We start from the raw sequence: 57,671 nt of genomic DNA, 5'->3' as shown, positions 1-57,671 counted from the left end.
GGACATCGAGCTGCGTCGACGTCGTATCCGTGCCGGTGTCCTCTTCGCTCCCGGTGGAGGCCAGCAGGGGCCACTCGGCGTCCAGGTGTCTGACCTTCCCGTGGGCGCCCCAGCGCACGTAGGCCTCCCGGGCCTTGCGGGCGTAGGACTCGGCGAGGGTGGGAAGCTCGCGCTCCCGCCAGAAGCGGGCGGCCAGCTCACACGCCAGGGCCGCGTTCTGGACGAAGCCGTGCTCGCGGGCGGACTGGTGGGCCTGCTCGTAGGCACGGAGGGCCTCCCCCTCCTGCCCCGAGAGCCGCGCCAGTTCCGCCGAGACCAGACGCTCGAGGCAGCGGAACGTCGAGGGGCAATGCTCCGCCCACTCCGCGAGCTGCCGCTGGTGAGCGCGGATGGCCTCGAGGGCCTGTGGCCGCCGTCCGGGAGCCATGGACCCGTAGCAGGCGGCGAGGCTCAGCGCGCGGAAGAAGTGCAGCTCCAGGCTCGGGAGCAGACCCAGGCAGGCCCAGCGCAGCTCGAAGGACCTGTCCACGGCCTCGAGCGCCTCCGGGAACGCCCCGCGCAGGAAGCGGGACTGCGCCTGGGTGAGCCAGTACCAGCACTGCGTGGTGCTCTGGTTGGAGGGCAGCCCGGCCTCGAAGGCCGCCTCGTCGAACCCCTCCCCGCTCAGCGAGTCGGACGAGGGCGTGAGCCCGCGCAGCTGCTGCACGTAGCGCTGCGTGAAGTGGATGGTATCCCTCACACCCACGAAGCCCGCCTTGCTCACGAAGTCCAGACGGGCGATCGACTCCTGGTAGACCTCCTCCAGGGGGAACCCCAACGTGAGGCGGTTGGTGACGAGGTGACAGGAGGAGAAGCAGGCGATCTGGATGTCACTGGCCTGGAGCGCGTGCTGGAAGGCCTTCTGGGCCAGCTCGAGCGAGAGGGCGAGGGGCTCGGTCCAGCAGTTGGCCAGCTTCAGGGTGTGGAGCGCCTTGCCGCGAAGGGCGGCCAGGTCGTACCGCTCCACGAGCGCATGGGCGAGCTGGCAGAAGGCCTGGCCCTCCCGGTACTTCTTGAAGGTGTGGCCCACCATCACCCCGAACCAGGAGTATCCATGGACGGAGGCGGGGGTGTGGCCGTGGCGCAGACTCAGCGAGACCATCCGGCAGAGATGGAGGAGGAGCAGCGAGGGGCTCAGGAAGAACGCCGGCGCGAACAGGGCGCCGAGGACGTTCATCATCGCCTCCATGTCCGGATCATCCACCAGGGGCCGCTCGATGAGACTCGCGATGGGCCGATCCCCCAGCAGGGCCCACACTTCCGCGTTGGCCATCTCCACCTCCTCCCAGGCGGGGAAGGGCTGCATCGGCATGCCCATCCGCTCCAGGCACTCCAGCAGGCAGGTGACGGCCGTCAGGTGCTCATTGGCGATGAGGTGCAACTCACTCTTCAGCCGGCAGACGCCCGCCAGCTCCGGGAAGGTGCGTGCCCGGGGGAGGAGCTCGTCCACCAGCCGGCGGGCCTCGGCGGCGTTGCCGCTCATGAACTCGCAACCCGCCTGTCCCAGCCGGACCTCGAAGGCCAGCGCGGGCTCCAGCGCCCAGGGGTCCTCGGACAGGTGCTGGAAGGCCGCGGCGAAGTAGGCCGCGGCCGAGCGGAACGCGGTGGAGCTCCGCGCCTTCCGGCCCGCCTCGGCATTCAGTCGCGCGGCGCGGCGGCGCTCCTCGGGCTCGTGGATCAGCTCCGCCCCGGCGTTGAGCTGGCCCACCACGTCGAAGAGCTTCTCGTGCACCTGCTCCGGGGACAGGCTCGCCAGCATCAGCCGGCCGATGCGCAGGTGGACGGACTTGCGCTCCTCTTCGGGGATGAGCGCATGGGCCGCCTGCTGGATGCGATCATGGAGGAACCGGTACTGCTCCGGGCCGCCGCGCACCAGCAGGCCCTCCTGGAAGGCGGCCTCCAGGCTCCGCTCCACCGAGCCCGGCACGGACTGGTCGGAGAGGATGGCGAGCATTCCGGCGGAGAAGGTGTTCCCCACGCACGCCGCCAGCCGCAGCAGGTGCTGGGTCACCAGGGGGAGCTGGCGCAGCTTGCCCACCATGAAGCCGACGACGTTGTCCGAGTAGCCCCTGGCCCGGACGCCCTCCGCGTCCCAGCGCCACGAGCCCTGGGGCGTGCGCGCCAGCAGGCCATCCTGGTGGAGCGTCCGCATGAACTGCAGGATGAAGAAGGGGTTGCCCCCGGTCTTCTCGTGCACGAGCGCCGAGAGCGGTTGGACGAGCCCGCCGTCCGCCCCGGGCAGCGTATCGGCGACGAGCTGCTGGAGCTCCTCCATGCGCAGCGGCTCGAGCTGGAGCTCCGCGAGCTGCGCGCCGGCCTTGCGAAGCTCCTCCAACAGGCACACCAGCGGGTGCGAGGGGCTGACCTCGTTGTCGCGGTAGGCCCCGATGAGCAGCAGCGGCGGCGTCTCCGGGTGCGTGAGCAGGTGTTTGATGAGCCGCAGGCTGGCCCCATCCGCCCACTGGAGATCATCCAGGAAGAGGACCAGCGGGTGCTCCAGGGTGGCGAACACGCCGAGGAACGCGCGGAACACCCGGTGGAAGCGGTGCTGCGCCTCGGAGGCGGGGACCTCCAGCACCGCCGGCTGTCTGCCCGCGATGAGCTCGAGCTGGGGCACCACGTCCACCAGGAGCTGGCCTTCCCTCCCCCAGGCCTCCTGGAGGCGCTCGCGCCACGCCTCCAGCTCCGCGTCGGTGCCCGACAGCAGTTGCTGCGTCAGACCGCGGATGGCCTGCGCCAGGGTGGCGTAGGGGATGTCCTGCTGGAATTGATCGAACTTCCCGCTCAGGAAGAAGCCGCGCCGTTGCACCACCGGCTTGTGCAGCTCGTGCACCACCGAGGACTTGCCGATACCGGAGTAGCCACGCACCAGCATGAGCTCGGACCGGCCGCCCCGGGCCACCCGCTCGAAGCCCTGGAGCAGGGCCGCGGCGTGCGAGGCCCGCCCGTAGAGCCGCTGCGGAAGCTGGAAGCGGCTGGGGAAGTCGTGCACCCCGAGCGGGAAGTCCCCGTGCTCGCCCCGGAGCAGGCCCTCCTGGCACCGCTCGAGGTCGGCCTTCAGTCCGTCGGCGCTCTGGTAGCGCTCCTCGGCGACCTTGGCCAGCAGCTTCATCACGATGGCGGACAGCGCCGGAGGCAGGCCCGGGATACGCTCCAGCGGAGACGGGGGCACCAGGGCGAGATGAGCGTGGAACCACTCGAGCGCATCCCGCCCGTGGAAGGGACGGCTGCCCGTGAGCAGCTCGTAGAGCGTGACGCCCAGGGAATAGAAGTCGGTGCGGTAGTCCACCGAGCGGTTCATGCGCCCCGTCTGCTCCGGGGACATGTAGGCCAGCGTGCCCTCGAGCAGGGGGGCGGGAGAGGCCTCCACGTGCTCGACGAGGTGGAGGGTGGCGGTGCCGAAGTCGAGCAGGCACGCCGTCCCGGTGGGCGTGAGGATGATGTTGGAGGGCTTGATGTCCTTGTGGATGACGCCGCGGCGGTGCATCTCCGCCAGGGTCGAGGCCAGGGAGAGGGCCAGCTTCAGGACGCGGGCGGGCTCGAGCGGCGTGCCGGTGAGCTCGGACAGGGCGGTGCCTTCCAGGGGCTCCAGGAGGAGCACCGGACGCTCGTGGATGCGTTCACACGCGTGGGGACGGGTGACGCCTCCCACGTCCCGCAGACGCTGGAGGATGGAGAACTCCCGCTGGTAGCGCTCGCTCTCGCGGGCGCCCGGGCAGGAGACCCTGGGCGTCTTGAGGATGAGCGGCAGCCCATCCGCGTCGCGCACCGCATGGAACAGCAGATTCGACCCGGTGGCCTTGATGGCCCCACGGAGCGTGTAGCCGCGAATGTGCAACATGCGTGGAAGAGCCCCCCGGCCCGGCCCCGAGAGTCTGCTCCCGGGGCCTCCCGCGAGGATACCGAAGAGCGATGGGGCGAAGGAACACCCCGCCCCCCTCGCGCCCCGTCACGGGGGACCGCTGCCACCGTGCGCCGGGACGTCGAGCGCCTGGAGGATGAGCCGCGCGATGCCGGTGTAGTCCCCGTTGAGGTGGTGTCCGCCCGCGAGCATCACCGGGTGCGCGCCGGGCACTTGGGACAGGTCCGGACACAGGCTGTCCCCCTCCTCCGCTCCGTAGAGGCAGAGCACCGGCATGCCGCCCAGGGACTGGATGTCCGGCAGGACGGGATGGGTAGCGCCGCGCGCTCCGCCGAAGATGTCCGTCACGTGCACCTCGAACCCGGCCTCCTTCCCGGGAGCGATGAGGGCCAGCGCCCTCACCCGCTCGCGCAGGTCCGGGGGCAACCCCACGGCGATGGCCGGCACCACGTCCGCTCCGCGCGAATAGCCCACCAACACCACGCGCCGCAGGCCCCACTCGGCCAGGTAATGACGCAGCGCGCGAGCCACGTCCGCCGAGGTCTCCTCGGGGGTGCGGCGCTTCCAGAAGTAGCGCAGCGAGTTCAGCCCCACCAGGGGGATGCCTTGCGCCACCAGGGACGCGGACACCTGCTGGTCCATGCTCGCCCAGCCGCCATCGCCCGAGACGAAGAGCGCCAGCGTGTCGCCCTCCGGCTTCGCGGCGGGCATCTCCACCAGGGGCAGGTCCCCCACCTCCTCCGGAGAGACGAGCCGCTGCTCGGACGCGAGCGGGACGGCCGCCGAGTCGTAGGCGGACAGCAGCGGGCCCTTCCATGACGCCACGGCCGCGTGGCGAGGATCGGAACCGGGCACCCCCTCCACCCGCGCGGTCTTCAGCTTCCGGGTGAGCTCCCGCGCGGTTCGCCAGGTGTGGGCGGGAGCATCCCCGGCCACCAGCACCACCCAGGGCTCGGACAGGTTCTCCACCGGGTGCACCGAGCGCGTGCCCGGACAGAAGGCCGCGGAGGCCAACCGCTCCGGGCCGAGGCCCACGCTCACCGCGCCCCGGAACGTGCCCGGCGGCGACTGCTCGAGTGCCACGAACGCGAGGGCCGCTCCCGGTCCGTCCCCGACCAGGACGGGATGGAGGTACTCGGGCAGCTTCGCATGCCGCTGGTAGCCCTGGCTGAGCACCTCCAGGTCTCCCGCGGGGTACGCGCAACGTCTCCCCTTCTCCACCGAGCGCAGGTACGTGTTCGCGTCCACCCCCAGCACCAGGGCGCCGTGCTCCGCCAGCACCGAGGCCAGCTCCGCCCCCCGTCCCCGGTCCGCGGGCCCGTCCGCCAGCAGCAGCGCCACGGTGGTGGGCGCGCCGGACGGCGGATGAACCACCGTGAGGTGCCCGAACCGCCCGCCCACCCGCAGCACCTCGGTGCGCGCATGGAGCGGCGGAGACGACGGGGATGTGGGCGAAGTCCAGCTGGAGGGTGCCGGCCCCGAGGCCTCCCGGGGTTGCGTCAGGAGCACCGCACCCACCACCGCCACGAGCACCAGCCCCACCGCCCCTCCCGCGAGACGCTTGCTCATCGCACCACCACGCCACCGAGTCCTCGCGACACCAGCGAGGCGACTCCCGTGAGCACGCCCGGCAGCGCCAGCCCACCGGGAGACGCCAGGTAGCGCGGCGTCCAGACGGGATGGAACTTGTCCTTGTACTGGCGCAGCCCCTGGAAGTTGTAGAAGTGCTCGCCGTGCCGGAAGAGGAGCGCGCCCAACCGGTTCCACACGGGCGCGAGGCTGCGCTGCTCGAAGCCGCTGAAGGGCGCCATGCCCAGGTTGAAGCGGCGGAAGCCCTGCTCGCGCCCCCACCGCATGAGCGAGGCGAAGAGGAAGTCCATCACCCCATGCGGGCTGCCCGGCTGGTAGCGCATGAGGTCCACGCTCAGCTCCTCCTTCACCTCGGGAGCCCACATGTTGGCGAAGCCCACCAGCGTCCCGTCATGGCGGACGACCGCCAGCGGCCCTTCCGCCAGGTAGCGCGGCGCGAAGGAGCCCAGGCTGAAGCCCTTCTCGCGCGTGTGCTTCTCCTCCAGCCATGCATCCGAGATGGCCCTCAGCTGGGGCATCAACTCCGGCACCGCCTGGGGAGGCAGCACCTCGAAGGCGTAGCCCTCGCGCTCCAGCTTGCGCACGCTGTGGCGCAGGCCCCGGCGCTCCGGTCCCTCCAGGCTGAAGTCCGCGAGCGGCACCGTGGCCTCCTCGCCCAGCTTCAGCAGCGTCAGCCCCAGGTCCAGGTAGCGCGGCAGGGCGCCGGGACCCACCTGGTAGAAACACGCCCAGCCGTGGTGCCGATCCGCCAGCTCGAGGAAACGCCACGCCAGCTCCGTGGCCTCCTCGGGAGGGCCCACGGGATCTCCCATGCACACCCAGCTGCGGCCGGACACGCCGTACATGAGGAAGGCCGTGCCCGACTCGTTGAACAACAGCGGCTTGTCGCCCACCAGGGCCAGGTACGCCATGGACTCGGGCGAGTGCGTCACCAGGGGGCGCACCCGCGTCAGCTCCTCGGGGGTGGGCGGATGCGTGCGGGCTCCGGCCGGCTTCAGCAGCATGCCCATGCCGGACACCAGCACCAGCCCCAGCACGCCCACCGTGGCGCGCAGGAAGCGCGGCGCATCCCCGCCGAAGGTGAACTGCCACCACAGCTCCTGGCTGTAGGCGACGTGCCGGTACGAGAAGAAGCCCAACCAGATGGAGACGCCCACCACCGCCACCGTGGCCAGGAGCCATGCCGGGCTGAAGGCCTCGGCGAGGAGCGAGGTGTGCCGGTAGAACTGCCGGTGGAAGGGCGCCAGCGCCGTCGCCAGCACCAGCAACAGCGCCGCCTCCTCGTAGTCCACGCCCTTCACCACGGAGAACACCGCGCCGGCCACCAGCAGCACCTGCGTCAGCACATACGCCCCGTCCAGCCGCCGCTGGAGTCCACGCGCCAGCAGCAGCAGCGAGATGCCGGCCAGGCTGCCCAGGAAGTGCGACACCTCCAGCAGCGGCAGCGGCACCAGGTGGCGCAGCACGGTCAACCGCTCGGACACGGTGGGCGTGGCGCCGGAGAAGAGCAGCACCGCGCCCGCGACGAAGGCTCCCGCGGACGCCACCCACGGCACCACCGGGGAGAACGAGGTGTGCACCACCTTCGCCAACCGCGTCAGGTGCTGGCGGCGCTGGAGCAGCTCGTTGCCCGCGAGCATCAGCGCCGCCACGGAGAAGGGCACCAGGTAATAGACGACGCGGTAGACCAGCAGCACGCCCACGAGGTGCGCCGAGGACACGTGGGGAGACAGGGTGGCCAGCATCACCGTCTCGAAGACCCCGAGGCCCGCGGGCACCTGACTGGCGATGCCCGCCAACTGGGCGAGCGCGAAGAGCGCGGTGATGGACGGCAGGGACACGCCGGAGCCGGGCGGCAGCAACACCCACAGCACCGACGCCGCCAGCATCCAGTCCGCGCACGACACGGCGAGCTGCCCCAGTGCACGCTGGACCGTGGGAAACGACAGCTCCAGCCCTCGGATGCGCAGCGGCTTGCGGACGAGCGCGCACGCCACGAAATAGCCCACGAGCAGCGCCCACAACCCCGCCCCCAGCGCATGCGCCAGTCCCGGCGACAGCGGCAGCACGCCACCGCCTCCCTCCACCAGCAGCGAGGTCCCCGTCACCGCCGCCAGCCCCACCCAGAAGGTGAGCGCGTTGAACGCGGCCACCTGGGCCACGTCCAGCGCGGTGAGCCCCCAGGCGGAGTACAGCCGGAAGCGCACCGAGCCGCCGCTGAGGAAGGACATGCCGAGGTTGTGCCCGAACGCGTAGCCGACGAAGGAGGTGAAGCCCACGCGCGCATACGGGATCTTCCGCTTCACGTGGCCCATCGCCAGCACGTCATACAGCGTGAGGGCGAAGTAGTTGACCGCCGTGAGGGCCAGGGCCAGCAGGATGTGGCCGGTGGAAATGGACGCGAGCCCCACCGCCACGTCGCCGCGATGGAAGTGCGACAGCTCGCGGTGCAGGACGTAGCCCGCGGCCCCCAGCAGGACGAGCGGGAGCACTCCGAGGAGGAGCCGTTTCAGCCTCTGCATCCCAGCGCTCCGGAGGAACCGCTAGGTGGGATGGCCGGGCCGGCGAGCGCGCGACACGAGGCTGATGAGGCCCAGCACCACCGCCGCGATGAGCACCAGGTGGATGGCCGCTCCCGCGACCTTGAAGATCACTCCGGCCACAAACCAGACGACGAACAACGCGAACGCGATCCAGGCGAGGCTCTTCAATTCCATGGATGCCTCCTGTCTCGGAAGGTGGGGACCCGCTCCCCGAGTGGAAGCACGGAAGCCCCAACCCGCTCCCAGGGCATTCGGAGCGTCCTCCGCCCGGCCGCCCGCCGGGTCAGGCGTGCTCGTCCGCTCGCAGGTGCAGGACCTTGCGGAGGAACTCCCGGGTCCGGGGCTGGGAGGGTTGGGTGAAGATGACCGAGGGGGGCCCCTGCTCCAGGATGGCGCCCGCCTCCATGACGAGCACCCGGTGGGCCACGGCTCGCGCGAACTCCATCTCGTGGGTGACCACCACCATGGTCATGCCCTCGCGGGCCAGGTCCTGCATCACCTGGAGCACCTCGTCGGCCAGTTCCGGATCCAACGCGGAGGTGGGCTCGTCGAAGAGCATCACCTCCGGATCCATGGCGAGCGCCCGGGCGATGGCCACCCGCTGCTGCTGGCCTCCCGAGAGCCGGGCGGGATACTCGTCCTTCCGGTCGAGCAGCCCCACGCGCTCGAGCAGCCGCAGGCCCCGCTCCTCCGCCTGGGCGCGCGACAGGCCCTTCACCCGCATGGGGGCCTCGATGATGTTGCCCAGGGCCGTCATGTGGGGGAACAGGTTGAAGCGCTGGAAGACCATCCCGATATGGGCCCGCTGGCGATCCACCTCGGGCTCGGGCCGGGGCAACAGCCGTCCGTCCTTCTCCCGCATTCCCAGCAGCTCGCCGCGCAGCCAGATGCGGCCCTGTGTGGGCGTCTCCAGGTGGTTCAGACACCGCAGCAGCGTGGACTTGCCACAGCCGCTCGGCCCGATGACGACGACGGCCTCACCGGCGGCCACCTCCAGGTCGATGCCCCGGAGCACCTCGCGCTCGCCGAAGGACTTGCGCAAGCCTTCCACGCGGAGGATGGGCCCACTCATGTGCCTCGCGCCTCCAGCCGGTGTTCCAACCGCCGGGCCAGCTCCGACAACGCCACGACGATGATCAGATAGCCGAGCGCCGCCCAGCCATACACCTCCGGGCGCAGCCAGGTGCCCGCGAGCTGCTTCGTCTCGTAGAGCAGCTCCGGCAGGGCGATGACCATGACCAGGGATGTGTCCTTGGAGAGCGCCGCCAGCTCGTTGACGAGGGGCGGGATGAGGCGGCGGAACGTCTGCGGGAGGATGACCCGGCGCATGGCCAGCTCGTGGCTCATTCCCAGGGCCCGCGCCGCCTCCATCTGTCCCTTGTCGATGGACTCGATGGCGGCCCGGAAGATCTCCGCGATGTAGGCCGCGGCGTTGAGGGACAGCGCGGTGAGCCCGGCGGCCATGGGTCCCAGCCGGACGCCCAGCATCAACGGCAGCGCGAAGAAGATGAAGAGCAGTTGCAGCAGCAGCGGTGTGCCGCGGAACAGGGTGATGTAGACCGTGGCCACGCCGCGAATCTCCGTCCGGCGGGAGATGCGAGCCAGCGCCACGACCAGCCCCAGGGCGAGGCCGAGCACTCCCGAGCCGAACGTGAGCTGGAGCGTCACCCCGAGTCCCCGGAGCACCCGGGGCAGCACCACCTCGCGGGAGAACGTCCAGAAGCCCGCCGGCTTCACGGCCTGCCCCAGCTCGCCACCGAACCATTGCTCCGACAGCTGCTTCAGCTCCCCACTGCGCTGGAACTCCTCGAAGGCGCGGCGGAGGGCGGCGGTGAGCCGCGGCTCGTGCTTGTTGATGGCGATGCCGATGGGCTCCGGCTCGAGCGCCTGGCCGGTGATGACGAAGTGGTCATCCCGTTGGGAGAAGAACCGGCCCACGGGCTCGTCGATGACGATGACATCGGCCTGGCCCGACTTCACGGCGGCGAAGCACTCGGTGGCGCCGGGAAAGGCACGGATCTCCTGGACGGCGATGCCGCGTTGCACGAGCTGCTGCACCCACCGCTGCGAGGTGGTGTTGGTCTGCACGGCCACGCGCTGGCCCGCGAGCTGCTCCTCGGTGCGGATGAGCCGGCCCCGCGTGGTGACGAAGACCTGGGACATGCGCGCGTACTCGACGAAGTCGACCTGCTGCTGGCGCGCGGGGGTGATGTTCATCGACGAGACGATGATGTCGTAACGGCCCGAGGTGAGCCCGGCGAGGATGCCGTCCCAATCCATGACGATGAACTGCGCGGTGACGCCGAGCCGGCGCGCGAGCTCCCGGGCGAGGTCGACGTCGAAGCCCACGGGCTTTCCGTTCTCCAGGTACTCCATGGGGGGGTAGGTGGCGTCGATGGCCACCCGCAGCACCCCCGAGGCCTGGATTCGGGCCAGGGCATCCGCGGGCTCGGCCGGACTCGCCTGGGGCACCGCTCCCGAGGCGGGGCCCACCAGGAGGACCGCCAGCAGGAGACAGGCTGTCACGAGACCCGAGCGTTTCATGGCGAGCGAGGCTCCACCTTCGGGCAAACCCCGAGCGCCGGCCATCGCCCGGCGGTGGGGCGTGTCCTCGGCTGAACCTGGAAGCGGCGCGCCCTGTCCGGTGCGTGGCAGTGCGACGCACCGGAGCATCGGCCGCGGTTACCGCTTCTTCGCCTGGCGAGAAGGAGCGGGCTTCTTCGCGCCGCCCTTCGCCTTCGCCGCCCCCGTGGAGCGGGCCTTCGCGGCGGGGGCCCGAGCCGTCTTCTTCGCGGCGGGAGCCTTCTTCGCGGCGGCCGGGCGCGCCGTCTTCTTCGCGGCGGCCTTCTTCACGGCGGGAGCCTTCTTCGCTGCGGCCGGACGCGCCGTCTTCTTCGCGGCGGGAGCCTTCTTCGCGGCAGCGGCCTTCTTCACCGCGGGAGCCTTCTTCGCGGCCGCGGCCTTCTTCACCGCGGGACGCGCAGCGGTCTTCTTCGTGGCTCCAGCGGCGGCCCGCTTCGCACGCGCGGGCGTCTCCTCGGCGGCCGCGGCGGCCTTCTTGCGCCGCGTGGGAGGCACGGCCTGGACGGGCTCGGCGCGGACCGGCGCTCCCTGTGCGGCGAGGGCACGGATGCGATCCGCGACCGTCGGCACCGGGGCGGCGGCCTGCTCCTGTGCCTCGGGACGCCGCTCCTCGGGACGAGGCGCCACGGCTGGAGTCTCCACCGCTTCGGCGGCCCGCTGAGCCGCCTCGGCCTCACGCTTCCGCAGGGCCTCGGCATCGGCCATGGAGAGCTCGGCCCGCCCGGGGGGACGGCCCCTCCGCTCTTCCCGGGCCCGCTCGCGCCCGGCACGGTTGGCCTTCTTGCGATCCTGCCAGGCCTGCTGCTTCTGCGCCTCGCGCTCCTCCCTGCCGGTCTCCTGGACGGCCGAGATGGCGCGGCCGGCGACCTCGAGGGCGTCGAACTCGATGCGCCGCAGGGCCAGGTTCACGTTGACGAGCCGCACCCGGGCCTTCTGTCCCACGCGGACGCGGAAGCCGCCCGGCAGCGTGAAGGAGTGCAGGTTCTTGTCGAAGCGGGTGCCCAAGCCGAGCGAGTCGGCGCGGACGAGCCCCTCCACGTGCACCTCGTCGAGCTCCACGAAGAAGCCGAACTCGACGAGCCCGGCCACGGTGGCGTCGAACTCCTCGCCCAGGCGGTCCTTCATCATCAGGGCCGCGTAGTAGGAGACGACCTCGCGCTCCACCTGCATGGCGGCGCGCTCGCGCTCGGAGCTCTGCGAGGACATGTCCTCCAGCCGCTGCTCCTCGCGCTCGAGCTGTGCGGGCGAGCGCTCCTGTCCATTGCGGGCCCAGTGCGCCTTGAGCAGCCGGTGGACGAGCAGGTCCGGGTAGCGGCGGATGGGCGAGGTGAAGTGCAGGTAGTACTCGGCGGCCAGGCCGTAGTGGCCGACGTCGGAGGCCGTGTAGACGGCCTGCATCATCGAGCGCAGCAGGAGCTGGTTGAGAGCGCGCTCCTCGGGGTGGCCCTGCAGCTGGGCCATGAAGGCATTGAGCTGCTGGGGGGTGATCTCCTCGGCCTGGAGGCGGAAGCCGTAGGCCTGGGCGAGCTGGGCGAAGGTGGCCAGCTTCTCCTCGTCGGGCTCACCGTGGTAGCGGTAGACGCTGGGCAGGCCCAGGTCGGCGAAGAACTTCGCCACCGCCTCGTTGGCGGCGAGCATGCACTCCTCGATGAGCCGGTGGCTGTCCTTGCGCTCGCGCTTCTCCATGCGGGCGGGCATGCCGTCCTCGCCCATCATCACCTTGTGCTCGGGGAGGTTGAAGTCGATGGCGCCGCGCTCCTTGCGCATGCGCATCAACACCCGGGCCAGCTCCATGAGCCGCTCGAACTGGGGCTTGAAGGCGTTGCGGTGGGGGACGTCCTTGCCGTCCAGCACGTCCTGCACCTCGTTGTAGGTGCAGCGGGCGTGGCTGCGCATGACGCCCGGGTAGATCTCACTGGAGACGAGGTGCCCGCGCGCATCCAGCACCATGTCGGCCACCATGCACAGCCGGTCCTCGTCGGGACGCAGCGAGCAGATGCCGTTGCTGAGGCGCTCGGGGAGCATGGGCAGCACGCGGTCCGGCAGGTAGACGGAGGTGGCGCGGCGCAGGGCCTCGGCGTCGAGCGCGGTGCCCTCGCGCACGTAGTGCGTCACGTCGGCGATGGCCACCACGAGCCGGAAGCCCTGGGGATGGGGCTCGGTGTAGACGGCGTCGTCGAAGTCGCGGGCGTCCTCGCCGTCGATGGTGACGAGCGCCATCTGCCGCAGGTCGCGGCGGTTCTCCCCCCGGGCCTCCTCCTCGCTCACCGCCGGGTGGATGCGGTCCGCCTCGTCCATGACCTCGGGAGGGAACTCGTCGGAGAAGCCCTGCGAGTAGGCGATGGAGAGCACCTCGTTGCTCGGATCTCCCGGCTTGCCGATGGAACCGGCGACCTCGCCGAAGAGCCCCTCGCCCGGCTCCAGCAGCTCCGCGCCGATGCCGAGCCGGACCTTCACGACGTCCCCGTCCCGCGCCATCTGGGTGGGCGGGACGCGGATGTTGCCCTGCGTCTGGAGGTTCTTGTCGTAGGGGATGACGAAGGCCTGGCGCTTGCCCTGCTCCACGTAGGTGCCCACGGCGAGCTGCCGGGTGCGGCCCACCACCTGCAGCAGACGGCCCTCCATGCGTCCGGGACGGCCCCAGGCCTCGACGATCACCCGGTCATTGTCGAGTGCCCGCGCGGCCTCCTGCGGCGGCAGGAAGATGTTGTCGCCCTCGCCCGAGCTGGGGTGGACGAAGCCGTAGCCATCGCGGTGCACGTGGAGGATGCCCTCGAGGGTGGCGGTCTCCTGCCCCTCGCTCCGGTCACGCCCTCCCCTGCCCGGCCGGCGCTCCTGCTCGAAACGGCCGCCGCGCTTGCCGGGCCCGCCGCGCTCGTCCCGGGCGAACCGGCCCCGGGGCTCGAAACGGCCCGGCTTCTCGGAGCGTCCACCGCCGGGACCGGGCCGCTGCTGCTGGCCGTAGCCGCCGCGCTGGGGACCGGGGCCCCCCCGAGGCTCGACACGGCCGCGCGACGGAGGACCACCCCGCTCGTCCCGGGCGAAGCGGCCCCGGGGCTCGGGTCCCCGCTGCTCCGAGGGACCGCGCGACGGAGGCCCGCCGCGCTCGTCCCGGGCGAAGCGGTTGCGGGGCTCCATGCGGCCCTCGCGCACGAAGCGGCCCCGAGGCTCGGGCGAACCCTCCCGCGAGAAACGTCCCTTCGGGGCGAAGCGCGGATCGGGCTCGGAGCGGACGTCCTCCCGGGGGCCACTGGGGGCTGGCCGCTCGCCGCGCAGGCGGAAGCGCTTGCCCTCCTTGAGCAGCTCGCCGCTGCGCACCAGGTCCCGCAGGGTGCGCTTGAGCTGGGTCTGCTGCCCGGGGTGGAGATGGGTGAGCTTCAACAGCTCCTTGATGCCGAGCGGTTGCTTGGACTCGGCCAGGTGTCGCTTCACGTCACGAGGAAGATCGGTCACGAGAGGTCCCGAATCAGGAAGCCCAGCGGGCGGCCCTGAAAAAAGTAAGCCCGGCGGGTCCCACTGGGGACCCCCGGGCGAAAGGACGATGACGCGTGGAGGGGCAGTGCCAGACGGGCCCTCAGGGCTTGACGTTCACGGTGAGCTTGAACGAGCGCTCCACCTGACCGGGATTGAAGGCCTTGGCGAGGAAGAACTCGACGTCCGAGGTGCCCGGGTTGCGAGGGGTGAAGAAGAACTCGCGGGTGGCGGGCCCATCGGAACCGGGCTCGAAGTTGGCCTCACGCAGGCCCACGCGCTTGGCCGCCGTGGGCTCGATGGCCCAGGTGAAGCCCGGCTGCTCCTGGAGGCGCACGGTGAAGGCGTGGTTGAGCCTCACGTCGACGGAGGTCGACTGCTCGCCCTCCACGTGGACGGAGTCCAACCCCTCGCGGGAGATGGGCCGGATGTCCGAGGGACGCGGCTCCACGTTCTCCACGTCGATGCGGCCACCCCAGCCGGAGGACTTGTCCACCACGCCGGTGACGGACAGGGTATGGCCCAGGTACTTGCGCAGCCCCTTGGCGCCCTTGCCCTCGAGGATGTACGACACCTGCTGGCGGGTGCCGCCGTTGGACACCACCAGCACGAACTCGTCGCCGGTCATCTCCAGGTTGCCGCGCAGCGCGGCGAAACCCTTCATGCCCGCGCCCATGCCGGCGGAGATCACCTGGGAGACCTCGCCCGGGGACAGGTAGCGCAGCCGGACCTCGGTCTCCACGGGCTCCGGGGTGGGCTCCTCCACCTCGGGCTTCTTGGCGGAGAACTTCCGCACGTCCACCGTGCCGCCGTAGTTGGTGGTCTTCTTGATGAGTCCGCTGACGGACACCTTGTGGTCCAGGTAGGCCGGCAGCACCTCCTGATCCGGCCCCTGGAGGATGAAGGTCAGCTCGCGCTTGTCGCGGCCCACCACCACCAGGTTGGGCAGCCCGTCGATCACCGTCAGGCGGCCCTTGAGGCTGCCCTCGCCCACCACGCCACGGCCGGCGCCGGCGGTGAGCAGCTGCTCCAGGTCTCGCTTGTTGAGCGGCTCGGCCAGGGGCGGCAGCCTGGTGGCGCGCGGACGCGGCTTCTCGACGGCCGGCGGCGCCGCCACGGCTTCGCGGCCCTTGCCCTTGGGCTCCTTCTCCTTGCCCTTGGTGGGCGCGGCGGCTTCCTTCTCCTTCGCCTTGGGCGCGGGCTCCTTCTCCTTCGCCTTCGCCTTGGGCGCGACGACTTCCTTCACCTTGGCGGCCGCCTTCACGGCGGCTTCCTTCACCTTGGTGGCTGCCTTCGCGGCGGTCTTCTTCGCGGCGGCGGCGGGTGCGGCCTTCTTTTCCGCTGGAGCCTTCTTCTCCTGCTGCTTCGCGTTACCGGCGGCCTTCGTCACCAACTTCGCGGCGGCCTTGGCCACGCTCTTGGAGGCGGTCTTCAGCACACCCGGTTTCGTCGACTTGACCTTCTTCGCAGCGGGAGTCGCCTTCTTGGCCCCGGACCTGGGCTTGGCCATCGACGCTGTCTCCTTGAATTCCCGTGTCTTTTCAACGGGTTGGCACATCGGCCCCCGCCCGGACGCGGGCCATGCGATCACCAGCGCTTGTAACGATGATCAGGGGGCCTGTCAAACAAAGTCTTGAATTTCCTAGGGACTTTGATTCCAAAAACAGCCAATCGCTACACGTCTGTTTCGCCCACCCGGGGCAAAGTGGATCAGCCCTGGGAGATCACCCCGAGGAGGCCCGACCCATGAAGGAAGATGCCGCGCTGCTGCCCGTGGAGGAGGCCCGAGCCCGCACGCTCGCCCTGCTCTCCCCGCTGCCCCCCGAGTGGGTGCGAATGGAGGAGGCGCTGGGGCGCGCCCTGGCCGAGGACGTGCGCGCCCAACGGACCCTGCCGCCCTGGGACAACTCGGCCATGGATGGGTTCGCGGTGCGCAGCGCCGATCTCTCGGCCCCCCTGCCCGTCCGCCTCCAGGTGAAGGAGACGATCTACGCCGGCCAGACGCCGCGGCGGGAGGTGCAGCCGGGCACCTGCGCGCGGATCATGACGGGGGCCCCGCTGCCGCCAGGCGCGGACGCGGTGGTGATGCGCGAGCGGACGCAGCTGGCCCCCGGGGGTGAAGCCGTGGACATCCTCGAGGCGGTGGGGCCGGGCCACTTCGTGCGTCCGAGGGGCGAGGACGCGCGGGAGGGCGAGGTGCTGCTGCCCCGGGGCACGCCGCTGGGGATTCCGGAGCTGGGGCTGCTGGTGGGCCAGGGGATGTTGACGGCGCCGGTGCCACGCCGGCCGCGGGTGGCCATCCTCTCCACCGGGGACGAGCTGTGCCGGGCGGACGCACCCGCCGAGGGCCGCATCGTGGACGCCAACGCCCCGGCGCTCTCGCTGGCGGTGCTGCGCGCGGGCGGCGTGCCCTCGGTGCTGGGCATCGCCCGGGACACGCTGGAGGACACGTCTCAGCACCTGGCGGCGGCCCAGGGGTACGACCTGGTGCTGACGAGCGCGGGCATGTCCGTGGGCGAGCACGACTTCGTGCGCGAGGCCCTGGAGAAGCTGGGGGTGGAGCGGGACTTCTGGCGCGTGGCCATCAAGCCGGGCAAGCCGCTGGCGGTGGGCCGCAAGGGAGGCACCGTCTACATCGGCCTGCCGGGCAATCCCACCTCCTCGCTCGTCACCTTTGAGCTCTTCGTCCGCCCCGCGCTGCGCCGGATGCTGGGGCACGCGGACGTGGAGCCGCCACGGGTGTCCGGCCGCCTGGACGGTGAGCTGCGCAAGCCCGAGGGGCTGGCCCACTACGTCCGGGTGACGTCTACCTGGCGGGACGGCGAGCTATGGGTGAAGCCCCTGTCCACCCAGACGTCGGGGGCACTGCGGTCCGCGGCCTCGGCCACCCACCTGCTCCACTTCACGAGGGGGTCCAGTAGGCTGGCTACTGGTGACAGGGTGGAATTGCTTCCTCTGTCCTGGGGGGCATGAGGAACGAACTTCAACGGTTCGCATCCAACTTGTGCCACCAGATGTTGTGCGGGAGAAAGGGTCATCATGTCCGAGTCGCGTCCACCTCAGGTTCTTCCGACCCGCAAGAGCACTTCCCTGCTGGAGAAGTTCTCCGAAGCGGATGTGCCCACCGGCCGAGGCGTGCTGCGCACGGTCGTCTTCCGCGAGAAGCGCAATGGGCGGGAGCACGTGGCGCTGGTGGTGGGCGAGGTGCAGGGCCTGGAGGGCGTGCCCGTCCGGGTGCACTCCGAGTGCCTGACGAGCGAGGTGTTCGGCAGCCTGAAGTGCGACTGCCGGGAGCAGTTGGATCGGGCGCTGGACTTCGTCACGCAGAACGGGTGTGGGGTGGTGCTCTACCTGCGGCAGGAGGGCCGGGGGATTGGCCTGGGGAACAAGATCAAGGCCTACGCCCTGCAGGCCGAGGGCCTGGACACCTACGAGGCCAACCGTCAACTGGGTTTCCCGGACGATCTGCGCAGCTACGACATCGCGGCGGAGATGTTGAGGCTGCTCGGGGTGAGGTCGGTGGACCTGATCACCAACAATCCCCTGAAAATTGCAGGCCTGGTGGAAGAGGGAATTCCCGTACGACGACGCATTCCCTCGCGTACGGAGCATAATCCGCATAACGTCGGCTACCTGAGGACGAAGCGCGAGCGGACGGGGCACCTGATTGAGCTCTTCGCCGAGGACGACGACGACACGGAAGCGAAGGTTGGCTGAGAACGAACGAGAGGGAACGCCCGCCGAGGCGCGCGTCCCGTTCCATGTACGTTTCTGGGGAGTGCGCGGCTCGATCCCTGCACCGGGGCCGAAGACGCAGCGCTACGGGGGCAATACGCCCTGCGTGGAGATGCGCTGCGGAGACGAGCTGCTCATCTTCGACCTGGGAACGGGCGTGCGCGTGCTGGGGCAGGAGTTGCTGGCGGCGGGTGGACCCACGCGAGCCTCGATCTTCCTCTCGCACTACCACTACGATCACCTGCAGGGGCTGCCGTTCTTCACGCCCATCTTCATCCCGAAGTTCGCCTTCACGGTGTATGGGGCGCCGCGAGGCAACCATTCGGTGAAGGAGGTGCTGTCGGGACAGATGGTGCAGCCCTATTTCCCGGTGACGGCCGAGGACACCTTCAAGGCGCAGCTGACGTACAAGAACCTGGAAGCGGGCCAGCAGTTGGAGATAGGGCCGGCGCGGGTGCGGACGTTGGACCTGAACCATCCGGGAGGCAATCTGGGCTACCGGGTGGAGTGCGATGGCCGCTCGGTGGTGTACGCGACGGACGTGGAGCACGGCTGCGAGAAGGACAAGGACCTCGTGGAGTTCGCGAGGGACGCGGACATGCTCATCATCGACGCGATGTACACCGAGGCGGAGTACCGGGGCCTCAAGGGTGCGGCGAAGATAGGCTGGGGCCACTCGACGTGGGAGTCGGCGGTGGAGACGGCCAACGCGGCGAACGTGAAGCAGCTGGTGCTGTTCCACCACGAGTGGCGCGACGACGCGGAGATGGACCGGTTCGTCGAGGAGGTGCGCAAGCACCGTCCGGAGACGATCGCCGCCGTGGAGCTGGAGATCCTGAAGCTCTAGCGAAGCCTGAAGCCGAGGCTGCTGAAGCCCAGGCAGCTGAAGCCCAGGCTGTAGTCCCCTCGCCCCACTCACCCCTCTCCCTCCGGGAGAGGGACGGGGTGAGGGTATCGGGGACCCCGGGTTGAACCCGTGTCACCCCCCGAGTGCCCGGATGGAACGCTGGACGCCCTCGCGAAGCCCGCGGAACGGAAGCCGAGCCAGCGCGGTGGGGACATCCACCCACTCATAGGCATCGTGCTCGTCACCGAGCCGGACCTCGAAATCTCCCGAGCACCTGGCGGCGAAGCCGTTCTCCTCGACGAGCCGGGGAGGCACCACGCTGCCGACGGCGAAGGCGTGGCGGTACTCCAGGTCCACGATGTCGGTGCGCAGTCCGGTCTCCTCGAACAGCTCGCGGGCGGCGGCCTCACGGGGCTTCTCACCCGCCTCCAGGCGGCCGGTGACGATCTGCCAGAAGCCCCCGCGCTCGGGCCTCCGGCGCAGCAGCAGCACGCGGGTCTCCGGGCCCGTCCCCCGCAGCAGCGTGACGCACACCGTGCTCGTGAGGGGCTTGGGCTCGACGCGCTGAAGGCCGAAGACCTCGGCGAAGTGCCGGGAGATCTTCTCCTCGACCTCGGCCATGGGGACGGCGTGGCCGAGCTCCTTCTGCAGCGAGGTGACCCCGGCCTCGCTGATGCCGCAGGGGACGATGAGGTTGAAGTGGGGCAGGTGCGTGTTGACGTTGAGCGCGAAGCCGTGGCTGGTGAGCCAGCGGGCGAGGTGGACGCCGATGGCGGCGATCTTCCGGGCGTCGGGCGAGTCCTCCTGGCCGATCCACACGCCGGGCCACTTGGGGATGGTGCCGGAGGTGATGCCGTACTCGGCGAGGGTGCGGATGACGCACTGCTCGACGTCGCGCACGTAGCGGCGCACGTCCTGACGGCCCTCGGGGAGGAGGAAGATGGGGTAGCCCACGAGCTGTCCGGGCCCGTGGTAGGTGACATCTCCCCCGCGGTCGGTCTCGAAGGTCTCCACGCCCTCGGCGGCGAGGCGCTCGTCACTGGCGACGATGTTGAAGCGCTTGGCGGCGCGGCCGAGGGTGAGCACGGGCGGGTGCTCGAGCAGGAGCAGGACGTCTCCGCAGAGGCCCTGGCGGCGGGCCTCGCCGAAGACCTTCATGAGCTGGAGACCGTCCTCGTATTCGACCCGGCCGAGCCGGTACACCGTCAGCGTGTTCACGACGTTCCCTTCCGCCGGCCACGGCGGGCCGGCTTCGCCTTCCCCTTCTTCTTCACCTCCAGGCGCCAGGAGCCGGGAGGCACGCGGGCCAGGAGGGCGCGCAACTCATGCCCCGAGCGCGACGAGCGGGCCGCCTCGGTGGCGAGGGCGGTGAGCACCTCGTTGGAGAGCTGAAGGTCTCCCCGCGAAGCAAGCTGGCGCCGGGCGATCTCGATCAGGTCCTCGACGGTTGGAGCCGTGAGTGTGACGAGCAGTTGCACCTGCTCCAAGAGGTCCAGGGGCAACGAGCCCGCCACGGCCTCGAAGAGCGCGGGGGTGGTGGGGACGGAGACACGGCCTGAGTCCGAAACGAGCGCGAGCCCCGAGCCCACCGGGCCGCCCCGGGCCGTCATCACCACGGTGCTCGCGGGGTGGCGCGCGAGGAAGGCGCTCAGGGAGGCCTGCTCGGCGGGAGGGATCCGGTCCACGTCCTCCACGAGGAGCACGGAGTCGACGGGAGCGCGGTCGAACGAGTCGGGAGTCACGAGCACTCCCCTGCCCTGCTCCACGAGCGCCCGCATCCACGTGCTCTTTCCGGAGCCCTGGGGCCCGAGCAGCAGCACATGGCGAACACCGGCCTCCAGGCCGTGCTCGAGTGCTTCACGGGCCTGCGCCTGCCCCACCAGCTCGACGGAGACGGGCCGCTGGGGAGCCGGAGCCTTCACACGTGCGGCCGGAGCTACACCGCCGAGCAGTGCACCCGACTCGCCGATACAGCCTGAGCAGATGAACGCGCCCGCGGGACCGGCGACGAGCGCGCCCACCTCGGAGCGGGGGCGGCAGCAGAAGGAGCACCAGGCGTCGAGGGTCGGATCGGCGCGAGTAGGCCCCCGCTCGATGAAAGCCCCCTCTCCCTCTGGGAGAGGGTTGGGGACGGGAGCCGGAGCCGGAACCGTCTCCTCCTTGCCGGGAACGGGGACGCTGCTCACGGCGGAGCGCATCACCTCGACGGCGAGGGCCACGGGACGGGTGCGCCGATCCATGGACAGCTCGGCCTCGCGCAGCGCCTCCTGGAGGGACGAAGAGGTGTCCTCCTCGAGGACGAACACGCCGGGCGCGGGCCCACTGTCGTCGTCCTCGGGAGCCGGAGGAGGCGGAGGCGGCTCCTCGCGCTCCAGCACACGGAGCTCCTCCTCCAACTCCTTGCGAGAAGGATCCAACCGGAGGGCGTAGCGCAGGAGCTGCTCGGCGCGGGGCTTGTTGCCCGATCGCCGACAGAGATCAGCGGCGAGCCGGAGCAGCTCGATGGCGCGGGGCTTGTCACCACCGAGCTCCGCGGCCTGGGCAGCGCGGATGACGTCGCGAACGTTCTCGGCCATGGGGCTACGTAACCTCCTCGAAGGCCGGGAGCGCGGTGCGCGAGCGCTCCCAGCGAGGCACGCGCCCCCGGCGGGCGACCCGGCCGTCAGGCCATGGCCAGGAACAGCATGTCCGGATGCTCCAGGAACTTGATGACCTCGTACACGAAGTCAGCGGCGACCTGGCCATCGATGACGCGGTGATCGGCGGAGATGGAGACGTTCATCATCTCGCGCACGACGACCTGGCCATTGTCGTCCACCGCGGGACGCTTGCGCATGCGGTGGATGCCCATGATGGCCACCTCGGGGTGGTTGATGATGGGCGTGGCGAAGATGCCGCCGGTCTGTCCCAGCGAGGTGATGGTGAAGGAGCCTCCGGTGAGCTCCTCCATCTTCAGCTTGCGATCCCTCGCGGCGGTGCTGAGGCGGACGACCTCCTCGGCCAGCTCGCGCAGGGACAGACGGTCCGCGTTCTTGATGACGGGGACGGTGAGGCCCTCGTGGGTGGCCACGGCGATGCCGATGTTGAACTCACCGCGCACGACGAGCTCCTGGGCAGCCTCGTCCATGTTGGCGTTGAGGTGCGGGTACTTCTTCATCGCCGCGATCGTGGCCTTGATGATGAAGGGCAGGAAGGACAGCTTCGTCTTCTCACCGGCGTTCACCAGGGTCTCGTTGAGGCGCTTGCGCAGGGCGACGAGCTCGGTGCAGTCCACCTCCTCGACGAAGCCGAAGTGGGGCGCGGTGAACTTCGAGCGCACCATCTTCTCGGCGATCTTCTTGCGCAGGCCGCGCAGGGCAATCCGCTCGTCGCCACGGCCCGGGGCCACGGAGGGCGCGGCGGGACGGGCCTGCTGCGCGGGGGCGGCGGCGGGAGCCACCTCATTGCGCTCGGAGCGGCCACCCTCGAGGGCGGCCACGACATCCGCCTTCATCACGCGGCCCTGGGGACCGGAGCCGGAGATCTCCGCGAGGTTCAGCCCGTGCTCGGCGGCCATGCGGCGGGTGAGCGGCGTGGCCAGCACCTTGGAGGCGGCCTGCGGACCATTGGCCTGGGCAGCGGCGGCGGCCGGAGCAGCAGCGGCGGCGGCGGGAGCCCCGTGAGCGGCGGGAGCCCCATGACCCGAGGCCTGGACGGGAGCGGCGCCCTCGATCTCCATGGTGACGAGGACCTGATGGACCTTGGCCATGTCGCCTTCGTTGCCGTGCGTCTGCACGACACGGCCGGCCTTGGGGCTGGGCACGGTCACGGTGGCCTTGTCGGTCATGACCTCGGCGAGCGTCTGGTCCTGCTTGACGGTGTCGCCGGGCTTGACGTGCCACTTGACGAGCTCGCCCTCCTGCACGCCTTCGCCAAGATCGGGCAGCTTGAACTCGAAGATCGCCATTCGCGGGGGTCCGTTTCGGGAGTGAGGGTGTGGGGAAGGAAATCAGGTGTTGCCGGCGAGCCCCAGGCGCTCACGCTCCATGAGGCCCTTCATGAAGAACTCGGCGGCGCGGTAGCTGGAGCGCACGAGGGGCCCGGAGGCGACGTACAGGAAGCCGTAGGACTCGGCGAGCTGCTTGTAGTCCGCGAACTGCTGCGGGGTGACGAAGCGCTCCACGCGCAGGTGGTACTGCGACGGCTGCAGGTACTGGCCGAGCGTGAGCACGTCCACGCCCACGGCGCGCAGATCCTTGAAGGTCTGATCCAGCTCGGCGTCGGTCTCGCCCAGACCGACCATGACGGAAGTCTTCGTGTAGAGCTTCTCGGGCCGCTGCTTGAGGTACTCGAGCACCTTGAGCGACTGGCGGTAGGTGGCGCGGCGATCCCGCACGGTGGGGGTGAGGCGCTCCACCGTCTCGACGTTGTGGGCCACCACGTGGGGGCGGGCCTCGGCCACGGTGGTGAGGTCGCGCTCCACGCCCTTGAAGTCGGGGATCAGCACCTCGACGACCGTCTTGGGCGAGTGCTGGCGCAGCTCGCGGATGGCCGAGGCGAAGTGGCTGGCGCCCCCATCCGGCCGGTCATCGCGGTTCACGGAGGTGACGACGATGTACTCGAGGTCCATCTCCTTGACGGCCTGGGCCAGGTGGATGGGCTCCATGGGATCCAACGGAGGCGGCGCACCGACCTTCACGTGGCAGAAGCGGCAGGCGCGGGTGCAGACCTCGCCCATGAGCATGACCGTGGCGGTGCCACCGCCCCAGCACTCGGCGATGTTGGGGCAGCGAGCCTCCTCGCACACCGTGGCGAGCTTCGTGCGGCGCACGATGGATTTCACCCGCTCGTATCCATCTCCACTGGGGAGACGTACCTTCAACCACTCGGGCTTCCGGGTGGACTCGGATACCTGCGGCAGGGGGAAACGATCGGGAGTTGCCATGGGTCGCGGGCCTTCTACGGGTTGGGCGAAAGCAGGGTCAAGCGGGAAGCCTTGACGCGAGGCGTCAGCTTCCCCGAGTTCCCGCCTGTTGTAACGGCGCCATCATGAGCGGGCAGTGAGGGGCCGTTTCGGGGGTCCGTGCCTGCTCCCCGGAGCCGTAAGCACAGCTTGCGCGAAGGATGAGGGGAGCACGTTGCGGGCGCCAGGAGCCCGGGAGGGCGGGAGTGCCCATGCCAGCGGCATGAGGGCCATCCACCTGGGGACGAGCGGCTACGTCTACAAGCACTGGAAGGGACTCTTCTATCCAACCGGGCTGCCAGCCAGCCGCTGGCTTCCCTACTTCGCCCGCTGGAGGGAGCAGACACCGGGGGGCTTCAAGTTCGCGTGCAAGGGCAGCCGCTACCTCACGCACATGAAGCGGCTGACGGACGTGGGCGAGGGCCTGGAGCGCTACTTCAGCGTCATCCTGCGCCTGGGCTCCAAGCTGGGTCCGGTGCTGTGGCAGTTGCCGCCGCAGATGAAGAAGCCGGATCCGGAGCGGCTGGATCGCTTCCTGGCCGCGCTGCCGCGAGGCGTCCAGTACGTCGTCGAGTTCCGCGACGCGGCCTGGTACCACGCCGAGGTGCTGGAGGTGCTGGATCGCCGGGGCGCGGCGGTGTGCGAGCACGACCTCGTCCCGGTGCCCCCACCGCGCCTCACGGGAGGCTTGTTCGATCTGGCGGAGCTGCTGGGGCGAGTGAAGGTGTACCCACCGCCAGACATGCGAAGGCCGTCCGAGACAGAAGAGTCCCGAACGGCCTGATCACAACCCAGAACCCCCCGTGCCTCAGATGTGGATCGGATGACCCAGGGTGGCCTCGGCGCCCTCCTTGATGATCTCGGAGAGGGTCGGGTGGGCGTGCATGGTGTGGGCGAGCTCCTCGGTGGTGATCTCCAGGCGCATGGCGACGCAGGCCTCGGCGAGGAGCTCGGTGGCGTGGGGGCCCACGAGGTGCACACCGAGCACCTCGTCATACTTCTTGTCGGAGACGACCTTGATCATGCCGAAGGCCTCGTTGGAGATGGAGGCCTTGGTGACGGCGGAGAACGGGAAGATGGCGGCCTTGACGTCGTAGCCGCGCTCCTTGGCCTTCTTCTCCGTGAGACCCACGGAAGCCACCTCGGGGTAGCAGTAGGTGGCGGAGGGGGTGAGGTCGTAGTTGATGGGGGCGGGGTTCTTGCCGGCGATGTGCTCGACGGCGAGGACGCACTCGGCGCTGGCGACGTGGGCGAGCATCGGCGTGGGGATGACGTCACCGATGGCGTACACGTTGGGCTCGGTGGTGCGCATCATCGCGTCCGTCTTGATGAAGCCGCGCTCGGCCTTGATGGACGTGAGCTGCAGCCCGATGTCCTCGCTGACGGGCGCGCGGCCCACGGCGGACAGGACGTACTCGGCCTCGATGGTGCGCGTCTCGGTGCCCACCGTCATGGTGAGCTTCGCACCGGTGGCGGTGGTCTCGACCTTCTCCACCTTGGCGCCGGTGTGCAGATCGATCTTCCGGCGCTTGAAGTGCTTCTCCAGCTCCTTCGAGCAGTCGATGTCCTCGATGGGGAGCAGGTTGGGCATGTACTCCACGATGGAGACCTGGGTGCCCATGTGGTTGAAGACGGAGGCGAACTCGCAGCCCACGGCGCCGGCGCCGATGACGATCAGGCTCTTGGGGATGCGGTCCAGCTCCAGGATGGAGTCGCTGTTGAGGACGCGCTTGTGGTCCACCGCCACGTTGGGCAGGGACTTGGGCACCGAGCCGGTGGCGATGATGATGTTCTTGGTGTCCAGCGACTGCTTGCCACCGCCCTCGAGAGCCACCTCGACCTTGCCCTTGCCGGCGATGCGGCCGTGGCCCTTGATGACGGTGATCTTGTTCTTCTTCATCAGGTAGTCGATGCCGTTGGCACCCTTGGTGACCACCTTCTGCTTGTGCTCCTGCACCTTGGCCCAGTTGACCACCGGGGCCGGCACCTCGATACCGAAGTCAGCGGCCTCGCGGATGTGGTGCAGCAGGGCCGCGGACCACAGGAGCGACTTGGTGGGGATGCAACCGCGGTGGAGGCAGGTGCCACCCAAGCGCTTGTCCTTCTCGATAATGGCCGTCTTCAGCCCCAGCTGCGCGGCCCGGATCGCACCGACATACCCGCCGGGGCCCGAACCGATGATCACCACGTCGAAAGTCTCAGCCACGAACGCCTCCGGAGTGGATGTACCCGAGCGGCGCTGATAACCACCCATCCCGGCCGGAATCAAGGAGTTTGCAACCCGTGCGACGCTTCCCACTCCGAACCCTGCTGCTGATGACCCTCGCCCTGGTGGCCTTCATCCGCCTCTATTTCGTGACCCACCGCGGCGAACGCCGGGCCGAGCCCCCGCCCTCCCCAACCGCCTCGGCGAGCGACCAGGCCTGCCGCACCCTGGAGCGCGCCCTGGAAGGCGCGGTGCGAGCCCCCGGAAACCCCGCCGCCTTCGCGAGGGCCCGGCAACAGCTCGACGCCTGCCCGAAGCCCCCGGTGCGCGCCTGTGAGCTCGGCCCGGCCCTGGATGCCCGCTCGCAGCTCGAGGCGGGCGCGCCGCCCCTGCGGGAGCTGCTGGAGACCCTGTGCCAGCGGTGCCAGGCCGGAGCCAACCCCTGTGCGAGTCATGTCACACGCGCGGTGCTGGGGCTGATGGCGGGACGCCCGGCCGACTCCTCCAACCTGCGCTGGTACCTGGAACATGCCGGGCCGGGGACACCGGAAGCCTGTACCGAGGTGTCGCGCGCCCTGCTGGCTCCCGCCGCCCTGCCCCAGGACAGCCTCACGGATGCGCAGAAGGAGACGCTTGGCCAGCTGGCCCCGGTGTGCGCGAAGGCGGGCCAGCTCCCCGCGAACGTGCTGCACGCGGCCGTGGTGCGCGGCGCCGTCCCCGCGTTGACGCAGCTCGTCCAGGAGAGGCCGGCCGGCGAGAGCGCCGTGCTGAAACCGGACCGCACCGTGGGGATTCCGGGTGGAGAGCAGTCCTTCGACGGACAGGAGGCCACGGGCGTGGCGCTCGCGGCGAAGCCCCAGGGAGACCGCTGGCAGAAGGACGGCGCGCTGAGCGCGGTGTTCGAGCCGCCCGTGCGCCAGCTGTCCGCGCTGCGGGTGCGCGCCAGGGGCCCGGGCACGTTGCGCGCCGCCGTCCGCACCGCGGAGGGCCTGGGGAAGCACGACCCGGACAGCAACACGAGCTTCGTGGATCCGGTGGCCTGCCGCTTCAAGGGTACCGGCCAGTGGGAGACCTGCGCGCTGCCGGTACCACTGCTGGACGTGGAGGCGCTCAGTGTGTTTCCGGACAAGGACACGCTCACGCTGAACGAGGTGGAGGCGCGCGGAACGCGGTGAGCGGTTCAGCATCCAAGGGGCCTCTATGCGAATCCACCTGCTCGCCCTGATGCTGATGTCCACTCCCGCCCTGGCCCAAAGTCCGCTGTCGGCGCTCGTCGCCGAGTACGAGACGGGGCCGGCCGCCATCTTCCAGAATGATGGACGCTACGGCCCGACGGGCACCTCGTACGAGGCCGGCGACATCAACCAGAAAGACAACCTGTACCGCAGCCAACGCATCGCGCTGGAGGCGCGGCTGGGGCAGCGGCACGGCATCATCCTGCTGTACGCGCCCTTCGACATCACCACGCGCGCGACGCTGGCGAAGGACATCGACTTCCGGGGCACGCTGTTCCCCACGGGCACCGTGGTGGACAGCCGCTACCTCTTCGAGGGGTACCGGGCCAGCTACCTGTACCGGCTCGTCAACGGAGAGCGCTTCACCTGGGACATCGGCGCGAGCGTGCAGATCCGCAACGCGGTGGTGGCCTTCGGCTCGGTGGACGGAACGCGCTACGCGAAGGAGAGCGACATCGGCGTGGTGGGCGCGTTGAAGACGCGGCTGCGCTACGAGCTGCCCTCGCGCGTGTGGGCGGGACTCGAGGCGGATGCGCTGTCCACCCTCGGACTGCTCGGCAACACGACGGGCGGCATCTACGACGTGGCGCTGACGCTGGGCCTTCCGTTGAACACGAAGGGTGACGTGCACGCCTACGCGCGGCTGCGGCTGCTCGGGGGCGGTGCGGACGTGAAGCAGCGGGACATCTACAACTGGGGCAACTTCGGCTTCGCGGTGCTGGGCGTCCAGGCGGACCTGGTGTCGCTGGTGGAACGAGCACTCCCCCCCACTTGACCGGGTCTCCCCCTCCCCTTCCCCGGGGAGGGGACACGCTCAGGCGGCCTCGACCTTCACGGGCAGATCGAGCGTGAAGGTGGCGCCATGGCCGGGGCCGGGGCTGGTGCAGGACAGCTTCCCCTTCATCTCCTCGGCGGCCAGGGCGCTGATGTGCAGCCCGAAGCCGTGCCCGTCCTTCTTGGTGGTGAAGCCCTGGGTGAACATGCGCGCCAGGTTCTCCGCGGCGATGCCCACCCCATTGTCCTTCACCTCGATGCGCAGCCGCTCCGCCTCGGACGTGCGCTGAACGTGGATGCGCAGACACTTGTCCGCTTGCCGGCTGTCCACCAACGCGTGGCGCGCGTTGCTCAGCAGGTTGATGAGGATCTGCAGCAGCTTGTGCCGATCCACGAAGATCTCCGGCACCTCGGCGTACTCGCGCTCGATGCGGATGGCCAGCCGCTCGAAGGAGATGGCGTGCAGGCGCAGGGCCTCGTCGATGAGCTGGGGCACGGCCACCTGCTCCACCGCTCCCGCCGAGCGCGCGTGCCGCTGCTGCATGCTGACGATGGACTTGATGTGCTCGACACTGTGGCCGAGCGACTCCATCTCCTTGAGCATGTTCTCCCGCTCCTCCACCAGCTGATCCGACACCGCGACCAGATAGGGCGGCAGCTGCTTGCCCTGCGTGTCCTGGGTGAGGAAGGAGGCCATGTCCGCGGAGTGCTCGCGCAACAGGCTGGTGGCCTTGGCCAGTCCGGTGACGCGGGAGCGGCGGAGCTGCTCGGTGACGAGCGTGGTGGAGATGTTGACGCTGTTGAGGGTGTTGCCCACGTTGTGGAGCACACCGGTGGCGACCTCGGCCATGCCCATCTGGCGGGAGACATCCACCAGGGTGCGGTGCATCTCTCCCAGCCGGACCTCCGCCTCCTTGCGGCTGGTGATGTCATGGCCGAAGAGCGTCACCCCCACCGTCTGGCCGTCCTCCGCCAGGATGGGGTGCAGGCAGATGTCCAGCACGACCCGCGAGCCCTCCAGGATGAAGGTGTCCTCCATGCGCAGGCGCTGGCCTCGCTGCACCTGGGCAAAGCGCTCCGACCAGAGCTGGGTCCGCTCCGGCGTCGAGTTGCGCAAGAGCGGCTGCCCCAGCTCCAGCTCCGCGCCGAAGAGCTTCCGGTGGAATTGTCTCATGGCCGAGTTGGCGACGAGCAGGCGCCCCTCGGTGTCCACCGAGGCCACGATGTCATCGGTGCTCTCGATGATGCTGCTCAACTTGCGCTCACTGCCCCGAAGCTTCTTCAAGGCCCACTCGAGCGAATGGTAGGCCGCGGCCCGCGCGATGCTGTGCAACGCGCTCAGTCCCCAGATGCCCACGAAGGTGAAGCCCGACATGGCGTGCCGGATCCAGAACCGGGACACCGCGTCCTGGGAGGACAGGCCGAGGCGGTCCACGACGGAGAGCGGATGGACTCCGTCCATCATCACGGCGACGACGAGGGTGTAGAGCAGCGCCTGGCGCGTCCCCAGCAGGTACACGGCGAGGGCGGGCAGCAGCAGGTAGATGGCGTGCACGCCGCCTTCGCGGTGGGGCTCGTTCATGAAGAGGCCGCCCACGAAACTGCCCGTGATGCCCGCCAACATGAAGAACGCGGGACCCTCGATCGTGGTGGCCTTGCGCGCCGCCAGCAGCGCCACCAGGTAGAACACGCCCATGGCGCTCGGGAGGGCGGAGTACGGCGCGAACACCGTGCCCACCGTGTACACCAGGGTGAACACCACCATGAAACACGCGGAGCCCACGAGCACCCGGTGGCGGACGAGATCTCCGGGAGGCGCGTGGCGCATGGCGTCCGAGAGGAAGAAGTCCAGCAAGCGCAGGAGCCCCGAGACCTTCTCGGGACCCGAAGAGGCCTCGGCGTGGGGCTCGTGTGGCGGGGGGAGGTCCTGGCTCGTCTCGACGGAAATGGGAAGCGCCATGGCAGCATTCTGGGGCCAATCCGGGCTTTTCGAAACCAGGCGGGCAGGGGAATGGTCCCGCTGTGGCCCGCCGAGGACCCACGCTTGTCCGGAATTTCATGGACACACTCCCACGGTGCGGGTCTCCTCGCCTTCCCGAACCGAGGAGTTGCCGGATGATCCTCCTGTGTCTCTGCGCGCTGCTCGCCGCCCCACCCCCGCCGCCCGTGACACTGAGAGCGGGCGCGGCCGAGTCCGGCGACGAGGTCACGATGACCCTCACGGGGCTCACGGCTCCGGCACGAGCGGAGGCGGGCCTCTACCTCTCCGGCAAGCTCTCCGTGCCCTCGCATCCCCTGCGCGCCCTGCTGCTGCGCAGCACGGACGGTGGAGCGCATTGGACCGAGGTCCTCCCCGCGGTGGAGCACAGCGAGGTGCTCTTCGTGGAGTTCGAGGGCTGCCAGGGCCGGGTCCTCGTGGGCTGGACCACGGAGGGCCCGGGGGAGCTGACCCTGTTCGCGAGCTCGGACTGCGGGGCGACGTGGAAGCGCCGGAGCAGGCTGCCCAAGGCCGTCTGGTCCGAGTGGCCGGAGCAGATGGAGTGGACGGATGGCCAACGGGGCACGGTGTGGCTGTCGGACGCGAACGAGGAGAACGCCCCGGTCCGAGCCATCACCACACGTGACGGAGGCAGGACCTGGAGCACCCCGAAGGAGCCGCCCCGGATGCCCTCCGCGCAGCCGGAGTCCGAGGCACGGGGCCCCTCCGGTGAGACCTGGAAGCTGTCGCTGGACGACCAGGCCGTGCGCGTGGAGCGGCAGGAGCCCGGAGGCACTCCCCAGGTGCGCGCCCGGCTGCCGCTCTCCTGGCGGCGCGAGGGCAACAAGCTCGTCCCCGCGCACTGAAGCGGGGTGGGATATCGCCCTGACCCCAGTTCCTTCTGGTAGACCTTACAGCCAGGCAAGGAGAGTGCCCTGCATGTGGCGTCGCATCGAGCTGAAGAACTACCGGAGCATCGAGAGCGCTCGAGTCGATCTCGCGCCCTTCACCGTGCTGGTCGGTCCCAACGGCAGTGGAAAGTCGAACTTCGCCGATGCACTCGTTTTCATCAGCGAACTGACGGATGCATCCGCCGCGATTACGCGCCGCGGAGGAATCACGGGGTTGCGGCGCTGGCAGCGGGCGCCACGAGGCGAAGTCCTCCTCTCTCTCCGTGTTGCGGCATCCCGGGCGGCGCTCGACAACAACTACACGCAGTATGATTGCGTCATCGAGTTCGACCAGGGCAAGTCCTGGAAGTTCGCCAGCGAAAGCGTGGACGAAGTCAAGGATGGCGCGACCGTTGGTACGGTCTCCCGAGGTGAGGATGGCATCGTCCAGCTATCCCCGCCCCAGCCGGTACAACTTCCTCCCTTGGCTCCCCAGGCAAGCCTCGCGCTGTTCTTGAAGCAGATTTCCATCTTGAATTCCAACAAGCCCATGGGCATTCCCGCTCATGGGATGCGCCGATACCGGTTGAATCCCGACGAGATGAGAAAACCCTACCTCGGTTCCGATGAGGTCTTCCTCAACGAATCAGGCAGCAACATCGCGGAGGCGATCGATCACCTCCGCAAGCGCAAGGACGGCTCGTACGAGGACGTTCTCGAATCAATGAAACGAATGGTCCCGGGGTTGGTGGAGATTGATACGCCCAAGGCCGGTCACTACTGGACGCTGGAGTTCAATCAGCGCCAGGCCACGGGGGGTGTTGCTCCATTCACGGCCATGGAGATGTCGGATGGTGCGCTCCGCGCGTTGGGCATCCTCGTTGCCGCCCGGCAACTGGAGCCGCAAGCGGTCCTGATCGTCGAGGAGCCAGAAGTTCACCTCCACCCAGGGGCAACCGCCGTGCTCTTCGAAGCGTTGAAGCAGGCATCCCAGCGCGGTGCCGTGCTCATCACCACGCACAGCCCGGAACTTCTCGACGCGGCCAAGGACGAGGAGCTCCTGGTCTGTGACTATCGTTCGGGCGTCACCCGCGTTGGTCCTCTGGACACCGAACAACGTCAGATCGTGCGGGAGGGACTCTTCAGTGCCGCCGAGTTGATGAGGACAACGCCCTTGCGGATCCAGGGAGATGCACCCGCGACCCTCGAGCCCCCTACCACGCCATGAAGCGCCTCGCATGCATCGTCGAGGGAGAGGGCGAGAAGCAGTCCTTCCCCAGGCTCTGCAACCGCATCCTCTTCAATTACCTCCAGGTCTCGGACTGGAGGGTCACCGAAGCGGCCCTGAAGATGCCACGTGGTCAACTCGTGGATGGGAAGCACCCCAGTCCCCGCCGCCCCTGTGTCAGAAAAGAAGTCGAACGTTTCGTCCGGCTTGCACAACGACAGGAAAAAGCCCAGGCAGTCATCGTGCTCTGCGATGCGGACGACGACTGCCCTGCGGTCTGGGGACCTGATGCCAGCGCCATCGTCACCTCCATCGTGACGGGTGGTGCAGTGATGGCGTGCCGAGAGTACGAATCCTGGCTGCTCTGGAGCCGGCCGGATGGAGAGCGCACCAAGGCAGGACTGGCCTCGTCTCCCGAGCAGATCCGCGATGCCAAGGGAGCCATGGCTCGCTTCGTCCAGAATTATCGGCCCACGGCGCATCAACTCACGGAGACACAGCAGCTCGACATTCCACATGTCAGGGCGCGCTCGGATAGCTTCGACAAGTTGGTGCGCACCCTCGCCACCATTTGTGGCGTACAGCCACCGCCACGCGGCGGGTAGCATGCCGGCGCCCCATGGAAACGCCCTCCCCTTCGCGCACCGTCACCGGCCGCATCGACGTCCACCCTCGCGGCTTCGGCTTCCTCGTCGTGCAGCCGTCCGGCTCCGACGAGGTGCTCTCCGCGTTCATCCCGCCGCCCGAGCTCAACCCGTACCTCGCCGATGACGTCGTCTCCGCGACGGTGACGGCCTCGGAGGATGGCCGGTGGAGCGCGAGCGGACTGTCCCTGCTGAAGCGCCCACGCCAGGAGATCTTCGGCGAGGTGGTGCTGCGCAAGGGCGCCGTCCACCTGCGCATCGACCGCGACGTGGGCAACGGTGACTGGCCGCTGGAGACGGCCGGCGTCGAGGTGCAGCCCCAGGACGCGGTGGTGGCCCGCGTCGCCGACGGCAAGGCGTGGTTGCTGCGCAAGCTGGAGCCCGGAGCGGATCGCTCGCTGGAGCGCATCATCGTGCGCCATGGGCTGCGCCGCGACTTCGACCCCGAGGTCCACGCCGAGGTGCAACGGGTCCTCACCGTGCCGCATGCGCTCAGGGGACGGCGCGACCTGCGCCAGGTGCCCACCGTCACCGTGGACGCCCCGTCCACGCGCGTCATCGACGACGCCATCTCCGTGCTGCCCGCGGGCGGCGACGGGGCCCTGCGCCTGTTCGTCTCCATCGCCGACCCCGCCGAGTTCGTCACCGAGGGCTCCGCGTTGGACCGGGTGGCGCGCGAGCGGGCCACCAGCGTGTACCTCGCCGGTGCCATGCTGCCCATGCTCCCCGAGGAGCTCTCGACGAACTGGCTCAGCCTCGTGCCCGGAGAGGATCGGCTGTGCCTCACGGTGGAGCTGCGCATCGACCCCGAGGGCCGCGTCACCGCGGCGGACGTCTACGAGAGCCTCATCCGCTCGTGGGCGAAGCTGAGCTACACGGAGGTGGCGGACTACCTCGACAAGGGCGAGGTGTCCGGGCCCATGGCGGCGGTGCGCGAGGCCATGCCCTGGTTCCGCGCGGCGGCGGCGCGGCTGGCGGTGGCGCGGGCCGGGCGCGGTGGCATCGAGATGTCACGCGACGAGGCCCGCTTCACCTTCGACGAGGAGACGGGCGAGGTCTCCGGCATCGAGGCCGTGCGGCCCACGACGGCGCACACGATGGTGGAGCGCTTCATGGTCGCCGCCAACGAGGCCATCGCGGGCTGGCTCATCGATCGCGGCGTCCCCGCCCTCTTCCGCGTCCAGGACGAGCCGGAGCCGCAGCGCGTGGCGGACCTGGCCGCCTTCGCGCAGCACTCGGGCTTCGGCGCGGGCTTCGGCCGCAGGCTCACCCCGCTGGCGCTCGCCGCGTTCGATCGGCAGATCGCGGGGTGCACCGCGGAACCGGCCCTGCGCTCGGTGCTGCGGCGCTCGCTGGGGCCCTCTCGCTACACCGTGGTTCCGGCCATGCACTTCGGCCTCGCCGCCCGCGCCTACCTCCACTTCACCTCGCCCATCCGGCGCTACGCGGACCTCTCCGTCCACCGCGCCCTCAAGCAGTACCTGCGCGGCCGCCGCGACTTCGTGCACGAGGACCCCGCCATCGAGCAGCTCGGGGTGCACCTCAACGAGCGCTCCCGCACCGCCAGCCGCGCCGAGAAGGATCGCCACCGCGTGCTGGAGGCGCGGGTGATGGCCTCGCACGTGGGCCGCGAGTTCACCGGACGGATCACCCGCGTGCGGCCCTCCGGGCTGCTCGTCCAGCTCGATGGCATGCTGGTGGAAGCCAACCTCCCCGCGGAGTCGCTGCCCGACGGGCCCTACCAGCCCGATCCCCGGGAGACGTCGCTCGTGAGCGCCTCGCGCACCTTCACCATCGGCATGCCCCTGCAGGTGCGCGTGGCCTCCACCGATGAACAGCACGGCCGCGTCGAGCTCGCGCTCGCGGGGTGAGGCCCCACCCGGCTCGAGAGGATGGCCGAGTGGGGTTGAACACGGGGACGGGTACCCTCACCCCGTCCCTCTCCCGGGGGGAGAGGGGATATCACGCGGAGATGACTCCCCTGATGAGTCCCCTGACGACTTCACCGGATGACATCATGCATCTCCCCATGAGCAAGGAGCCTCCGGTAGGCCATACCTGGCACCACCATCAGGATGTCGGGAGGATGCAGCTCATCACGAGAAGCGCCCATGACCTGGCCATGCCCCACACGGGAGGGATGTCCATCTGGGGCGGTGGTTACAAGGCACCATGAGAAGAGAAAGGAGCGCTGGAGAATGAGCCTCCGCTGGCGGAGCTACTTGTGGAAGGAGCCCCACCCTGCCCTTCCAGGTGAAATCGAGCGGATTGAGACCACCTGGGGTGTCCGGCTACCCGGTGAATACAAGCGGCTGGTCTCGCTCTACCAGGGCATGACCCCGGTCCCCAACTCCTTCAATGTCGGCAGGAGCTCCAATGCGCTCAGCGTGCTGCTGACGGTGACAGAGCATCCAGAACACGAAACCTACTTCATCCAGCACAAGTACGACGTCTTCCGGCCCTACATTCCACCGCGGATCTACCCGTTCGGCGATACCCCAGGCGGCGAGCCGATCTGCTTCGACTACAGGGAGTCACTCGAGGAGCCCCGGATCGTGCTCGTCTCAACAGAGGCTCAGGTCTACCCCGTCGCCGACAGCTTTCAGCAATTCCTGGCGGGCCTATACGACGATTGAGACGGAGGGCACGGTGTCCGGCCCCTCCATGCACATCACGCGCATGGGTTTCAATCGCCCGGCTCCTCGTCCTCCCTGAACTTCTCGTACGGGTCCCGGACAGGTCCTACCCGGACGAGCACGAGGCGCAACCAAGAATCCCCAGGCCTGAGGCGCAGGGGACCCCGAGGCCCGATGCCGTGCGAGGCGTCGAAGTCATGACCCAGTGCCGCGGCGAGCACCACCGCCCCCGCCACGGGGCCCTTCGAGCCACGCACCAGCCCTCGGATGGGGAGGCGCGTGGCTCGGGAAGCGGCGGGAGCGGCCTGGAACAGGGCCCAGGGCACGGAGTGGGTGCTGGAGACGGATGCACGGGGGCCCGTGGGGGTCTCCCGGTGCGAAGCCGAGGGCGGACTTCGGAGGGTGAGGGGCGGCGCCAGAACAGGCTGCGTCCGGGAGCTACTTCACGCCCGGGTCATACAGCTCCGCGGACGCCTGGTCGCCGTTGCTCGTGCCTCCGGCCACCAGCACCCTGTCGGAGTCCAGCAACGTGGCGGTGTGCTGGTAGCGCGCTACGCCCAGGCTCGCCACCGCGCACCACAGGCCCGTGGCCGGCTCGTACACCTCCGCCGACGTGTGGATGCCCGTGGCCTCGTGGTAGCCGCCCACCACCAGCACCTTGCCCGAAGCCAGCACCGTCGCCGTGTGGTAGCGCCGCGGCTGGCCCATGCTCCCCGCGGAGCTCCACTCCCCGCTGACCGGGTCATACACCTCCGCCGTGGCGCTCGCGGGCGCCTCCTGCCCCGCTCCACCCGCCACGAGCACACGGCCCGAGGGCAGCACCGTCGCCGTGTGGTAGCGCCGGGCCGTTCCCATGCCGCGAACGGAAGCCCAGGCGCCAGTGGCCGGGTCATACACCTCCACCGAGGCCAGCAGCGCTCCCCCCGAATCCGTGCCTCCCGTCACCAGCACCTGGCCCGAGGGCAGCACCGTCGCCGTGTGGTTGCGGCGCGCCGTCCCCATGCGTCCGGTGGCCGTCCACAGCCCGGTGGCCGGGTCATACACCTCCGCCGAGGCCAGCAGCAGCCCGCCATCATCCAGCCCGCCCGTGACGAGCACCCGCCCATCCGTCAGCCCCACCGCCGTGTGCTGGCGGCGCGCCATCCCCATCCGGCCGGTGAGCGACCACAGGCCCGTGGCCGGGTCATATACCTCCACGAAGTCGCCGCTCTCACTGCCATCCCCGCCCGCCACCAGCACCCGGCCATCCATCAGCGGCGTCGCCGTGTGCTCGCGGTGGGTGGCCAGGGCACTGCCCGTGGCCGTCCAGCTCCTGGTGGCCGGTTCGTACAGCTCCGAGGCCCACGTGTAGCCCCCCACCACCAGCACCTTGCCTCCGGCCAGCCGGGTGGCGGTGTGCAGCAGGCGCTGCGCCGACAAGCGGCCGGTGGTGCCCCACCCCGTCGTGGCGGGCGTCGCGGAGCACACCGGCTCGCCCACCACGTCCACCACGCGCGTGGCACTGGCCGTGTTCCCGGACGCATCCGTCACCGAGTAGGAGACGGTGTAGCGCCCGGCCTCCGTCGTATCCACGGCGCCGGAGATGGCCACCTGCGAGGACAGATCTCCCTGGCACGCATCCGAGGCCGTCGCGCCCTGCTCGGTATACGCGTCCAGCCCGCGGCGCAGCGTGAGGACCGCCGGCCCGTTGAGCACCAGCTCGGCAGCCCGCGTGTCCACCACCGTCACCGGGAAGACGCAGCTCGCCGCGTTGCCCGCTCCATCCATGGCCGAGCAGCTCACGGGGGTGGAGCCCAGGGCGAAATGGCTGCCCGAGGCTGGCGAGCACACGGGGCTCACCGCGCCGCAGGCGTCCCGGGCCGAGGGCGCGAAACTGGCCACCGCCCCCCCCTCGCCGCACTCGAGCGCCGGCACCGCCGGGCACACCAGCGAGGGCGCCGTCTCGTCGAGCACCGTCACCGTCGCCTCACACGAGGCGCTGGCGCCCTGCGAGTCGGTGCAGGTGAGCGTCACCGGGTGCGTGCCCTTCGCGTAGGGGCCCGCAGGTGACTGCGTGCACGTCACCGCTCCGTCCTCCGGGTCCTCCGAGCCATCCTCCACCGAGGCACTGCCCTGGCACGTCCCATCCGCGGGCAGCCGCACGTTGCGGCAACGCGCCACCGGCGGGCGGTTGACACACGTGGAGTCCGCGCAGCTCGGGCCATCGGCCGGGTCATCCCAGACGAGCTCCTGGAAGCCGGTGGCCGGCGCGGGCAGCCCCGCGCTGAAGGCGGACACCTTCACCGTGTTGCCGCACGTCTGGAGCGACACCGGGAAGGAGAAGCCCGGATCGATCCCGCAGTTCGTGCAGTACGTCACCTCGGGGCCATCGCCCACCTGGTACCAGATGCGATCCACCTCGGCGGGGCTGCTCTTCACCACGCCCGACACCGTCACCGAGCCGCTCGCCGCACAGGACGGCCGCGGGTGCAGGTTCACCGCCAGCGGCGGCACCAGCTTGAGCCGCTGGCCGCACCCCAGGGTGAACTGCTGGGGCCGGAAGGTGGCCGTGTTCACCTGGCCGCTGTCGTTGACGAAGCTGGCCCCCGGCGTCAGCGTGTAGTCCCCCTGTGGCAGAGCCAGGCGCACCGAGCCGCTCGACGCGGCGTAGGTGATGGCCTCGGCCTCCGGAATGCCCACCGCCGCGGGGATGCCCCACATCGTTCCCGAGACGGTGTAGTCCGCGGCCACGCCCCGCCAGTCCGTGCCCTTGAGCCGTCCACTCACCACCACGGACGGATTGAAGAAGCGCTGGCCCGCCGTCGAATACTCGAGCTGCACCTCATTGAAGCAGTATTCGTGGTCCACCCGGTGCTGCTGCCCGGGGCCGAGCAGCGCGGAGGGGCTCTTCTTCTGGGAGAGGTCGAGCCAGCCATGGCGATAGCTCGCCGGATCATACGCCCCGGGCCGGGTGACGCGGGTGTACCCCTGCGTCCAGAAGCCGAGCCGGAGCATCTCCTGGGTGGAAGTCCTGGGCTCATCATAAGCGCTCATGAGCGCCTGCTCGTAGCTGGAGCTCAGCTCTCCCCGCGCCGTGTCGAACGCGTTGCGGAACGACGTGGAGGACCAGCCGTCACCCACCCTCGCCCGCAGGGACGTGCTGTACCGGCCGGTCTGGAAGAAGGAGGTGTAGTTGGGCCGCCCGTCCTTGTTGCTGTCATGATCCGCCTCGAAGAAGAGTCCCTCCAGGGAGCTGGAGGCCCCCGGGTTCGCGGCGACGTAGGGATCCGCCAGGCGGATGGCCCCATGGATGTACGCGGGCCGCATGACGAAGGGGTAGCGCGGGCCCCCTGCCTCTTCCCGAGACACCGGCAGGGTCCGCCCCGCGACCGCTGTGATGGGGCCAATGGTGGGGGTATTGAACCAGGTGAACTCGCGTCCCGCGCGCAGATGCCCGCGGCCCCAACTCGAATATTGACCCGGCACGAGGTTCGGGGCCGTCCACCAACGGCTCGGCTCCGAGACCGGTGCCCTCACCACATCAAGGCCCGAGGCGCTCACCCGGCGGACATTGCTATCGGGTCCACCGTGGATCGAAACGGACCGCTCCCACAGCGTCTGCTCGCCCACGATGTCCCAGGGTCCGGTGAGAGCCCCCAGTTCTCCGGGTCCCGGAACGGCGATGCACACCTTGACGACCTCGTCACAGGCCGCGCTCCACTCCACATCCCTCGACAGGGTACGCGAATCGGTGGCGAGACTCGTCCCCACCCGATACACCACCCTCGTCTTCCCGCTCGTCCCCCCACGAACGAAGGAGTTGAGACGTCCCGAAGTGTAACGGCCCTGGTAGTGGCCGCCCCAGTAGACGTCGAACACCCCCACGGGTTGGGCGCACGTCTCGTCGGTGCCCCACTGGAGCTGCACCACCCCGGTACACTCCTGGAATTCCAGCTCGGCCGGCTCGGGCTGCTGATGGAGGGGACGGACCCTCACGCCCGTGGCGGGCTGGAAGGAGTAGACGGCGTCGTCGGGGATGAGCCTCGACGTCCAACGCGGAGCCACCGTGTAGAGGATCCCGGTGTCGCCCCCCACGCTCGACTCCACGGACAGCTCGAAGTCGAACCCGTTCCTCATGCTCGTCAGGTTGCGCAACTCCGAGCGCGCCTGGTAGCCCGTGGGGCTCGTGCTGGTGGCCGTCACCAGCGCCAGACGCCGGGGGTCCGTCTCCAGCATCTGCAGGATCTCCGGGTTCTGGTTGGTGAACCGCACCCGGCCCTGGATGACGTTGGGTTGCAGCACCACACCGCCCTCGGCCGCGTCCTGCCTCACAGACAACGTCTGGGGTTCATCTCCCCCTCCGGCGGGTCCGCAGCCCACGGCCCACGCACAGACCCACGGCAGGATCCTCTTCCGAAGACTCACCTTCGTCATTCAGCCTCCCTGGCGTTTGAACGGCCTGGAGACTTTCGCCGAGAGTGAAGAGGAATGACATGGCTTTTGTATGACTTTCAGTGGGCCCGGCGAAGCCCCAGCAAGAGAGGGATTGTCTGGAATGGAAGACATGGCCCAGAGGGTTTCAATCGCCCAACTCCTCGTCCTCCCTGAACTTCTCGTACGGGTCCCGGACAGGTCCTACCCGGACGAGCACGAGGCGCAACCACGAGTCTCCAGGCCTGAGGCGCAGGGGACCCCGAGGCCCGATGCCGTGCGAGGCGTCGAAGTCATAACCTGGCTCCCAGACGTGCAGGAGGAGCTCCTCGCCCGCGAGCTCGTGGAAGGAGAAACGGCCGTCCTCATCCGTGCTCACGCCCCGGAACGACCAGCCGCCTCCCACGTCCTCGAACTCCTGGGGCGCTCTCACGCGCAGACGGATTCGCGGAATGGGATTGCCGCGCGGATCCACCACCACTCCCGACACGGGCCTTCCCGTTGGGACGAGCAGCTTCAGCCGGGTCTCGCCCCCTCCGAGCGAGATGAGCTGAGAGGCCGCACGGACGAGCGTGTTCTCATCCAGCTCCGCGGCGAGCCGGTAGCGCCCCGCCTCGGGGACCGAGAGCGCGAAGCGTCCCCAGGCATCCGTCTTGTCCCCGTCGAGCTGCTCGCGGAGCTTCCCGGAGCCCTCGGGCCAGAGCCCCACCGCGACACCAGGCATGGGCATGCCCGCCTCGTCCACCACCTCTCCCACCACGGAGGGAAAGCGCTCGGCGACGACGTGCTGGCTCGATGGGGCGAGCACCTCCACCGCGCGGTAGCGCACCCGCCGGCCTCCGATGTGGAGCATGTGGCGCCCGGGCTGGGGCGCGATGAGGGAGAAGCGTCCCTCCGGTCCCGTCTGGACCTTGTCCCAGACTCCCTTCTCCCAGCCCTCGAGCGGCGCCAGCACCGCGTACTCGCCCTCGATGGGCCGCTCCTCCGTGTCCACCAGGACGCCGTCGACGCGCAGCCAGCGCGTCAGGGTGAAGTCCACGGTGCTCTCCCCCGCCGGGAGGGTCCGCTCGGAGTGGTGGAGCTGGAAGTCCTCCCGCTTGGAGACCTCGAAGCGCACCGGGCCGGGCCACACCGGAGCCAGCCGGTAGCGCCCCTCCGCGTCCGTCTCCACCAGCAACAGCACCGAGCTGCGCTCCAGCCTCAGATTCGTGGAGACATGTGCCCCCTCGATGGGTTGCCCCGAGTCGTCGCGTACCACCCCGTGCACCTCGGCGGCTGGCGCCAGCTCGAGCGTGATGTCCGTGCGCTCGAGCGTCTCCTCGAAGATGGGCACCTCCGCGCTGGCACCCTCCCCGGCGTGCGTGGCGAAGAGCTTCTGGAGCCCGGGCCTCAGTCCCTCGAGGAAGAAGCGTCCCCGCGCGTCCGTGAAGGTGACGGTCTCGTCCCCGAAGGCGAGCGAGTGAGCCGTGGCCAGCACCTTCGCCCCCGCCACCGGAGCCCCCGCGCGCAGGACGAGGCCGGAGATCCGCCTCGGGCGCTCCAGGAAGAAGGTCTTGTCCGTCTTCGTCGAGTGGAGCGACAGCCTGTCGGTCTTGCTCCTCAGGCCCTCCTTGGAGACGACGAATGCGTACTCGCCAGGAGGGAACGGTCCGAGCTGGTACCGGCCGCTCGCATCCGTGAGCGTCTCGAAGAAGCGGCTCTCCGCGTTGAAGATGGCGGTGACGAGCGCGCCCGGAACGGGATCGGAGCCGTCATCGACGACCTCGCCCGACAGCCGCACGCCCGCGCCGAGCCGCAGCTCCACCCCCTCCTCCCCCGCGGCCACGCCGTGCCGCAGGCCCGTGCCCTCGGCGCTCTCCACCCAGAGCGTGTACCGGCCCGCTTCCAGCTTCTCCAGCGTGAAGGAGCCATCCGCCCCCGTCGTGGCCCGGCCGAGCACGGGCACCTCGCCCTGGCGCTGTGCCACCCACTCCGCCAGCTCCGCGCTCGAGGAAACAAAAGCGCAGTCGAGCACCGTCGCTCCGGAACGAAAGCCCCTCCCCTTGCACGGCAGTGTCGAGAGGGACTCCCCGTGCACCGGCGCCGACGCGAGCACCACCGCCCCCGCCACGGGACCTCGGGCCCCCAGCACGCGGCCACGGATGTGCAGGCGTGGGTCCTCCGGGGTTGGGGGAGTGTCCTGGAACAGAGCCTGGAGCAGCGATGCGGAGCTCGGACCGGACGCACGCGCGGGGGCCTCGGCTCCTCGCGCGGGGGACCCGGGTTCACCCCGGAGGACGAGCCACAGCACCAACACGAGGCCCAACAGCAGCACGGAGAGCGAGGCTCCGAGTATCCACCGGCGTCTCATCAAACTCTTGTTCCCAAGTGGGGTTCGGTACGGTGACGGGCACCCTCACCCCGTCCCTCTCCCGGCGGGAGAGGGAGTTCTTCCCGCCCGGCGCGCGAGCACCGCCTTCACGTCATCCAGCGTGATGCCCAGCGGCCGCACCGCCACCAGCACGTGGTAGAGCACGTCCGCCGCCTCCTCCATCGCGCGCTCCTTGTCCCCGTCCGCGCACGCCGTCACCAGCTCCGCGCCCTCCTCGCCGATCTTCTTCATGCGCAGGTTGCGGTCGTCCAGGAGCCGCCGCGTGTAGCTCGGCTTCTCCCCCGGCTCCGGCGCTTTCGCCGCCCGCTGGGCGATGGTGCGATCCAGCTCGACGAGCGCGTCCACCGGACCGATGTCGAAGCAGGTCTCCGCCCCGGTGTGGCACGCCGGGCCCGCCTTCGTCACGCGCGCCAGCACCGCGTCCCCATCGCAGTCCGCCGTCAGGGACACCACGCGCTGCACGTTGCCGCTCGTGCCGCCCTTGTGCCACAGGCCCCGCGTGCGCGAGCGGTAGTACATCTCGCCCGTCTCCAGCGTCTTCTCCAACGCCTCGCGGTCCGCGTGCGCCACCATCAGCAGGTCGCCCGAGTGCGCGTCCTGCGTCACCACCGTCACCAGCCCGTTGCCCTTGGTGAAATCCAGCTTCGACAAGTCCAGCATCATGCCCTCTTCGCACCCAGCAGCTCGCGCACCTGCTCCGCGAGCGCCGCGTTCGTCGCGATTCCATTGCCGCCGAACGAGGTCCGCGTCCCCGTCCAGTCCGTGAACACTCCGCCCGCCTCCTCGACGATGGGCTGCAAGGCCGCCGCGTCCCAGGGCGACAGCAGCTCGTCCACCATCACCTCCGCCCGCCCCGTGGCCAGCAGCAGGTAGCCGTAGCAGTCACCCCACGTCCGGGCCACGGCCGCCTTCGCCGTCAGCGCCCGCCACTTCGCCCCTCTGTCCGGGTGCACCAGGAAGCGCTCGTCCGTGGACAGCACCACCGCCTTGGACAGGTCCGCCTGCTCCGACACCCGCGTCCGCTTCCCGTTCCACCAGCACCCCTGCCCCGGCGCCGCCACCAGCATCTCCCCCACCGGCGGGAAGTACGCCGCGCCCGCGAGGATCTTCTCGCCCTCCGCCACCGCCACCAGCGTGCCCCACAGCGGCACGCCCCGGATGAACGTCTTCGTCCCGTCGATGGGATCCAGGATCCACCGGCGCTTCGCCCCGGCGCGCGTCTCGCCGAACTCCTCCCCGAGGATGCCGTCCTCGGGGAAGCGGGCTTCAATCCACTCGCGGGCCGTCTTCTCGGCGGTCCGGTCCGCCACCGTCACCGGCGTGCCGTCGCCCTTGGTGTCCACCGTGACGCCCTGGCGGAAGAAGCCCAGGGCCACGTCGCCCGACTTGCGAGCCACTTCCTCCGCCGCCTGCATCAACGTCTGCGCATCCATTCAGAGGCTCCTGATCCCGAGGCCGCTCTTCTGGAGCAGCTCCTTGATCGCCCCGACCGTGGTGACGCCGTCGTGGAGGATTCCCGCCACCAGCGCCGCCTCCGCCTTCCCCTCCTGCAACGCGGCCCGGACATGCTCCGCGTTGCCCGCACCACCCGAGGCGATGACCGGAACGTCCACCTGCTCGGCGATCGTCCGCGTCAGCTCCAGGTCATACCCCGAACGGGCCCCGTCCCGGTCAATGCTCGTGAGCAGGATTTCACCTGCCCCCCGCTTCACGCACTCGCGCGCCCACGTCACCGCGTCCAGCTCCGTGGCCTTCTTGCCGCCGTGGGTGTACACGCGCCACCGGCCGCCGTCCCGCTTGGCGTCGATGCTCGCCACCACGCACTGGGCCCCGAAGCGCTCGGCGCACTCGGTGAGCACCTCGGGACGGGCCACCGCCGCCGAGTTGAGGCTCACCTTGTCCGCGCCCGCCCGCAGCGCCCGGCCCACGTCATCCACCGTGCGCACGCCGCCGCCCACCGTGAGCGGGATGAACAGCCGCTCCGCCGTGCGGTGCACCAGGTCCCACAGCGTGCCGCGCTCCTCGTTGCTCGCGGAGATGTCGAGGAACGTCACCTCGTCGGCGCCCGCCTCCTCGTAGCGCATGGCCAGCTCCACGGGGTCGCCCACGTCGCGCAGGCCCTCGAACTGGACGCCCTTCACCACGCGCCCACCCTTCACATCCAGACAGACGATCAGCCGCCGCGTGAGCATCTCACTTCACCTCCAGGGCGACCGCGCCCTTCGTGCTGAACACCACTCCCGAGTCCACCATCGCATCCCGCAGCGCCATGCCGAGCGCCTTGAAGGCCGCCTCCGTCACATGGTGGCTGTCCTTGCCGCGAAGAATCCGCAGGTGCAGCGTCACCCTGGCGTGCTCGCAGAACGAGCGCATGACGTGCTCGTACAGCTTGTTGCGCAGCGGCCCCCGGTAATAGAAGCGCCCGGCCACGTCGATGCAGGCCTGCACCAGCGCGTCGTCCATGGGGATGGTGCGCTCGCCGTAGCGGGCCGCCGTGGCGGGAATCACCTTGTTCACCGCCGTGCCCAGGGTGATGGCCACGTCCTCCATGAGGTGGTGCCGCAGGTCTCCCCGCGCGTGCAGCGTCAGGTCCAGGCCCGCGTAGCGCGCGAAGGTGGACAGCATGTGATCGAAGAAGGGCAGCCCGGTGTCCACCCTGGCCACGCCCTTGCCCAGGGCGATCTCCACGGTGACCTTCGTCTCCTTCGTCTCGCGAACGATGGTGGTCATGCGAACCCCCGTGCCACCTCGGTGGCGTCCAGCTTGCCCGTGTACAGCGCCATGCCGATGACGGCCCCGAAGGCCCCCACGCGCCCCAGCGCCCGCAGATCCGCCACCGTCGTCACGCCTCCCGAGGCGAACAGCGGATGCCGGCTCGCCCGGGCCACCTCCTCCATGAGCGGCAGGTCCACGCCCTCCATCTGCCCCTCCTTGTGCACCGCCGTCACCAGCAGGCCCCCGAGCGACAGGGGCTCCAGCGTCTGAAGCACGTCGGAGATGTCCAGGGCGCTGCCCGACGTCCAGCCGCGCGTCACCACCTCGCGGCCCTTCACGTCCGCGGCCACCACCACCCGGCCCGGGAAGCGCTCGGCCACCTCGCGCAGCCACGCCGGATCCTCGATGGCCTTGGTGCCCACCACCACGTAGGAGGCACCCAGCGCGAGCACCGCCTCCGCCTTGGCCATGCTCCGCACCCCGCCGCCCACCGAGAAGGTGAGGCCGGGCTCGTGGGTCAGCAGCATCCCGATGGGGCCCTCGTTGGAGCCCTTGCCGAGCGCGGCGTCCAGGTCCACCACGTGGAAGGTCTTGAAGCCGAACGAGCGCCAGCGCTTCAGCGCGTCCAGGGGATCCTTCACCCGCACCCGCTCGTCGGCGTAGGAGCCGCCCACCAGTTGCACGCAGGCGCCCTCGCGCAGGTCGATGGCAGGAATGGCGATCACTTGCGCACCTCCTCGAGGAAGGCCTGCACGAAGCGCACGCCGGCCGCCGAGCTCTTCTCCGGGTGGAACTGCACGCCGAGCACGTTGCCGCGCCGCACCGCCGCGGGGAAACGGTCCTCCTCGTGCGTCGTCCAGCCCACCACCACCCGGGGCTCATCGGCGCGGCAGACGAAGCTGTGCGCGTAGTAGACACTGCCCAGCTTCGCGCTCTTCAGGGCGGTGTCCTCCTCCACCGAGTTCCACCCGATGTGGGGCACGCGCCGCGAGCGCAGCTTCGTCACCTGGCCGCGGAAGAAGCCCAGGCCCCAGCCCCCGCCCTCGTCGCTGGTGTCGAACATGAGCTGCATGCCCAGACAGATGCCCAGGCACGGCAGGCCGTCCTCCAGGGCCTGCCGCATCTGGTCGCGCCCCGGCTCCAGCCGCGCCGCCGCCGCACCGAAGGCACCCACGCCCGGCAGCACCAACAGGTCCGTGTCGAGCGCCCGGATCGGATCCTCCTGCACCCGCACCTCCACGTCCGGCGCCGTGGCGAGCGCCTTGGCCAGCGAGTGCAGGTTGCCCGCTCCGTAGTCGAATAGTGTCACTCTCACCGCAACGTCTCCCGCAGCGCTCCGAGCGCCGCCTCGATCTGATTCCACGGGGCGCAGCCGATGCGCAGCGCGTCCCCGATGCCCTTCAGTCCCTGGAATGCACGAACGTTCACGTCCCGCTGCCGCATCCGCTCGGCCACCGCGGGGGCGCCGGGCAGCGGCACCATCACGAAGTTGGCCTCGGACGGCAGCGTCTTCAGTCCCAGCTTCCCGAGCTCGTCCACCAGCCGGGCGCGGATGGCCAGCGCCTCCTCGGCCCGGGCCTTCATCCACGGCACGTCCTCGGACAGCGCCGCGGCGGCGATGCGCTCGGACAGGCCCGTCACCTTGTAGGGACCCCGGGCCTTCTCCACCTCGGCGATCAGCGTGGGGTTGCCCACCGCGTAGCCCACCCGCAGGCCCGCCAGCCCGAAGGCCTTGGACAGCGTGCGCGTCACCAGCACGTTGGGCCGCGAGGCCAGGTCCAGGTGGCTCTCCCGGGCGAACTCGGCGTAGGCCTCGTCGAGCAGGACGATGCCGGGCGCGGCGTCCATCAACCGCTCCAGCGCGGCGCGCGAGGCCACCGTGCCCGTGGGGTTGTTGGGCGAGCACACATAGATGAGCTTCGCCCCCGTGGCGAGCAGCCCGTCCACGTCGATGTCGAAGTCCGCCTTCAGCGGCACGGCCGCGTAGCGCAGGCCGTTCACCTTCGCGAAGTAGGACATCATCACGAAGGTGGGGTCCGGGAAGGCGATGACGTCACCGGGCTCCAGGAAGGCGCGCAGGGTGCTGTCGATGACGTCGTCCGAGCCGCACCCGGTGGTGACGCGCGAGGCGTCCACGCCGGTGTAGCGGGCCACGGCCTGCTTGAGGTCCGGCGCGTAGCCCACGGGGTAGCGGCTCACCTGGGCGGTGGCCGTCTCCCGCAGGATGCGCTCGGCGGCCGGGGGCATGCCGAAGAGGTTGGTGTTGTCGCTCAGGTCCACGCCGCACTTCACCTTGGAGGGAGAGTACAGCGGGATGTCGCGGTAGGAGGCGCGCGAGGGCAGGCTCATGACTTCCTCCAGCCGCGAGCGGCATCGGCGTGGGCGAAGAGGCCCTCGCTGTCGGCCAGCAAGCCCACGTCATCGGCGAGCCGGGCCGCCGCGTCGCGCGTGACACGCTGGTACGTGGTCCACCGGTAGAAGTCGAGCACGCTCAGCCCCGAATACGCCCGGGCCAGGCCGGCGGTGGGCAGCACGTGGTTGGCGCCCGTCATGTAATCGCCGTAGGCCACCGAGGCGTACTGGCCCACGAACACCGTGCCCGCGTTGCGCGCCTTGGGCAGGTCCGCCATGGGCGACGTGGTGGCGATGAGCAGGTGCTCGGGAGCGAACTCGGCCACGAAGGGCCAGGCCTCCTCCAGCGAGTCCACGCTCAGCACCGCGCCGCGCTCGCTCAGGGCCCTGGTGACGATCTCCTGGCGCTTCGCCCGGGCCGCCGCCCGCTCCACCGCCGTGGCCACCGCCTTGGCCAGCACATCGCCCACCGTCACCGTGACGCAGCAGGCATCCGGATCATGCTCGGCCTGGGCCAGCATCTCGCGCGCCACCGCCTCGGGGTCCGCCGAGCTGTCCGCCACCACGAGGATCTCACTCGGGCCGGCCGGCGCGTCGATGGCCACCGCATCCACCACCTGCAGCTTGGCCGCGGCCACGTAGGCATTGCCGGGGCCGACAATGCGGTCCACCCGGGGCACGCTCTCGGTGCCGTAGGCCAGGGCCGCCACCGCACCCGCCCCACCGAGGGCGAAGACACGATCCGCGCCAGCCAGGGCCGCCGCCGCCAGCACACCCGCCGAGGGCTTCCCATCCGGGCCCGGCGGCGAGCAGACGATGACCTCGCCCACCCCGGCCACCTTCGCGGGCACCACGCCCATGAGCACGCTGCTCGGGTACACGGCGCGGCCACCCGGCGCGTACACGCCCACGCGCCCGAGCGGATCCGGCCGGCGGCCCACGATGATGCCCGGCTCCGTCTCCACCTCGGTGGCCTGGGGCTTCTGCGCCGCGTGCGCCTTGGCGATGTTGCGCGCCGCGCGGGCCAGCGCGTCCTTCAGCTTCGGCTCCAGCGAGGCCAGCGCCGCCTCGCACTCCGAGCGGGGCACCTCCAGGGACTGCAACTCCGCGCGGTCGAACTCGCGCGCCATGTCGCGGAGCGCCTTGTCTCCATCCCGGCGCACGCGGGCGATGATGTCCGCGGTGCGCTGGGCGACGCGGGCATCCGACGTGCCCGTGCGGTCCAACAGGCGGCGGCGCGCCTCGGGGGACAGCGTGGAGAGCCGTCCCCGGTATTTGAGCAGGGAGGGGTTCACGGCATCAGCCTCTCGATGCGGGTGACGAGGATGCCCTCGCAGCCGAGGTTCTTCAGGGCGGCGATGGTGCGGTAGATGCTCTTGGCGGGCACCACGGCGTGCACGGCCACGAAGTCACCGCCCTGCACGTCCACCACGGTGGGGCCGTTGAGGCCCGGGAGCACCTCGCGCACGGTGGGCAGCACGCGGCGCGGCACGTTGGCCATCAGGTAGCGCTTGCCCCGGGCCGCCAGCACCGAGCTCAGCGCCTGCCGCAGCTCCTCCAGCTTCGCCGCCGCCTCGGGTGCGTGGTTCTTCCGGGCGATCAGCCGCGCGCTCGACTGCACCACGGTCCCCACCTCGAGCAGGCCGTTCATCTTCAGCGTCGAGCCCGTGGACGTCAGGTCCACGATGATGTCCGCGATGCCCAGGTGCGGGGCGATCTCCGTGGCGCCCGACACCGGCACCACCGTCACCTTCTGCCCGCGCTTCGTGAAGAACTCGGCCGTCAGCCGCGTGAAGGAAGACGCCACCCGCACCCCGTCCTGGATGTCCTCGAGCTTCTGGATGCCGCTCTCCTCGCGGGCGGCCACCACCAGCCGGCATTTGCCGAACTCCAGGTCCATCAGCATGTCCAGGTCGCGGCCGGACTCACACACCAGGTCCCACCCGGTGACACCGGCGTCGGCGGCACCATCGGCGACGAACTCGGGGATGTCCTGGGCGCGGACGAAGATGGCCTCGAACTCGCCGCCGAGCGACGCGGTGAGGGCTCTCTCTCCCCGGACCTTCACTTCCAGGCCGGCATCGTTGAACAGCTCGCGAACCTCTTCGGACAGGCGGCCTTTGTTGGGCAGGGCAATCTTCAGCATCGTGGGTACCTGGGGGTTGGGCGGACGAGCGCGGAAACGAAAAAAGCCCGTCCGGGGTGGGACGGGCTTCCGTTCACTGCGGCGGGTGCATCGGGGGGCGTCTTACGCGTCAACCCAAGCATGCGCACGGCGAGCGGTCCCGTCGGGGGGCCGATGATGATGCGCATGATGATGGGGGTTGGACGCGAAACGCACGGGACCACTCAGTAACCGAGACACCCCCGTCTCGTCAACCCGGCCTTCTCACAAAGCTGGAAAACCCCGCTTGCAAACCCCTCCCCGAGCGAGCACAAGCGGGCGCGATGCGTGACGCCGACGTGATCATCGTGGGTGGAGGGGTGATGGGCTGTGGCGATGGTGCAGTTGCAGACCCGGCTGCCGCTCTTCTCCCACGTGGTCTTCTCCGACAAGGGCTACCTCATCCCCCGAGCGGATGGCCGGGTCCTCGCCGGCAGCACCCTCGAATTCGCGGGGTTCGAGAAGAACGTCACGGCCGAGGGGCTGCACCGGATCCTCGCCCTGGCCATGGAGCTGTGCCCGGCGCTGGGCTCGGCCCCGGTACAGGAGACGTGGGCGGGACTGAGGCCCTACACCGACGACCACCTCCCCATCCTGGGGGCCGGACCCCTGCCCGGCCTCTTCCTGGCCACGGGCCACTTCCGCAATGGCATCCTCCTGGCCCCCCTCACCGCCCGGCTCATGGCCCAGGCCGTCCTCGGGGAGACCCCCTCCGTGGACCTCACACCGTTCCGTTTCGAGCGCTTCCCCCGCCGCTGAGCCGCCGGGGAGACATTCCACCCCCCCGACAACCCGGCCGAGCGGCCGGAAAAGTCGAAAAACCTCGTCGGGTTGGCCTTCCGCGGCCCGATCCTCCTAGAATCCCCCCCGTGGAAGCCATTCCTCCCGTACCTCCCCGGATCCTGATCGTCGACGACGACGATTCCGTGCGCGACGTCATCTCCGTCCTCCTCAGGGAGGAGGGATACAACTGCGTGGTGGCCAGTGGCGCCGAAATGGCCCTGGACATCGCCAGTCAGGAAGAGACGCCGCTGGTCATCAGCGACATGAAGATGCCGGGAAAGGATGGCCTGTGGCTGCTCGAGCAGCTGCGTGAGCGCTATCCGGACACCTCCGTCATCATGCTCACCGGCTACGGCGACACCGAGTCCGCCGTGGACTGCCTGCGCCGGGGCGCTGTCGACTACCTCCTCAAGCCGCCCAAGCTCACGGATCTCATCCGCGCCATCGAGCGGGCGCTCGCCAAGCGCCGCATCGAGCTGGCGCGCAAGCGCTACCAGAAGAAGCTGGAGCGCAAGGTCCGGGACCGGACCACCGAGCTGCGCAATGCGCTGCGCGACATCGCCCACACCTACCAGTCCACGCTGCTGGCGCTGGTGGCGGCGCTGGACGCGCGCGAGCACGAGACGTCGGACCACTCGCAGCGCGTGGTGCGCTACACGAGCGCCGTCGCCGAGCGCATGGGCATCAAGGGCCAGGAGCTGGAGGAGATCGGCCGGGGCGCGCTGCTGCACGACATCGGCAAGATTGGCGTTCCGGACGCCGTGCTGCTCAAGCCGGGCAAGCTCACGCCCGAGGAGTGGCAGGAGATGCGCAAGCATCCGGACATCGGCTTCCAGATGATCCAGAACATCCCCTTCCTGGCCACGCCGGCGCAGATCGTGCTGTCGCACCAGGAGCGCTGGGATGGGCAGGGCTACCCGCGCAACCTGAGGGGCCAGGAGATCCACATCGGCGCGCGCATCTTCGCCGTGGCGGACACGCTGGACGCGATGACGAGCGACCGGCCCTACCGCAAGGGCACCACCTTCGCCAACGCCATCGCGGAGATCACCCGCTGCGCCGGGACGCAGTTCGATCGCGACGTGGTGAGGGCCTTCCTGGACATCGGCGAGCAGGCGCTCATCAAGATCAAGGAGGACATGCACCTGCGGAAGCTGACGCTGGTGCAGGCGGAGGCGCAGGCGCAGGAGGCCGAGGCCACCCTGGCCCGGCTCACGGATGACCTGGACGACATCGACCAGAGCATCCCCGGCCCGGGCAGCCCGGGTCCGGCGCCTCGGGGTGCGAGCCCCGCCGCCACTCCCCCTCCCGCGCCGGCGGTGGGAACCCAGGCCACGGCCAACCGTCCGGAGCAGCCCGTCGTCCTGTCGGTGCTCGCCGGGGGCCGCCAGGGTAACTCACGCGACTGAGAGGGCCTCGGGCTCTCAACGGACTTCAGGTGTAGACCTCTACACCTGAGCAGGGAGGAGCCAGCGGTTTCTGGCGCGAGTCACTCGCTGGCGGGCTCGGGCCGAGGGAGCTGGATGAGACCGGCCCGGTCGAGCAGCTCGCGCACGCGGGCGGTGAAGGCCACGTGCTCGGGGTTGCTGGCCGTCATGGGCTCGGGCGAGAGCACCAGGAGCCAGCCCAGCGTCCCCACCGGCTCGATGCGCACGGGCGCGGGCAGCGGCGGCAGCTTCCCGAGGCGGCGCGACAGGTATGTCAGCCAGCCCACCTGCCGCTCCCACTGGCTCTTTTCGACGAGGCGGACCATCTCGGTTGAGCCGACGATGGCGTAGTCGGGGTCCCACGCCGTGGCCATGCACGTGAGCACCTCGGCCAGCGCGGGCGCACGCAGCAGCCGCTCCCGGACCGCGCCCTGCCTGGGGGGGTAGAGCAGACACAGATTGGGGCCTCCCCACGGCGAGTATTTGCCACAGGAGAGGTGGAGTTTCGTGGCCTCCTTCTTGGCATTCCACACATACTGGCGGAAGCCCAGATCCTCGATGACCTCCCTGCCGACGTCGGTGCGATTCCGGCCCTTGAGGAAGAGGGACTCCCACTCCTTCAGCTCCGGGCGGACGGGCCAGCCCGGCAGCTCGCGGGGGAAGCCACGGCCCGCCCCGTACCATTGGGTGAACGTCGGGTCACACCGCGCCAGCATGTGGAAGAAGAGCTCCGCGCGCCGCGCACACTCCAGCGCCGTCTCCTGGCGCGGGCCCCAGTACGCTCCCACGTAGTAGTCCTCATCGGCCTCTTGCATGCGTGCTCCTTTCTACTGCACGGGCCGCGTGTGGTGGACCGTGATGTTCTTCCAGTTGTTGTCCTTGAAGAGCTTGCGAAGGAACTCCGCCACCTTGGCGTCGGCGACGTGCCAGCTCACCGGCATTCCCAACCTCTGGGCCATCCTCGACTGATTCTCCGCTTGGTCCATGAGCTGCGTGAACCCGCCAGACGCCTCGAACCAGGCCTTGGGCGTGCCGTCCGCCTCGAAGAAGGAGCAGTAGCCGGGGCCCTTGGCCTCCAGCAGTTCCCCCAGCTTGATGCCGTCGAACTCCAGTTTCCCAATCATGTACACCCACCACGCGGGCCGCCCCGTCACCTGCTCCTGGTAGTCCTGGGAGCGCTTGGACTCGTTGGTGGGCTTCTTGTACGTCCACCTGCCGGGGCTCCGCGCCGGAGCCTTCTGGGACGCCTTGCCCGCCTTGCCGCTCGCGCCGCCGGTGTTGCCGCCCCGGCCCTTTCCCGCCATGTGGAGGATGGAGAGGGCGCTCAGGTCCACGCCCACCGTGCCCGCCGAGCCCGCCACCACGGCTTCGCCCAGCACCAGCTCGCCCCTGGCCGTGAGCGACAGCCCTGGCAGGTCCGCTCCCAGTCCGCCCATGCGGCCCACCGTGGCCCGTGCGCCTCCCAGCAGCATGAGCAGGTGCGTGGACAGGCGCGCCGCCTCCCGTATCTGGTCCTCCCTCGACATGGCCCCGTAGCGCGCGAAGTACTCGGGCGAGGTGGCTATCAGGTACGCCACCGTCGTGGGCAACTGCCCCAGGTCCTCCAGCGTGCGGATGGGGTTGAGGACCGAGTGCGCCAACGCCAGCGTCATCTCCCCCAGGGCCTCCTGGGCTCCGTCGAGCGCGGCGTTGAGCGGGTCCCTCCCCAGGCCCCGTTCCGCCAGGGGCTCGCTGTCCTCGCGCCGCAGGGCTTCGTTCACCGGGTAGAAGACTCCACCGTGTGAAAAATAGAAGCCTCCCACCACGAGGCGGCCTACCGTCCACTCTCCTTCCACCAGTCGCAGAGGGCCCCGGCGCTGAAGAGGCGTGCCATCGAGCGCGGCCACCAGGTAGCCGTCCGGACGCACCATCACCAGCCACACGAAGCGCTCGGCGCGCCACTTCAAGTCGGCGTACTCCACGCGCTCGCCCCCCTCGAGCACCTCGCGCAGCAGCCAGCCCAGCGCCCGGCGTGGGGCGAAGCTCCGCTGTGTCACCGGCGTCTTGGCCAACCGGCCCAGCAGCTGGCGCGCCTGCTCCACGTAGAGCGCCGCGCCCGCCGGGTGACGCCCCTCTTCCCCGAGGCCACTGGCCTCCTGCACCCCCTGGAAGAAGTCCTCCGTCTGGAAGAGTTCCTCCGTCTGCTCGGGGAAGCCCCCCGCGGAGCCCTCCGGCGCTCCAGGCGCGGCGGTGGCAACGAGTTGCCGCGGTTCGGAATCGCCACGCAGCGCGGTGGGCCGCGAGTGGAGCCCGAAGCCGCTCGTCAAACTCGCGCGCGGAGGGGCCGTGGCGCACCCGCCGAGCAGCACGGCCACGGCCATGGTCAGAACGAGCGCGCCGAGCCGGTCGCCGTGCACCCCGAGATGAGTGGACATGCCCTGGACTTCAGGGGAACAGGACAGGGGCGGTCAAGTCACCAGGTAGGAACAGACAGGGCTTTCCTCATGGGTAGGACGGACTTCGAGATGGACAACGAGGACCACCCCCTTCAGGCGCCCGCGTCGTGAAACACGCGCCGCGGGCCGCTGGGGGCCAGCGGAGACGAAAGCCGTGCTAGACCTTGGAGGTCATGAAGCCAGCCCGACTCATGAAGACAGTCTCCTTCCAGCCCCTCGCCCGTGGAGACAAGGTGGGGGAGTACGAGGTGGAGGCCTCGCTGGGCGCCGGGGGCCACGGCCTCGTCTTCAAGGTGCGGCGCGCCGGGCTGCCCTTCGCCCTCAAGCTGCTACGCGGCCGGAGCCTGGAGGCCCGGGGGCAGCGGGAAATCAGCATCCTGCGGCGCATCCAGCACCCCAACGTGGTGGGCTTCCACGCATGCGGCAGGTGGCCCCACCCGGTGCACGGCCCGCTCTACTTCGTCATGGACTTCGTGGAGGGCCGGACGCTGGAGCAGTGGGCCCTGGAGGACAACCCGTGCGCGCGCTGCGTGGCGCGCGTGCTGCTGGAGCTGGCGCGGGCGCTGGCGCACCTCCACGCCCGGGGCGTGCTGCACCGCGATCTCAAGCTGGAGAACATCCTGCTGCGCACCTCGGACGGGGCGCCGGTGCTGGTGGACTTCGGCATCGGCTGGCTGGCGGAGGAGCCCCCGCTCACCCAGGGCACGCTGCCGCCGTGCACCGCCGAGTACCGCAGCCCCGAGGCGCTGCGCTTCGCGCGCGCGCACACCGGCGGGCAGGCGCGCTACGTGGCGGACGCGGGAGACGAGCTGTGGGCGCTGGGCGTCCTCCTCTACTGGCTGCTCACGGACATGCTGCCCTTCGGGCGCGTCTACCAGCGGGGCCAGCCGCTCGACGAGCGCATCCTCACGCAGCGGCCCAAGGCGCCGCACGAGGTGAACCCGCGCGTGCCCCGGGCGCTGGGCGAGCTGTGCCAGCGCATGCTGGAGAAGCGGCGGCAGGCGCGCTACGGCACGTGCGAGGAGCTGGCGCGGGCGCTGGAGGCGGCGCTGGCCGGGGCGGACGGAAGCTGGGACGTGCCGCTGGTGGACCCGGACGCCCCGGAGCACGCCTTCACCGAGGAGGAGCCCGGGCTGGTGCCGCGCAGCGCCGAGGAGCGCGAGATGCGGCGGTGGAGCATGGGCCGGCCCCGGCGGGGAGCGAAGGCCCGCCACCCGCCCGCTCCTGAGGGTGGCGGTGCTACCGTCGTGGCGCCGCCCGCGGTGGTGGAGGAAGAAGCGGAACCCGCGCCCGCGGGCGAGGAGCCAGAGAGTGCGGCGGGGGCCCCCCATGTCCCGGAAGCGGCCCCTTCTCCGGTGGACGCCGCCGCTCCTCTTCCCGTGGCCGCCGAGGAGGCAGCACGGGGAGTCCCGCCCCCGCTGGAGGCACCAGGCCCCGTGCACCGTGCGCGCGTGTTGCCCGGAGGGGGCGTGTCACGCGTGGGGGCGGTGGCGCTGGCCGCCGGGCTGCTGCTGAGCGCATGGCTGCTGGCGGGCTCCCGGGTCGAGCGGGGGCCTGTGGGCACTCCCGGCGTGGCGGCGCCCACGGCGGCCCCGTCACCTCCCGGGTGGGAGGTGGGTCCCCCGACGTCTCCTCCAGGGATTGTGCGTGAAGTGGCGGCACCGGGCGGGCCGTCCGAAGCTGGAGGAGGCGCGGCGCCACTCGTGGCCTCCACCCCCGCGCTCACCACCGCCATGCCTCTTCGCAAGCAGGAGTCCCGTTTGCCGCCCCAGGAAATGCCCGTGCCCGCGCTTCAGCCCCAGGGGGGGCGCTGCAAGAAGTGGCAGTGCCTCGCAGCGAGCTGCGGCTGGGTGCTGGTCGCGTGCACCGGCCCCCAGGTGCGCGCCACACCCGGGCCCGAGGACTGCCCGGCCGGCGCCATGAAGACCATGAGGGAGGAGTTGAGTCTCGGCCTCAGTGACGACTTTGCCGCCGACATTCCACCCGGCACCAGAGGGGAGCGGGTCACGGTGCGCGCGGGCGACGCCGCCGTCACGATGCTCTACAAGGTCGGCGAGCTAGACGAGGGCACCGTGCTCACCGGGAGGTTCATCCTCGGCAAGGAGCGCCTCTACGGCCGTTTCACGCGGGCACAGACGCCCCAAGGCAAGACGTACCCCGTGTGCATGGAGATCGCAGCGCCAGGCGGGGCCGGCGAGCCCATCAAGTCTGAGGTCGGCTCGGATGCCGTCAAGGTCCACGCGCGCGTCCGCGTGTACGTAACGGACCAATTCGAGTAGGGCGCCCGGGCGCTCGGCCGCCCAGAGGTCCCCCACGGTGAGCTGTGGTAGAGGCTACGCTTGAAGTGGGGCGGCTCCACGCCCCCGGAGAGGTTGTCCCCCGTGCCCCTCGCGTCCTCCGCTGGCCTCCTGTCCCTGGCCCTGCTCACCTCGGCCGCTGACGCAGCCGAACGTCCACCTCTGCCCCCGTGTGAGGCGGGTGATGTACGCCTGGACGTGGACGCGGACGCTCCGGGCAGGATACCGGCGCTGTGCATCACCCCGGACCTCACCAGCAACTTCCTCTTCGACGCGAAGCTCTCGCGCGTGGAACTGGAGGGGCGCGAGCACTTCCGCCGGGTGACGGAGGCGGCCGACTCATTCATGGTCGTCCCCGCGGAGGCCATGCGCGACATGCAGCCGCAGCGGGTGACGGTCTACTTCGCGGATGGAGCGGCCCCGGCGAGCCTCACGTTTCTGCTGGTGGTACACCCCGCGCGGGCGGCACGGCAGGTGGACGTCATCCGGCAGACGCTCCCGGTGGACTTCTACAAGCAGAAGGCGCGGGATGCGGACGCGAAGGCGCTGCGCTGCGAGGAGGAGAAGGCGCGCCTCCAGGCCGAGCAGGGCGGGCCGGGTGGACTGCGGGGTCTGCGCGCGGCGGGCCTTCTGAACCAGAGGCTCGGCGTCGCCGTCAAGCGCATCACCGAAGACGTCAAGACGAGACCGCGGGCTACGCTGGCCCTGGCCGACGCGTGGTCCTCCCGCGCCGGGGACAAAGACAAGGGCCGAGTCGCGGTGGAACTGGACTTGAAGAATCCGGGGACGAGGCCCTGGACGCTCGCGGGGGCCGTGTTGCGCGGAACGAAGGGTGAAGAGCTGACGCCGCTTCCGGAGGGAAACCCCGTTTCCATCCTGCCTGGGGCGCCAGGCCGCGTCATGGTGGAGTTCGAGGCCACGACGAAGCAGGCCCAGGGGGCGTACACCCTGACGCTGTGGGACGCGGACGGGCGCTCCGTCATCCTGGAGAACGTGACGTTCCCGTAGCGCCGAACCCCCCGGGGCCACTACGCCCTGACAGCTCACCCGTTGCGTCCTTCTACCCCCGGCCAACCCATTGGCTTGACGGGCACATCCGCGCTTCCGTGTAATTCCGGAGCGACGGCTCGCACTCCGCGTCGCTACTGGAGGTGCGCCGTGTCCACCCGTCTTCCTGGCCCGCGCCCATCCAGCGCTCGCATTGGCCCCCTGCTGGGCGGCTGGTTTCTTCTCGTGCTGTTCCTCCAGTCCGCCTGCGCCACGGGCACCCCACGGGGCAGCTTCCTCGTGGGTTAGGCCCCGCGCAGAAATAACTTTTCAGTTTGGATGAAGGGTATAGTTCCAATCACCATGAAAATCTGCACGCTCAATGGTTAACGCGGCCATCTGCATGTCGGTGATTTTGGTGCCGAGCGGGTAGGTGCGCTTGTCGAGGCCGGCGCTGACACGCAGCCCTTGTCGGGTAGTGGTTGCGGCAATGAGGTTGACGACAACCTCATGGCTGATGAGAGGTC

The 57,671-nt window shown here is 70.0% G+C and carries 46 protein-coding genes (1 of these 46 running past the window's edge); 17 read left to right on the top strand and 29 right to left on the bottom strand.

Annotated features, from left to right (window positions below; all coding sequences use genetic code 11):
• From VFZ09_RS29155 to VFZ09_RS29120, 8 genes are all read right to left on the bottom strand, one after another.
• Positions 1 to 3,880: the 5' portion of a trifunctional serine/threonine-protein kinase/ATP-binding protein/sensor histidine kinase gene (locus VFZ09_RS29155; RefSeq protein WP_329730966.1), read on the bottom strand. Its footprint begins 1,418 nt before the window's first position; 3,880 of the gene's 5,298 nt are visible here — the first part of the coding sequence; the start codon lies at positions 3,878 to 3,880; its stop codon lies off the left edge, out of view.
• A gap of 108 nt (positions 3,881 to 3,988) precedes the next feature.
• Positions 3,989 to 5,470, bottom strand: a complete 1,482-nt coding sequence (locus tag VFZ09_RS29150; protein WP_329730965.1) for a virulence factor family protein — start codon at positions 5,468 to 5,470, stop codon at positions 3,989 to 3,991.
• Positions 5,467 to 8,013 (bottom strand): bifunctional lysylphosphatidylglycerol flippase/synthetase MprF, encoded by a 2,547-nt coding sequence (mprF, locus tag VFZ09_RS29145; protein ID WP_329730964.1) that lies wholly within the window; start codon positions 8,011 to 8,013, stop codon positions 5,467 to 5,469. The genes VFZ09_RS29150 and mprF overlap by 4 nt, the downstream gene beginning before the upstream one ends.
• Positions 8,014 to 8,034: 21 nt before the next feature.
• Positions 8,035 to 8,208, bottom strand: coding sequence for a DUF5670 family protein (locus tag VFZ09_RS29140; RefSeq protein ID WP_329730963.1), 174 nt, complete (start codon positions 8,206 to 8,208; stop codon positions 8,035 to 8,037).
• 109 nt (positions 8,209 to 8,317) lie between these two features.
• A complete protein-coding gene (locus VFZ09_RS29135) occupies positions 8,318 to 9,106 on the bottom strand; it encodes an amino acid ABC transporter ATP-binding protein (RefSeq protein WP_329730962.1) in 789 nt (262 codons plus the stop codon).
• Positions 9,103 to 10,578, bottom strand: coding sequence for an ABC transporter substrate-binding protein/permease (locus VFZ09_RS29130; RefSeq protein WP_329730961.1), 1,476 nt, complete (start codon positions 10,576 to 10,578; stop codon positions 9,103 to 9,105). Before VFZ09_RS29130 ends, VFZ09_RS29135 begins: the two co-directional genes overlap by 4 nt.
• A gap of 138 nt (positions 10,579 to 10,716) precedes the next feature.
• On the bottom strand, positions 10,717 to 14,070 hold the full coding sequence (gene rnr, locus VFZ09_RS29125) for a ribonuclease R (RefSeq protein ID WP_329730960.1): 3,354 nt from the start codon (positions 14,068 to 14,070) through the stop codon (positions 10,717 to 10,719).
• A gap of 121 nt (positions 14,071 to 14,191) precedes the next feature.
• A complete protein-coding gene (locus VFZ09_RS29120; RefSeq protein ID WP_329730959.1) occupies positions 14,192 to 15,598 on the bottom strand; it encodes a protease inhibitor I42 family protein in 1,407 nt (468 codons plus the stop codon).
• Between the two features lie 236 nt (positions 15,599 to 15,834).
• On the opposite strand from VFZ09_RS29120, the gene glp reads away from it, so the two are divergent.
• The 3 genes from glp (at position 15,835) to VFZ09_RS29105 (ending at position 18,670) form a co-directional block, all read left to right on the top strand.
• Entirely contained in the window at positions 15,835 to 17,061 is a 1,227-nt protein-coding gene (gene glp, locus VFZ09_RS29115; RefSeq protein ID WP_329730958.1) for a gephyrin-like molybdotransferase Glp, read from the top strand.
• A 66-nt stretch (positions 17,062 to 17,127) separates the two neighbouring features.
• Positions 17,128 to 17,805, top strand: a complete 678-nt coding sequence (gene ribA, locus VFZ09_RS29110; protein WP_329730957.1) for a GTP cyclohydrolase II — start codon at positions 17,128 to 17,130, stop codon at positions 17,803 to 17,805.
• 61 nt (positions 17,806 to 17,866) lie between these two features.
• Positions 17,867 to 18,670: an MBL fold metallo-hydrolase gene (locus VFZ09_RS29105; RefSeq protein WP_329730956.1), complete on the top strand. Its 804-nt coding sequence runs from the start codon at positions 17,867 to 17,869 to the stop codon at positions 18,668 to 18,670.
• A 132-nt stretch (positions 18,671 to 18,802) separates the two neighbouring features.
• Here the strand turns inward: VFZ09_RS29105 and lipB are convergent, their stop codons facing one another.
• From lipB to lipA, 4 genes are all read right to left on the bottom strand, one after another.
• A complete protein-coding gene (lipB, locus tag VFZ09_RS29100; RefSeq protein ID WP_329730955.1) occupies positions 18,803 to 19,888 on the bottom strand; it encodes a lipoyl(octanoyl) transferase LipB in 1,086 nt (361 codons plus the stop codon).
• A complete protein-coding gene (locus tag VFZ09_RS29095; protein WP_329730954.1) occupies positions 19,885 to 21,246 on the bottom strand; it encodes a ClpX C4-type zinc finger protein in 1,362 nt (453 codons plus the stop codon). The genes lipB and VFZ09_RS29095 overlap by 4 nt, the downstream gene beginning before the upstream one ends.
• A gap of 86 nt (positions 21,247 to 21,332) precedes the next feature.
• Positions 21,333 to 22,616 (bottom strand): dihydrolipoamide acetyltransferase family protein, encoded by a 1,284-nt coding sequence (locus VFZ09_RS29090; protein WP_329730953.1) that lies wholly within the window; start codon positions 22,614 to 22,616, stop codon positions 21,333 to 21,335.
• Between the two features lie 42 nt (positions 22,617 to 22,658).
• Entirely contained in the window at positions 22,659 to 23,594 is a 936-nt protein-coding gene (lipA, locus tag VFZ09_RS29085; RefSeq protein WP_043394636.1) for a lipoyl synthase, read from the bottom strand.
• Positions 23,595 to 23,787: 193 nt separating this feature from the next.
• Between lipA and VFZ09_RS29080 the strand changes: the two genes are divergently transcribed.
• A complete protein-coding gene (locus VFZ09_RS29080; RefSeq protein WP_329730952.1) occupies positions 23,788 to 24,396 on the top strand; it encodes a DUF72 domain-containing protein in 609 nt (202 codons plus the stop codon).
• A gap of 24 nt (positions 24,397 to 24,420) precedes the next feature.
• Here VFZ09_RS29080 and lpdA read toward each other — a convergent pair whose 3' ends face one another.
• Positions 24,421 to 25,818 (bottom strand): dihydrolipoyl dehydrogenase, encoded by a 1,398-nt coding sequence (lpdA, locus tag VFZ09_RS29075; protein ID WP_329730951.1) that lies wholly within the window; start codon positions 25,816 to 25,818, stop codon positions 24,421 to 24,423.
• A 77-nt stretch (positions 25,819 to 25,895) separates the two neighbouring features.
• Between lpdA and VFZ09_RS29070 the strand changes: the two genes are divergently transcribed.
• Together VFZ09_RS29070 and VFZ09_RS29065 are read left to right on the top strand one after the other, a co-directional pair.
• The gene (locus VFZ09_RS29070) at positions 25,896 to 26,993 is read left to right on the top strand and encodes a hypothetical protein (protein WP_329730950.1); all 1,098 of its coding nucleotides are present in this window, start codon (positions 25,896 to 25,898) and stop codon (positions 26,991 to 26,993) included.
• A gap of 25 nt (positions 26,994 to 27,018) precedes the next feature.
• The gene (locus tag VFZ09_RS29065; RefSeq protein ID WP_329730949.1) at positions 27,019 to 27,828 is read left to right on the top strand and encodes a hypothetical protein; all 810 of its coding nucleotides are present in this window, start codon (positions 27,019 to 27,021) and stop codon (positions 27,826 to 27,828) included.
• A gap of 39 nt (positions 27,829 to 27,867) precedes the next feature.
• Here the strand turns inward: VFZ09_RS29065 and VFZ09_RS29060 are convergent, their stop codons facing one another.
• On the bottom strand, positions 27,868 to 29,787 hold the full coding sequence (locus VFZ09_RS29060) for an ATP-binding protein (RefSeq protein ID WP_329730948.1): 1,920 nt from the start codon (positions 29,785 to 29,787) through the stop codon (positions 27,868 to 27,870).
• A gap of 155 nt (positions 29,788 to 29,942) precedes the next feature.
• Here VFZ09_RS29060 and VFZ09_RS29055 point away from each other — a divergent pair, with 155 nt between their 5' ends.
• The 6 genes from VFZ09_RS29055 to VFZ09_RS29030 all read left to right on the top strand — a co-directional run bounded on the left by VFZ09_RS29055 (position 29,943) and on the right by VFZ09_RS29030 (position 35,203).
• Complete coding sequence (locus tag VFZ09_RS29055) at positions 29,943 to 30,671, top strand: sialidase family protein (protein WP_329730947.1); 729 nt, start codon at positions 29,943 to 29,945, stop codon at positions 30,669 to 30,671.
• Between the two features lie 73 nt (positions 30,672 to 30,744).
• Positions 30,745 to 31,923: an AAA family ATPase gene (locus VFZ09_RS29050; protein ID WP_329730946.1), complete on the top strand. Its 1,179-nt coding sequence runs from the start codon at positions 30,745 to 30,747 to the stop codon at positions 31,921 to 31,923.
• The gene (locus VFZ09_RS29045) at positions 31,920 to 32,528 is read left to right on the top strand and encodes a DUF4276 family protein (RefSeq protein ID WP_329730945.1); all 609 of its coding nucleotides are present in this window, start codon (positions 31,920 to 31,922) and stop codon (positions 32,526 to 32,528) included. Before VFZ09_RS29050 ends, VFZ09_RS29045 begins: the two co-directional genes overlap by 4 nt.
• Before the next feature lie 14 nt (positions 32,529 to 32,542).
• The gene (locus tag VFZ09_RS29040) at positions 32,543 to 34,438 is read left to right on the top strand and encodes a ribonuclease R family protein (protein WP_329730944.1); all 1,896 of its coding nucleotides are present in this window, start codon (positions 32,543 to 32,545) and stop codon (positions 34,436 to 34,438) included.
• Positions 34,439 to 34,539: 101 nt separating this feature from the next.
• Entirely contained in the window at positions 34,540 to 34,743 is a 204-nt protein-coding gene (locus tag VFZ09_RS29035) for an HNH endonuclease (RefSeq protein WP_329730943.1), read from the top strand.
• A gap of 22 nt (positions 34,744 to 34,765) precedes the next feature.
• Positions 34,766 to 35,203, top strand: coding sequence for an SMI1/KNR4 family protein (locus VFZ09_RS29030; RefSeq protein WP_329730942.1), 438 nt, complete (start codon positions 34,766 to 34,768; stop codon positions 35,201 to 35,203).
• Between the two features lie 50 nt (positions 35,204 to 35,253).
• Here VFZ09_RS29030 and VFZ09_RS29025 read toward each other — a convergent pair whose 3' ends face one another.
• The 12 genes from VFZ09_RS29025 to hisG all read right to left on the bottom strand — a co-directional run bounded on the left by VFZ09_RS29025 (position 35,254) and on the right by hisG (position 49,197).
• On the bottom strand, positions 35,254 to 35,529 hold the full coding sequence (locus tag VFZ09_RS29025; RefSeq protein WP_329730941.1) for a hypothetical protein: 276 nt from the start codon (positions 35,527 to 35,529) through the stop codon (positions 35,254 to 35,256).
• Positions 35,530 to 35,641: 112 nt separating this feature from the next.
• Positions 35,642 to 39,514 (bottom strand): kelch repeat-containing protein, encoded by a 3,873-nt coding sequence (locus tag VFZ09_RS29020; RefSeq protein WP_329730975.1) that lies wholly within the window; start codon positions 39,512 to 39,514, stop codon positions 35,642 to 35,644.
• Between the two features lie 247 nt (positions 39,515 to 39,761).
• Positions 39,762 to 41,963: a carboxypeptidase-like regulatory domain-containing protein gene (locus tag VFZ09_RS29015; RefSeq protein WP_329730940.1), complete on the bottom strand. Its 2,202-nt coding sequence runs from the start codon at positions 41,961 to 41,963 to the stop codon at positions 39,762 to 39,764.
• 45 nt (positions 41,964 to 42,008) lie between these two features.
• Entirely contained in the window at positions 42,009 to 42,644 is a 636-nt protein-coding gene (gene hisIE / locus VFZ09_RS29010; RefSeq protein WP_329730974.1) for a bifunctional phosphoribosyl-AMP cyclohydrolase/phosphoribosyl-ATP diphosphatase HisIE, read from the bottom strand.
• Positions 42,644 to 43,417, bottom strand: a complete 774-nt coding sequence (gene hisN, locus VFZ09_RS29005) for a histidinol-phosphatase (protein WP_329730939.1) — start codon at positions 43,415 to 43,417, stop codon at positions 42,644 to 42,646. The genes hisIE and hisN overlap by 1 nt, the downstream gene beginning before the upstream one ends.
• Positions 43,418 to 44,176, bottom strand: coding sequence for an imidazole glycerol phosphate synthase subunit HisF (hisF, locus tag VFZ09_RS29000; RefSeq protein ID WP_329730938.1), 759 nt, complete (start codon positions 44,174 to 44,176; stop codon positions 43,418 to 43,420).
• Position 44,177: 1 nt separating this feature from the next.
• Complete coding sequence (locus VFZ09_RS28995; protein ID WP_329730937.1) at positions 44,178 to 44,714, bottom strand: imidazoleglycerol-phosphate dehydratase; 537 nt, start codon at positions 44,712 to 44,714, stop codon at positions 44,178 to 44,180.
• Entirely contained in the window at positions 44,711 to 45,424 is a 714-nt protein-coding gene (locus VFZ09_RS28990) for a 1-(5-phosphoribosyl)-5-[(5-phosphoribosylamino)methylideneamino] imidazole-4-carboxamide isomerase (RefSeq protein ID WP_329730936.1), read from the bottom strand. The genes VFZ09_RS28995 and VFZ09_RS28990 overlap by 4 nt, the downstream gene beginning before the upstream one ends.
• Complete coding sequence (gene hisH / locus VFZ09_RS28985; RefSeq protein ID WP_329730935.1) at positions 45,421 to 46,014, bottom strand: imidazole glycerol phosphate synthase subunit HisH; 594 nt, start codon at positions 46,012 to 46,014, stop codon at positions 45,421 to 45,423. Before hisH ends, VFZ09_RS28990 begins: the two co-directional genes overlap by 4 nt.
• Complete coding sequence (locus tag VFZ09_RS28980) at positions 46,011 to 47,048, bottom strand: histidinol-phosphate transaminase (RefSeq protein ID WP_329730934.1); 1,038 nt, start codon at positions 47,046 to 47,048, stop codon at positions 46,011 to 46,013. The genes hisH and VFZ09_RS28980 overlap by 4 nt, the downstream gene beginning before the upstream one ends.
• Positions 47,045 to 48,346, bottom strand: a complete 1,302-nt coding sequence (gene hisD, locus VFZ09_RS28975) for a histidinol dehydrogenase (protein ID WP_329730933.1) — start codon at positions 48,344 to 48,346, stop codon at positions 47,045 to 47,047. The genes VFZ09_RS28980 and hisD overlap by 4 nt, the downstream gene beginning before the upstream one ends.
• Positions 48,343 to 49,197, bottom strand: a complete 855-nt coding sequence (gene hisG / locus VFZ09_RS28970) for an ATP phosphoribosyltransferase (RefSeq protein ID WP_329730932.1) — start codon at positions 49,195 to 49,197, stop codon at positions 48,343 to 48,345. Before hisG ends, hisD begins: the two co-directional genes overlap by 4 nt.
• A 354-nt stretch (positions 49,198 to 49,551) precedes the next feature.
• On the opposite strand from hisG, the gene VFZ09_RS28965 reads away from it, so the two are divergent.
• Both VFZ09_RS28965 and VFZ09_RS28960 read left to right on the top strand, forming a co-directional pair.
• Positions 49,552 to 49,974, top strand: a complete 423-nt coding sequence (locus VFZ09_RS28965) for an NAD(P)/FAD-dependent oxidoreductase (protein ID WP_329730931.1) — start codon at positions 49,552 to 49,554, stop codon at positions 49,972 to 49,974.
• A 110-nt stretch (positions 49,975 to 50,084) separates the two neighbouring features.
• Entirely contained in the window at positions 50,085 to 51,407 is a 1,323-nt protein-coding gene (locus VFZ09_RS28960) for an HD domain-containing phosphohydrolase (protein WP_329730930.1), read from the top strand.
• Positions 51,408 to 51,487: 80 nt separating this feature from the next.
• Here the strand turns inward: VFZ09_RS28960 and VFZ09_RS28955 are convergent, their stop codons facing one another.
• Positions 51,488 to 52,240, bottom strand: a complete 753-nt coding sequence (locus VFZ09_RS28955) for an Imm52 family immunity protein (protein WP_329730929.1) — start codon at positions 52,238 to 52,240, stop codon at positions 51,488 to 51,490.
• 12 nt (positions 52,241 to 52,252) lie between these two features.
• Positions 52,253 to 53,839: a Tox-REase-5 domain-containing protein gene (locus VFZ09_RS28950; RefSeq protein WP_329730928.1), complete on the bottom strand. Its 1,587-nt coding sequence runs from the start codon at positions 53,837 to 53,839 to the stop codon at positions 52,253 to 52,255.
• 194 nt (positions 53,840 to 54,033) lie between these two features.
• On the opposite strand from VFZ09_RS28950, the gene VFZ09_RS28945 reads away from it, so the two are divergent.
• The 3 genes from VFZ09_RS28945 to VFZ09_RS28935 all read left to right on the top strand — a co-directional run bounded on the left by VFZ09_RS28945 (position 54,034) and on the right by VFZ09_RS28935 (position 57,453).
• Positions 54,034 to 56,139, top strand: a complete 2,106-nt coding sequence (locus VFZ09_RS28945; RefSeq protein WP_329730927.1) for a serine/threonine protein kinase — start codon at positions 54,034 to 54,036, stop codon at positions 56,137 to 56,139.
• A 102-nt stretch (positions 56,140 to 56,241) separates the two neighbouring features.
• The gene (locus tag VFZ09_RS28940; protein WP_329730926.1) at positions 56,242 to 57,165 is read left to right on the top strand and encodes a DUF2381 family protein; all 924 of its coding nucleotides are present in this window, start codon (positions 56,242 to 56,244) and stop codon (positions 57,163 to 57,165) included.
• Positions 57,166 to 57,315: 150 nt separating this feature from the next.
• Positions 57,316 to 57,453 carry a hypothetical protein gene (locus VFZ09_RS28935; protein WP_329730925.1) on the top strand — a complete coding sequence of 46 codons (138 nt, stop codon included), beginning with the start codon at positions 57,316 to 57,318 and terminating at the stop codon, positions 57,451 to 57,453.
• A 21-nt stretch (positions 57,454 to 57,474) separates the two neighbouring features.
• Here VFZ09_RS28935 and VFZ09_RS28930 read toward each other — a convergent pair.
• Positions 57,475 to 57,671 (bottom strand): ISAzo13-like element transposase-related protein (locus tag VFZ09_RS28930; RefSeq protein WP_414640758.1); only part of this gene is annotated, 197 nt, incomplete at its 5' end.

Source organism: Archangium sp. (assembly GCF_036277355.1).
Classification (GTDB): domain Bacteria; phylum Myxococcota; class Myxococcia; order Myxococcales; family Myxococcaceae; genus Archangium.
The sequence above is the reverse complement of the archived record's forward strand: the minus strand, read 5'-3'. Positions and strand labels throughout refer to the sequence as shown.

Coding starts and splice junctions, on each gene's coding strand:
- VFZ09_RS29135 (WP_329730962.1), bottom strand. CDS start 9,106: ATGAGTGGGCCCATCCTCCGCGTGGAAGGCTTGCGCAAGTCCTTCGGC.
- VFZ09_RS29050 (WP_329730946.1), top strand. CDS start 30,745: ATGTGGCGTCGCATCGAGCTGAAGAACTACCGGAGCATCGAGAGCGCT.
- VFZ09_RS28965 (WP_329730931.1), top strand. CDS start 49,552: ATGGTGCAGTTGCAGACCCGGCTGCCGCTCTTCTCCCACGTGGTCTTC.
- VFZ09_RS29040 (WP_329730944.1), top strand. CDS start 32,543: ATGGAAACGCCCTCCCCTTCGCGCACCGTCACCGGCCGCATCGACGTC.
- VFZ09_RS29065 (WP_329730949.1), top strand. CDS start 27,019: ATGCGAATCCACCTGCTCGCCCTGATGCTGATGTCCACTCCCGCCCTG.
- VFZ09_RS29130 (WP_329730961.1), bottom strand. CDS start 10,578: ATGAAACGCTCGGGTCTCGTGACAGCCTGTCTCCTGCTGGCGGTCCTC.
- lipA (WP_043394636.1), bottom strand. CDS start 23,594: ATGGCAACTCCCGATCGTTTCCCCCTGCCGCAGGTATCCGAGTCCACC.
- VFZ09_RS28955 (WP_329730929.1), bottom strand. CDS start 52,240: ATGCAAGAGGCCGATGAGGACTACTACGTGGGAGCGTACTGGGGCCCG.
- VFZ09_RS29140 (WP_329730963.1), bottom strand. CDS start 8,208: ATGGAATTGAAGAGCCTCGCCTGGATCGCGTTCGCGTTGTTCGTCGTC.
- VFZ09_RS28950 (WP_329730928.1), bottom strand. CDS start 53,839: ATGTCCACTCATCTCGGGGTGCACGGCGACCGGCTCGGCGCGCTCGTT.
- VFZ09_RS29150 (WP_329730965.1), bottom strand. CDS start 5,470: ATGAGCAAGCGTCTCGCGGGAGGGGCGGTGGGGCTGGTGCTCGTGGCG.
- VFZ09_RS29035 (WP_329730943.1), top strand. CDS start 34,540: ATGACTCCCCTGATGAGTCCCCTGACGACTTCACCGGATGACATCATG.
- VFZ09_RS29095 (WP_329730954.1), bottom strand. CDS start 21,246: ATGGCCGAGAACGTTCGCGACGTCATCCGCGCTGCCCAGGCCGCGGAG.
- hisF (WP_329730938.1), bottom strand. CDS start 44,176: ATGCTCACGCGGCGGCTGATCGTCTGTCTGGATGTGAAGGGTGGGCGC.
- hisIE (WP_329730974.1), bottom strand. CDS start 42,644: ATGCTGGACTTGTCGAAGCTGGATTTCACCAAGGGCAACGGGCTGGTG.
- hisG (WP_329730932.1), bottom strand. CDS start 49,197: ATGCTGAAGATTGCCCTGCCCAACAAAGGCCGCCTGTCCGAAGAGGTT.
- VFZ09_RS29120 (WP_329730959.1), bottom strand. CDS start 15,598: ATGGCCAAGCCCAGGTCCGGGGCCAAGAAGGCGACTCCCGCTGCGAAG.
- ribA (WP_329730957.1), top strand. CDS start 17,128: ATGTCCGAGTCGCGTCCACCTCAGGTTCTTCCGACCCGCAAGAGCACT.
- glp (WP_329730958.1), top strand. CDS start 15,835: ATGAAGGAAGATGCCGCGCTGCTGCCCGTGGAGGAGGCCCGAGCCCGC.
- VFZ09_RS29045 (WP_329730945.1), top strand. CDS start 31,920: ATGAAGCGCCTCGCATGCATCGTCGAGGGAGAGGGCGAGAAGCAGTCC.
- VFZ09_RS29030 (WP_329730942.1), top strand. CDS start 34,766: ATGAGCCTCCGCTGGCGGAGCTACTTGTGGAAGGAGCCCCACCCTGCC.
- VFZ09_RS28980 (WP_329730934.1), bottom strand. CDS start 47,048: ATGAGCCTGCCCTCGCGCGCCTCCTACCGCGACATCCCGCTGTACTCT.
- VFZ09_RS29015 (WP_329730940.1), bottom strand. CDS start 41,963: ATGAGACGCCGGTGGATACTCGGAGCCTCGCTCTCCGTGCTGCTGTTG.
- VFZ09_RS28945 (WP_329730927.1), top strand. CDS start 54,034: ATGAAGCCAGCCCGACTCATGAAGACAGTCTCCTTCCAGCCCCTCGCC.
- VFZ09_RS28995 (WP_329730937.1), bottom strand. CDS start 44,714: ATGACCACCATCGTTCGCGAGACGAAGGAGACGAAGGTCACCGTGGAG.
- mprF (WP_329730964.1), bottom strand. CDS start 8,013: ATGCAGAGGCTGAAACGGCTCCTCCTCGGAGTGCTCCCGCTCGTCCTG.
- VFZ09_RS29055 (WP_329730947.1), top strand. CDS start 29,943: ATGATCCTCCTGTGTCTCTGCGCGCTGCTCGCCGCCCCACCCCCGCCG.
- VFZ09_RS29060 (WP_329730948.1), bottom strand. CDS start 29,787: ATGGCGCTTCCCATTTCCGTCGAGACGAGCCAGGACCTCCCCCCGCCA.
- hisN (WP_329730939.1), bottom strand. CDS start 43,417: ATGGATGCGCAGACGTTGATGCAGGCGGCGGAGGAAGTGGCTCGCAAG.
- VFZ09_RS29090 (WP_329730953.1), bottom strand. CDS start 22,616: ATGGCGATCTTCGAGTTCAAGCTGCCCGATCTTGGCGAAGGCGTGCAG.